At 40.6% G+C, this 43,477-nt stretch carries 41 protein-coding genes and 1 pseudogene; 16 read left to right on the forward strand and 26 right to left on the reverse strand.

What is annotated here, in order from left to right; genetic code table 11:
• Positions 1–363 precede the first annotated feature (363 nt).
• Positions 364–1,446 carry a PQQ-dependent sugar dehydrogenase gene (locus AN393_RS16820; RefSeq protein WP_235576214.1) on the reverse strand — a complete coding sequence of 361 codons (1,083 nt, stop codon included), beginning with the start codon at positions 1,444–1,446 and terminating at the stop codon, positions 364–366.
• A gap of 417 nt (positions 1,447–1,863) precedes the next feature.
• Here AN393_RS16820 and AN393_RS16830 point away from each other — a divergent pair, with 417 nt between their 5' ends.
• The 3 genes from AN393_RS16830 (at position 1,864) to AN393_RS16840 (ending at position 5,150) form a co-directional block, all read left to right on the forward strand.
• Positions 1,864–2,907 (forward strand): flavin reductase family protein, encoded by a 1,044-nt coding sequence (locus AN393_RS16830; RefSeq protein ID WP_055018701.1) that lies wholly within the window; start codon positions 1,864–1,866, stop codon positions 2,905–2,907.
• Positions 2,904–3,956, forward strand: coding sequence for an acyl-CoA desaturase (locus AN393_RS16835; protein WP_055014402.1), 1,053 nt, complete (start codon positions 2,904–2,906; stop codon positions 3,954–3,956). Before AN393_RS16830 ends, AN393_RS16835 begins: the two co-directional genes overlap by 4 nt.
• A gap of 150 nt (positions 3,957–4,106) precedes the next feature.
• On the forward strand, positions 4,107–5,150 hold the full coding sequence (locus AN393_RS16840) for a branched-chain amino acid aminotransferase (protein ID WP_082422776.1): 1,044 nt from the start codon (positions 4,107–4,109) through the stop codon (positions 5,148–5,150).
• Between the two features lie 80 nt (positions 5,151–5,230).
• Here the strand turns inward: AN393_RS16840 and AN393_RS16845 are convergent.
• The 3 genes and pseudogenes from AN393_RS16845 to AN393_RS16855 form a co-directional block, all read right to left on the reverse strand.
• A pseudogene (locus tag AN393_RS16845) lies at positions 5,231–5,617 on the reverse strand (TonB-dependent receptor domain-containing protein); the annotation flags it as partial.
• 53 nt (positions 5,618–5,670) lie between these two features.
• Positions 5,671–5,982: a DUF962 domain-containing protein gene (locus AN393_RS16850; protein ID WP_055014399.1), complete on the reverse strand. Its 312-nt coding sequence runs from the start codon at positions 5,980–5,982 to the stop codon at positions 5,671–5,673.
• 109 nt (positions 5,983–6,091) lie between these two features.
• Positions 6,092–7,384, reverse strand: coding sequence for an anti-phage deoxyguanosine triphosphatase (locus AN393_RS16855; protein WP_055018704.1), 1,293 nt, complete (start codon positions 7,382–7,384; stop codon positions 6,092–6,094).
• 214 nt (positions 7,385–7,598) lie between these two features.
• On the opposite strand from AN393_RS16855, the gene AN393_RS16860 reads away from it, so the two are divergent.
• Both AN393_RS16860 and AN393_RS16865 read left to right on the forward strand, forming a co-directional pair.
• A complete protein-coding gene (locus AN393_RS16860) occupies positions 7,599–8,408 on the forward strand; it encodes a glucosaminidase domain-containing protein (protein WP_055018705.1) in 810 nt (269 codons plus the stop codon).
• Entirely contained in the window at positions 8,401–9,066 is a 666-nt protein-coding gene (locus tag AN393_RS16865) for a DUF2987 domain-containing protein (RefSeq protein ID WP_055018706.1), read from the forward strand. Before AN393_RS16860 ends, AN393_RS16865 begins: the two co-directional genes overlap by 8 nt.
• A 100-nt stretch (positions 9,067–9,166) precedes the next feature.
• Here the strand turns inward: AN393_RS16865 and AN393_RS16870 are convergent, their stop codons facing one another.
• The 3 genes from AN393_RS16870 to AN393_RS16880 form a co-directional block, all read right to left on the reverse strand.
• Positions 9,167–10,171: a LacI family DNA-binding transcriptional regulator gene (locus AN393_RS16870; protein WP_055018707.1), complete on the reverse strand. Its 1,005-nt coding sequence runs from the start codon at positions 10,169–10,171 to the stop codon at positions 9,167–9,169.
• Positions 10,172–10,234: 63 nt separating this feature from the next.
• Complete coding sequence (locus AN393_RS16875) at positions 10,235–11,563, reverse strand: glycoside-pentoside-hexuronide (GPH):cation symporter (protein ID WP_055018708.1); 1,329 nt, start codon at positions 11,561–11,563, stop codon at positions 10,235–10,237.
• Positions 11,564–11,623: 60 nt separating this feature from the next.
• Positions 11,624–12,955 (reverse strand): GH1 family beta-glucosidase, encoded by a 1,332-nt coding sequence (locus AN393_RS16880; protein ID WP_055018709.1) that lies wholly within the window; start codon positions 12,953–12,955, stop codon positions 11,624–11,626.
• Between the two features lie 523 nt (positions 12,956–13,478).
• On the opposite strand from AN393_RS16880, the gene AN393_RS16885 reads away from it, so the two are divergent.
• Together AN393_RS16885 and AN393_RS16890 are read left to right on the forward strand one after the other, a co-directional pair.
• Positions 13,479–14,753: a sugar MFS transporter gene (locus AN393_RS16885; RefSeq protein ID WP_055018710.1), complete on the forward strand. Its 1,275-nt coding sequence runs from the start codon at positions 13,479–13,481 to the stop codon at positions 14,751–14,753.
• Complete coding sequence (locus AN393_RS16890; protein WP_055018711.1) at positions 14,753–17,305, forward strand: exo 1,3/1,4-beta-D-glucan glucohydrolase; 2,553 nt, start codon at positions 14,753–14,755, stop codon at positions 17,303–17,305. The genes AN393_RS16885 and AN393_RS16890 overlap by 1 nt, the downstream gene beginning before the upstream one ends.
• A 50-nt stretch (positions 17,306–17,355) precedes the next feature.
• On the opposite strand, the gene AN393_RS16895 is transcribed toward AN393_RS16890, so the two are convergent.
• Together AN393_RS16895 and AN393_RS16900 are read right to left on the reverse strand one after the other, a co-directional pair.
• Complete coding sequence (locus AN393_RS16895) at positions 17,356–18,531, reverse strand: GGDEF domain-containing protein (RefSeq protein ID WP_055018712.1); 1,176 nt, start codon at positions 18,529–18,531, stop codon at positions 17,356–17,358.
• A gap of 130 nt (positions 18,532–18,661) precedes the next feature.
• The gene (locus tag AN393_RS16900) at positions 18,662–19,555 is read right to left on the reverse strand and encodes a TIGR01777 family oxidoreductase (protein ID WP_055014390.1); all 894 of its coding nucleotides are present in this window, start codon (positions 19,553–19,555) and stop codon (positions 18,662–18,664) included.
• A gap of 170 nt (positions 19,556–19,725) precedes the next feature.
• On the opposite strand from AN393_RS16900, the gene AN393_RS16905 reads away from it, so the two are divergent.
• Positions 19,726–20,760, forward strand: coding sequence for an AI-2E family transporter (locus tag AN393_RS16905; RefSeq protein ID WP_055018713.1), 1,035 nt, complete (start codon positions 19,726–19,728; stop codon positions 20,758–20,760).
• A gap of 99 nt (positions 20,761–20,859) precedes the next feature.
• Here the strand turns inward: AN393_RS16905 and AN393_RS16910 are convergent, their stop codons facing one another.
• The 5 genes from AN393_RS16910 to AN393_RS16930 form a co-directional block, all read right to left on the reverse strand.
• Positions 20,860–21,264 (reverse strand): hypothetical protein, encoded by a 405-nt coding sequence (locus AN393_RS16910; RefSeq protein WP_055018714.1) that lies wholly within the window; start codon positions 21,262–21,264, stop codon positions 20,860–20,862.
• Positions 21,251–22,588 carry an ATP-binding protein gene (locus tag AN393_RS16915; RefSeq protein WP_055018715.1) on the reverse strand — a complete coding sequence of 446 codons (1,338 nt, stop codon included), beginning with the start codon at positions 22,586–22,588 and terminating at the stop codon, positions 21,251–21,253. The genes AN393_RS16910 and AN393_RS16915 overlap by 14 nt, the downstream gene beginning before the upstream one ends.
• A complete protein-coding gene (locus AN393_RS16920) occupies positions 22,582–23,256 on the reverse strand; it encodes a response regulator transcription factor (RefSeq protein ID WP_004586804.1) in 675 nt (224 codons plus the stop codon). The genes AN393_RS16915 and AN393_RS16920 overlap by 7 nt, the downstream gene beginning before the upstream one ends.
• A 3-nt stretch (positions 23,257–23,259) precedes the next feature.
• The gene (locus AN393_RS16925; RefSeq protein ID WP_055018716.1) at positions 23,260–23,523 is read right to left on the reverse strand and encodes a PepSY domain-containing protein; all 264 of its coding nucleotides are present in this window, start codon (positions 23,521–23,523) and stop codon (positions 23,260–23,262) included.
• Positions 23,524–23,678: 155 nt separating this feature from the next.
• Positions 23,679–23,981 carry a YciI family protein gene (locus tag AN393_RS16930; protein ID WP_055014415.1) on the reverse strand — a complete coding sequence of 101 codons (303 nt, stop codon included), beginning with the start codon at positions 23,979–23,981 and terminating at the stop codon, positions 23,679–23,681.
• A gap of 186 nt (positions 23,982–24,167) precedes the next feature.
• Between AN393_RS16930 and AN393_RS16935 the strand changes: the two genes are divergently transcribed.
• Positions 24,168–25,592, forward strand: a complete 1,425-nt coding sequence (locus AN393_RS16935; protein WP_055014385.1) for a sodium-dependent transporter — start codon at positions 24,168–24,170, stop codon at positions 25,590–25,592.
• 61 nt (positions 25,593–25,653) lie between these two features.
• Here the strand turns inward: AN393_RS16935 and AN393_RS16940 are convergent, their stop codons facing one another.
• Both AN393_RS16940 and AN393_RS16945 read right to left on the reverse strand, forming a co-directional pair.
• Entirely contained in the window at positions 25,654–26,295 is a 642-nt protein-coding gene (locus AN393_RS16940; RefSeq protein WP_055014384.1) for a CPBP family intramembrane glutamic endopeptidase, read from the reverse strand.
• Between the two features lie 67 nt (positions 26,296–26,362).
• Positions 26,363–26,938 (reverse strand): inner membrane-spanning protein YciB, encoded by a 576-nt coding sequence (locus AN393_RS16945; protein WP_055018717.1) that lies wholly within the window; start codon positions 26,936–26,938, stop codon positions 26,363–26,365.
• Between the two features lie 172 nt (positions 26,939–27,110).
• Here AN393_RS16945 and AN393_RS16950 point away from each other — a divergent pair, with 172 nt between their 5' ends.
• Entirely contained in the window at positions 27,111–27,380 is a 270-nt protein-coding gene (locus AN393_RS16950; RefSeq protein WP_055014382.1) for an HU family DNA-binding protein, read from the forward strand.
• Positions 27,381–27,773: 393 nt separating this feature from the next.
• Positions 27,774–28,352, forward strand: coding sequence for a type 1 glutamine amidotransferase domain-containing protein (locus tag AN393_RS16955; protein ID WP_055018718.1), 579 nt, complete (start codon positions 27,774–27,776; stop codon positions 28,350–28,352).
• Positions 28,353–28,421: 69 nt separating this feature from the next.
• Here the strand turns inward: AN393_RS16955 and trpA are convergent, their stop codons facing one another.
• Genes trpA through AN393_RS16985 form a run of 6 tightly spaced genes read right to left on the reverse strand, consistent with a single transcriptional unit; the run spans position 28,422 to position 35,010 of the window.
• On the reverse strand, positions 28,422–29,243 hold the full coding sequence (trpA, locus tag AN393_RS16960; RefSeq protein WP_055018719.1) for a tryptophan synthase subunit alpha: 822 nt from the start codon (positions 29,241–29,243) through the stop codon (positions 28,422–28,424).
• Complete coding sequence (gene trpB, locus AN393_RS16965; RefSeq protein ID WP_055014414.1) at positions 29,240–30,424, reverse strand: tryptophan synthase subunit beta; 1,185 nt, start codon at positions 30,422–30,424, stop codon at positions 29,240–29,242. Before trpB ends, trpA begins: the two co-directional genes overlap by 4 nt.
• 7 nt (positions 30,425–30,431) lie before the next feature.
• Positions 30,432–31,796: a bifunctional indole-3-glycerol-phosphate synthase TrpC/phosphoribosylanthranilate isomerase TrpF gene (gene trpCF, locus AN393_RS16970; RefSeq protein WP_055014379.1), complete on the reverse strand. Its 1,365-nt coding sequence runs from the start codon at positions 31,794–31,796 to the stop codon at positions 30,432–30,434.
• Positions 31,789–32,826 carry an anthranilate phosphoribosyltransferase gene (gene trpD, locus AN393_RS16975; protein ID WP_055014378.1) on the reverse strand — a complete coding sequence of 346 codons (1,038 nt, stop codon included), beginning with the start codon at positions 32,824–32,826 and terminating at the stop codon, positions 31,789–31,791. Before trpD ends, trpCF begins: the two co-directional genes overlap by 8 nt.
• An 11-nt stretch (positions 32,827–32,837) precedes the next feature.
• The gene (locus tag AN393_RS16980) at positions 32,838–33,440 is read right to left on the reverse strand and encodes an aminodeoxychorismate/anthranilate synthase component II (protein ID WP_055014377.1); all 603 of its coding nucleotides are present in this window, start codon (positions 33,438–33,440) and stop codon (positions 32,838–32,840) included.
• Between the two features lies 1 nt (position 33,441).
• On the reverse strand, positions 33,442–35,010 hold the full coding sequence (locus tag AN393_RS16985; protein WP_055018720.1) for an anthranilate synthase component 1: 1,569 nt from the start codon (positions 35,008–35,010) through the stop codon (positions 33,442–33,444).
• 448 nt (positions 35,011–35,458) lie between these two features.
• On the opposite strand from AN393_RS16985, the gene rnm reads away from it, so the two are divergent.
• From rnm to AN393_RS17000, 3 genes are read left to right on the forward strand one after another with little or no spacing between them, the layout of a single operon-like run.
• Positions 35,459–36,313 carry an RNase RNM gene (rnm, locus tag AN393_RS16990; RefSeq protein WP_055014375.1) on the forward strand — a complete coding sequence of 285 codons (855 nt, stop codon included), beginning with the start codon at positions 35,459–35,461 and terminating at the stop codon, positions 36,311–36,313.
• Positions 36,310–36,930, forward strand: coding sequence for an L-threonylcarbamoyladenylate synthase (locus AN393_RS16995; RefSeq protein ID WP_004586789.1), 621 nt, complete (start codon positions 36,310–36,312; stop codon positions 36,928–36,930). The genes rnm and AN393_RS16995 overlap by 4 nt, the downstream gene beginning before the upstream one ends.
• A 5-nt stretch (positions 36,931–36,935) precedes the next feature.
• Positions 36,936–37,781 carry a ScpA family protein gene (locus tag AN393_RS17000; RefSeq protein ID WP_055014374.1) on the forward strand — a complete coding sequence of 282 codons (846 nt, stop codon included), beginning with the start codon at positions 36,936–36,938 and terminating at the stop codon, positions 37,779–37,781.
• Positions 37,782–37,964: 183 nt separating this feature from the next.
• Here the strand turns inward: AN393_RS17000 and AN393_RS17005 are convergent, their stop codons facing one another.
• Together AN393_RS17005 and AN393_RS20485 are read right to left on the reverse strand one after the other, a co-directional pair.
• Positions 37,965–38,831, reverse strand: a complete 867-nt coding sequence (locus AN393_RS17005; protein ID WP_055014373.1) for a transporter substrate-binding domain-containing protein — start codon at positions 38,829–38,831, stop codon at positions 37,965–37,967.
• Positions 38,832–38,962: 131 nt separating this feature from the next.
• Positions 38,963–39,130, reverse strand: coding sequence for a hypothetical protein (locus tag AN393_RS20485; RefSeq protein ID WP_024033460.1), 168 nt, complete (start codon positions 39,128–39,130; stop codon positions 38,963–38,965).
• Positions 39,131–39,499: 369 nt separating this feature from the next.
• Between AN393_RS20485 and AN393_RS17010 the strand changes: the two genes are divergently transcribed.
• Complete coding sequence (locus AN393_RS17010) at positions 39,500–40,045, forward strand: dienelactone hydrolase family protein (protein WP_055018721.1); 546 nt, start codon at positions 39,500–39,502, stop codon at positions 40,043–40,045.
• Here the strand turns inward: AN393_RS17010 and AN393_RS17015 are convergent.
• A complete protein-coding gene (locus AN393_RS17015; RefSeq protein WP_055018722.1) occupies positions 40,042–40,842 on the reverse strand; it encodes a hypothetical protein in 801 nt (266 codons plus the stop codon). The two genes, AN393_RS17010 and AN393_RS17015, sit on opposite strands and share 4 nt — an antisense overlap.
• 167 nt (positions 40,843–41,009) lie before the next feature.
• Between AN393_RS17015 and icd the strand changes: the two genes are divergently transcribed.
• Positions 41,010–42,260: an NADP-dependent isocitrate dehydrogenase gene (icd, locus tag AN393_RS17020; RefSeq protein WP_055014370.1), complete on the forward strand. Its 1,251-nt coding sequence runs from the start codon at positions 41,010–41,012 to the stop codon at positions 42,258–42,260.
• A gap of 12 nt (positions 42,261–42,272) precedes the next feature.
• On the opposite strand, the gene AN393_RS17025 is transcribed toward icd, so the two are convergent.
• Positions 42,273–42,704, reverse strand: coding sequence for a hypothetical protein (locus AN393_RS17025; RefSeq protein ID WP_055014413.1), 432 nt, complete (start codon positions 42,702–42,704; stop codon positions 42,273–42,275).
• Between the last annotated feature and the right edge of the window lie 773 nt (positions 42,705–43,477).

A 43,477-nucleotide genomic window follows, 5' to 3' on the forward strand; every position in this document is an offset into this window, starting at 1 on the left:
GACTTACATCCATGTAAGAATAAGTAAAAACCGAGTAAAGCTTCCGCGTCCTGCTCACGCCCCTTACCTACATCCATGTAGGCAACAAATAGTTTATCGCCCCTAGGCAGAACCCGAAGGGCAGCGCATGTTTGGCATTTATGCTGCGTTATCGCCTATTTATGGGGAGTAACCAAACTTCATAGGCTCTGCCTTGCCTAAAAACCAAACATACTGCTGCAAATTCAACCATCAGAGATCAACACGCCCTAGCATTACCATACGCTACAAAAAGCTAAATAGTTCTTTTAGCCGTAGGGCGTTTACCTTGTTAATAAAAACAAGGTAAACGCATTATTTGCTATGCTGCGGTTACAAACGGTTTTATAGGTCAGGCTCAAGGCGTTTAATTCCTTGTCCATCAATGCCTAAGTAAATATAGCCATCACTGCCTTGTGCTAAGCTGCGAACGCGGCCTATTCCTTCTAAAATTTTATATTGCTTTGAAACACCTTTGTTAGATATTTCCAGTGCACTTAAAAACGAAAACTTCATAGACGATAGCAAAAGCTTGCCTTTTAATTGCGGGTACTTATCGCTGCTAACCAATAACATGTCAGAAGGGGCGATGGAGGGGGTCCAATGCAGTACGGGCGATTGCATGCCGTCTTTTTCTTGTATGTCGGTAAACGACGTACCGCTGTAATTAACTCCATAACTAACCACCGGCCAGCCATAATTAGCGCCCGCTTTAATTATGTTTAGCTCATCGCCGCCGCGTGGGCCGTGCTCATGAGACCATAACGTTTGTGTTGTTGTATCAAACCACATACCTTGCGGGTTACGGTGTCCGTATGACCAAATAGCGGGTTTAGCGCTTTTTTGATTTACAAACGGGTTATCTTTAGGAATACGGCCATCAGTGTGTAAGCGATAAATTTTACCGCCATCACGGGTTAAGTCTTGCGGGTTTTTATCGCGCGCGCCGCGATCGCCAATAGAAAAGTAAACATAGCCTTGGTTATCAAACACAATACGGCTGCCGTAGTGCTGGCCTTTTGTGCTGTTATGCTCACCTTTATAAAGTAATTGTGTGTTTAAAAGCTCAGTGCGATCGTCACTCAGCTTGGCGCGCATTAGGGCTGTATTACTGCCACTTTTAGCGCCTTGGGTACTTGAGTAAGTTATGTAAAGCCATTGATTATTGTCTGGTCGGCTATGTAGGGCTAAATCGAGTAAACCGCCTTGCCCGTTAGCATCAATTTGTGGCAAACCCGAGAGCTTAGTTAAAGTTGATGATTTTTTAGGCAGCAAATAAAGTGTGCCGCTTCGCTCGGTTATAAGTAAATCACCATTACTTAGCGGCTCAATAGCCCAGGGGATAGTTACTCCTTTAGCCACACTGACGGCTTTTACATTGAGCGGTAACACATCAAGGGTTTTGTAATCAACAGCCGCCACTGGCATTGAAATCAATGCAGCTATTAACGCCGTTGATACTGTTTTAGCAATCGATTTTATAGGGAAAAACACAGTTTTGTCCTGTTTAATAAGTAAGCAAGTAATGCCTACATTAGCATGCTACTGCTGATTTTGCTAAATGTGGCAATTTAATAAAAACTATATATATTTCAATCAACAAGAGTTTATCTGCAGTGCTACATAGCTACCTTTAGTATTTAAAACAGCTACTTGTTGCACCTTTATTAAGGCTTTAGTACTGCACTTTAAATTTAAGCTTTGCATATAAATTACACTAAAAAACTGACTATTTACTCTAATACTATTGAAATTAATTTTTTTGGGCGTACACTTGTGCGCTGAAGTTTGAGCGTACACATGTAAGTTCAAATTCAATATTTAATATCCAAGAGATTAATAGTGATGATTACTAAAGTATTAGACCAATTTTCGAAGTGGTTTTTACACCATCAAAGCTTTGCAGGCTATATTGAGCCCATTATGCAAATGGTTAAGCCTGCGTGGCGTGCTGGTCTTTATAGAGCAAAAATTGAAGAGTTAACGCAGTACAATGGTGACTTTTTAAGTATTACCTTAAAGCCTACTCAGCACTGGCAGGCACACATTGCTGGCCAACATATTAGTTTAACGGTAGAAATAAATGGGCGTTTATTAACACGTGTGTTTACGGTTGCCTCAAGCCCTGAGCAATTTAAAAAAACGGGGTTAGTGCGTTTATTAATTAAAACTAATCAGCAAGGGCGATTTACAAGCCTTTTAAGCAGTGCTTTACGAGTCGGTGAGTGGTGCAATATTTCAGCGCCTAGTGGCGACTTTGTTTATAAAAATTCCCAAAACAATACAACGTTTATAGCAGGCGGCTCGGGTATTACACCTATGCTTGCCATGATTAGTGAGCATTTAAAACATACAACACAAAAAGTATTGTTAATTTATTATGCCAAAGCCGCAGCACACCAATGTGTAGATGAGCTAAGTGCATTAGCAAATCAGTTTTCACATTTTTCATTTTTATTGCTCACTCGCGAGCAATCAGGTGACATTACACGCCATGTAAATGTGTGGGAAAACCCAGATATTTACTGCTGTGGGCCAGCAAACTTTATGAAAACGGTGAGTGATTTTGCTAAAAAGCACCATTTAAATTATTACCAAGAGGCATTTGGTTTAACACTGCCAAGCCAAAATGACGACAGCCTATTTAACGTACATATTAATAGCACCGCTCATCTCGTCAATGCTAACAACCCTTTGTTAGTACAGTTTGAGGCAAAACAACTACCAGTTAAACGCGGGTGTGGCATTGGTATTTGCCACCAGTGCCAGTGCATTAAAAAGTCAGGCGTGGTGCGTAATTTAAAAACTGGCGAGCTGAGTGATAGTGGCGAGCAGTTAATTCAACTGTGTGTTAGTCAACCTGTTAGCGATTTGGAGTTACAGCTATGAAAAACATAAACTTTGATCAGTTAGCCCACGATTTAGATAGCATAAAAATGAATACACTAAGCAAAGTAGGGCAACAAGATGCAAACTATATTCGCTCGGTTGTTAAAAAGCAGCGGCTATGTGAGTGGAGTGGGCGTATTTTACTTATGCTGGGCTTTATTCAGCCAATTTTATGGGTTGTAGGTGTGCTGCTATTAGCGGTTGCAAAAATTTTGGACAATATGGAAATTGGCCACAACGTTATGCACGGCCAATACGATTGGATGAACGACAAGCAGCTTAACTCGCAAAACTACGAATGGGATATTGCATGCGATGGCCAAAGTTGGCATCGCGTTCATAACTTTGAGCACCACACCTACACTAATATTATTGGTAAAGACCGCGACTTTGGTTATGGCTTATTGCGTTTAAGCAATGATTTTAAATGGCGGTTAAAAAATGTGTGGCAGTTTATTACGTATATTAATTTAAGTGTGCTGTTTCAGTGGGGGGTGTCGTACCACGAGCTGGCTGCAGAGCGTGTGTTTATAGGTAAAAAGAAAGAAAACCGCGAAGGGGGTGTATCGCATTCTACCCTAAAACAGCGTTTTTTTAGTAAAGGCGCGCGCCAATTAATAAAAGATTATGTGATATTTCCTTTATTGGCAGGGCCTTTGTTTTTATGGGTATTAGCAGGCAACTTACTGGCAAATTTAATCCGTAATTTATGGACCTCAACCATTATTTTTTGTGGCCACTTTACTGAGGACACCGAAACCTTTAAACAAGAAGACTGCATAAACGAAACGCAAGGGCAGTGGTACTATCGCCAAGTGTTAGGCTCATCAAATATCAAAGGCCCGCATTGGTTTCATGTTTTAACTGGGCATTTAAGCTGCCAAATTGAGCATCACTTATTTCCTGATATGCCGTCCTCTCGCTATCAAGAGGTAGCCCCGCAAGTGCAAGCCGTTATGCAAAAGCACGGTATTGATTATCATACAGGTGGTTTTTTTAAACAGTACGGCTCGGTATTAAAACGTATTATTAGGTACTCGTTTAAATAAATAATGTGCCTTTAAAAAGCCGATTAATGAAGATGCATTAATCGGCTTTTTTGTATGTGCTTAGCAATGTGGCTAATTTATAAACAGTAGTTGCAAAAAATTCTTTTTGATAATTAAAAAAGCCTCAGTTTTGCTATGGTTAAACGATGCATGATTGTCATACAATGGAGAAAAATAGACCACACAAGAGAGATTAAAATGGCCGCATTCGGTACTGTGTTTATGCCGCAGATGATTCAAGCTCGTTTTTCAGATAACCAATGGAGCGAAAGCTCAATCGTCCCTTCCGATAAACTTGAACTTCATGCGGGTGCGCACGTTCTTCATTATTCAAGTACGTGTTTTGAAGGCTTAAAAGCGTTTCGCCACGAAGATGGCTCTATTTATATTTTTAGAATAGATGCAAACATTGCGCGTATGCAGCAAAGCTCTGCGTTATTAAGCCTACCAAGCTTTGATGGGCAAATGCTAAAAGACATGATTATCAAAATTGTTAAAGAATATGCTGATGAAACGCCATTACCACCAGGCTCTATGTACATTCGCCCAACTCACATAGGAACAGAGGCTGCCATTGGTAAAGCGGCGGCGCCGTCAATGAGCTCGTTGTTATATACACTTTTATCGCCAGTTGGCGATTACTTTACAGGCGGCGCTACTGCACTGCGTGTTTTACTTGAAGAAGATGGCATGCGCTGTGCCCCGCACATGGGCATGGTAAAAAGTGGTGGTAACTACGCCAGTGCACTTGCACCAATTAGCGCAGCGCGCGAAAAATACCAAGCCGATCAAATCTTGTTTTGCCCAGGTGGCGACGTACAAGAAACAGGTGCAGCTAACTTTATTCTTATTGATGGTAACGAAATTATTACCAAAGCGCTTGATAGCACGTTTTTACATGGCGTAACGCGCAATAGCATTTTAACCATTGCAAAAGACTTAGGCATGACAGTAAGCGAGCGTAACTTTAGCGTTACCGAGCTTTTAGAGCGTGCTGCAAAGCCAGGCACAGAAGCTGCACTTTCAGGCACTGCTGCGGTGTTAACGCCGGTAGGCACGTTTATTCATAACGATAAAGAATACAAAGTAGGCAGTGGCGAGCCAGGCCCTACAACAGCGCGATTACGCCAAGCATTGAACGATATTCAATGGGGTAAAAGTGAAGACAAACACGGCTGGTTAACTAAAATCTAATTGATTTGAGCAGTTCGCAGTAAAAAGCCACCGACTAGGTGGCTTTTGTGTTTTTGAGTAATTTTTGAAATGTTTAGCGCTTAAAACTTCATTTCTATTTTGCCGTACACGTAACGGCCATTAAATCCGTAGGGCGAAAAGCTTGAATATGCGAACAAGCGAGAAAAAGTAGAGACTTCTTCTACATTTTCGCGGGTTGGATCTGGGTATACATCAAAAATGTTATTGGCACCTAAACTAAGCGTTAGGTTATCGGTAGTGGCATAAGCTACATCTAAATCAGTGATCCACTTAGGTTTTAATACCTCGTTTAGCTCAGGCGTTGATGATGGGTCTTGGGTTTCACCGTAACGCGTAGTTCTTAGTGTGGTACGCAGCGCATCATGGGTCCAAGTAGCGCTTAAATTGTATTTATTGCGCGGGGTGCTTACTTCAAAGCGACGCAGCTCTGTACCTGAGAACAAGTTGTATAGCGTTTAAAAAGGTTACGAATGATTTTTATAAGAAAATAATATAAAAATTAAAATTTTATTTTACCGATAAGTATATCTTTAAACATAACCCAATCTCCCCATAAGCTATAAAATGGGTGCTTAAATGTAGCAGGGCGGTTTTTTTCAAAGAAGAAATGCCCAACCCACGCAAATCCATACCCAATAATCGGTAATAGCCACAGCAAGCTATATTGTTGTTTAATTAAGGCAATAGTAATAACTACAAGCACTAAAGTGCTGCCTATAAAATGTAGGCGTCGGCAGGTTACATTACGGTGCTCTTTTAGGTAGTAGGGGTAAAACGCTTTAAAGGAGTTAAAAGTGTGTGGTGTGTTCATAATCCATGCTCTTATTTTTATAGTTTAATAAATATACAAAGGTTTAATAATCTTTGCAGGTAAATTTTGAGTAAGAAAGCGCAATACACACCAATGCACGTAGTTAAATTTATTGAACTGGCGAAAACAGCCTTTGGTACGTTTTATAAGCGTATTCGTCACTCATGCCGCTTAGGTAATCGCATATTATGCGCATCCCTTGGTTTTGTTTTTCAGCGTCTAGATACAGTGCTTGTGTTGTTTCGGGTAATAAACGCAGTGGGTCGCTGGCAAAAGCGGTAAATAACTCAATTAGTAAGTTTTGACCTTTAAACTCTATCTGCTGCATTTCGGGGTCACGTATTAAGCGCTTAAATACAAAATGCTTTAATATTTGCAAAACGCGCTCGTACTGCGGGTCCAGCTTTGCGGTGTACTTTAAAATAGGGCATTCAAAATCACCATGCTGCACATCTAAATGAATATGAATAATAAACATATTGACCAGCTCGCCTATGGCGTCTTTACGTTCAAAATCGTTTTTTGAAAACAAGCGTTGGGTGAGCGAGTCTAATTTAGTGTTTAACCAATCGTAATTAAGTGCGTTTAAGTGGGGTAATGCATGTGTTTGCCAATCATCTAATGTGAGCACTTTAGTAGCTATGGCATCTTCTAGGTCGTGCACTGCATATGCTATGTCATCGGCATGTTCCATTATGGCGCTATCTAACGATTTATAACGGGTTTTTGCTCGGTACTGATCTACTGGCGTATGGCTTGTTAATAGGGCCTTATCGTTGTTGCTTAAAGGGGCAATGATCCACTCAAATATTTGCGCGTCATCGTGGTATAAGCCTTTAGCGGGGCGCCAATCATCTGCTTTTATAAATGAGCGTGCGCTATTTACATCAGGAATTGTGTGCCATAAATCATTTATATAGGCAGGGTATTTTATAAATCCTAGCAAGGTGCGGCGGGTTAGGTTCATGCCGTGGCCATCAGAGTATGGCTCAAGTTTAGCGACTATACGTAGTGTTTGTGCATTTCCTTCAAACCCTCCGTGCTCACGCATCATGTAATTTAAGGCTATTTCGCCGCCATGGCCAAACGGGGGGTGGCCTATATCGTGCGCTAAACATAAGGTTTCTAATAAACCAGTAGAAGGAAAGTGTGTAAAGTCGCTGTGCTGTGCTTTTAAATGCCGTAATATGCCAGTACCAATTTGCGAGACTTCTAACGAGTGGGTTAGGCGTGTACGATAAAAATCGTTTAAGCCTATTCCCATAATTTGGGTTTTTGCTTGTAAACGCCTAAATGCTGCAGCATGTATTATTCGAGAGCGGTCTACTTGCCAAGGTGAGCGATTATCGTTAGGGCGGTGTTTTGCTTGCTCTATTATTCGTTGTTGCCATTGCTTATCCATACTGCCTTACCTAAAACGTTATCAAACAAGAGGTTATTTTAATTATAGCGCGTTTAATGATCATAATTGGCTACTCGCTCAGTATACCTTTGTGCTTATAAATTGCGAATGAACGAAGCAGGTTATTCGCGTTTATATAGTGGCTTAGGTATAATGGGTGTTCATATGCGTGTGTTTTTGCCACGCATAATTTGTAGTTAGATTGAGAGAGTACATGCTAAAAACCATTTTAAAGCTGTTACTAAGCGTATTTTTTTTATGGGCGCTTGCATACCCATTTATGCAAAGTAATGAGCATGAGGTTGAAGAACAGACCACAGATGAACAACCTAAAAAGGTGCAAAAAAAAGAAAAACCCCTGCACAATGTTACCTTACCTAAGTTTTCTGAATTTGCTGATGTGAAAGAGAAAAAACAGGCATTTTTTGATTTTATTCGCCCACATGTTGAGGCTGAAAATAAAAAAATATTACAGCAACGTGCTAAGTTAGAAATTGCGCTGATGATGCTTGAATACAACGAACCGCTTGAGAAAAAACAACAGCGCGACATCGTTAATATTTTAAAAGCCTATGGCTTGCCTGAAACGCTAAACACCCTAATTTTAACGCAAGCGCTGCGCCGTGTTGATATTATTCCTAAAGAGCTTGCGCTAATGCAAGCGGCGAATGAGTCGGCGTGGGGTACATCGCGCTTTGCACGCATTGGACTTAACTTTTTCGGCCAATGGTGCTACTCAAAAGGGTGCGGTATGGTGCCAAGACGCCGCAATACTGGTGCTGCGCACGAAGTGGCTGCATTTAAGTCGGTACGCGCGGCAGTTAGCTCGTATTTTAGAAATATTAACACGCATAATGCCTACAAAGAGTTACGCCTGATACGTGAAGATTTACGCCGGCAACAAAAACCCATAGCGGCTACAGCACTAACGCATGGTTTAATGTCGTATTCAGAACGCGGCGAGGCCTACATAGAAGAGTTAAATACTATGATTAACCAAAACAGAGCTTACTTTGATGAATAAAAAACGACTTATTAATACTAATGCATTACTCATTTTACTGAGCCTGGCGGCCAGTACCGTTAATGCTAAAGAGTTTGTTATGTCGTACGATGGCTTTTACGATAGATTAAAAGTGGTAAACAAGGGCGACTTTCAGTATGCACGGGTTAACTTTTACATTAGCGATATTGCTACAAACGAAGCATGTGCCATTAAAAGCGGCACAATTTTAACTGAAAATAACGAATACCCGCTTAATTTTACTGATAAAGCGCAGTTACTTTTACCGTTTGATAAGCAGCTCGATACGGATAAAGCCGTTATTGTTGTTGAACCACAAAACCCTGATCACGATTGCCAGTTAAAACTACAAATTGAGGCCAGTGAGTTTGAAGGGTTAAACTTAACTAAAGATTCGTTGTACACAATTAATAACGAGTTAGATGAGCTTTTAACTGATTTGTCGGGCTTTTTTGTTAGTAAGCTCATGTGGTTTTTATTACCTGAGCAAAAAGGCGTTGCTGTCACGTTTAAAGAGCCTGTGGCTTTTAATAATCCACATATACAATGCGAAAAATCAGTATGTTACTTTGCAGTACAAGATAACTGGGAAGGTGACGTAAATCTGCTCGGCAATGTAGAAAATGTAGTCAAAGTAACCCCGTGGATAGCAAAATAAGTTATACCAATCCGCATAATTAAATGATTAAGTATTATTGCAGATTGGTATTACTGGGGGTTAATAAAAACGGCGCTTAAATAGCGCCGTTTTTTATGCGTTATTTTGGCAGTGGTTGGGTTGAGTCACGTTTTATAAGGGTGGGTTCAAACACGCGGTTTATGTGTAAGTTTTTATGCTGATACACATCTTGTAGCACCATTTTAGCAGCCATTTCACCCATTTCTTCCACTGGGTTATCTATGGTAGTTAGCGTAGGGTAAAGGTAGTTGGCAAATATAACGTTATCAAAGCCTATAACCGATAAATCCTCTGGTAAATTAAAGCCGTGCTCACGGGCGTATTTCATTGCGCCTGATGCCATTTCATCATTAGCACACACCAAAGCACTAAACGGAATACGTGTATTGAGCAGTTTTTCAAGGCCTTTGCTGCCGCCAATTTCGTTAAAATCGCCTTCGTAAAATAGCGCCTCATTAAAGGGGATATTGTTTTCGCGCAGTGCTTTTTTATGCCCTTTTAAACGGTTTCTGGCATCGGCCTTGACCTGTGGCCCAGCAATATAGGCAATATTTGTATGGCCCTGCTCAACAATAGATTTACTGGCTAAGTAACCGCCAAGTTCGTTATCTAGGCTAATGCAGTTACTTTCAAGTGAGTGTACGTAACGGTTAATTAGGTAAATAGGGGTTTTGCCTTTACTAAGCTCAACTAGGTAATCATCACTGACTGACTCTACATGTAAAATGAGTGCATCGCATTTTCGGCTAATTAAAAATTCAATGCCGTTTTTTTCTTTATCGTCTTCACTGTGGCCGGTGGTAATAATAACGTGCTTGCCGGCAGCGCGTAGGGCTGATTCGATCCCCGCCATCATTTGAGCAAAGAAAGGACCATGAAGCTCTGAGACCAATATACCCACGCTGTTGGTTCTGTTTGAGGCAAGCGATTGCGCAATAGAGTTAGGTTTATAGCCTAACTGCTGCATAGCATCGAGTACTTTTTTAGTGGTTTTTTCACTGACTCGTGTATTTTTATTCATTACCCGTGACACAGTCGCTAACGATACGCCAGCAAGTTCTGACACTTCATAAATTGTGGCCATGTTATTGTTAACTCACTTATATCCTTTATTTTGGCGGGCAAATAATACCGTACCCATCAAATGTTAACTAGCACTAGTTTTTAGCGAGGCCTGTATAGAGGCCAACTGTGCATTATTGAGCGTGTATTTACGCATAATAAATGCAACAAACAAAGAGCCAAACGCAGGTATAATAGTGAACGACAATAAAATACCCTGTTGCGTATCAAAGCTCTGCATTGTTTGCGCTTGGTAATTATAAAAAGCCAGCAGCCAGCCTGCAATTGCACCGCCTAATGCCACTCCCATTTTTATAAAAAATATAACGCCCGAATACACAAGGCCGGTAATTCTTACCCCAGTTTTGTGATGCCCGTAGTCTATGGTGTCAGCCATTTTTGCCCATAGTAGCGGGGTCGCCATATCTAAAAAAAACTTCCATAAAATAAAAGCGGTAAATGCCAAGGTAATGTTATCTGGGGAGATAAAATAGCTCGCACTACATATGCTCGCAGCGATTAACTGCAAACTAATATAAGCTTTTATTTTACAAAACCGCTTAGCCAACGGCTGAGCAAAAGCACACCCAATCATACTGCCAACCACCCCTAGGGTCATAAAGGAGGTAATTAAATCTTCTTGCCCTAAATAGTATTTAACGTAATAAACCCCTAAGGTTAGACGTATTACTTGGCCCGTAAGTAAAAAAAGCGCGGCAGCGCACAGGACTCGCCATTGATCGTTTTTAACTAAGGTTTTTAAACTTTTGAACAACGAGAGGTTTTGCTCTGGCGGTTGCTCTATACGCTCTTTTGTACCAAAAAAACACAGTAAAAATAACACTAAGCCAAGCAAGCTCATTGCTGTCATAGTGTATTGATACCCTTTGGCAGTATCGCCTTGGCCAAAATATTCAACCATTGGCATGGTACAGCCCGCAACAATAACGCCGCCTAACATACCAAATACAAATCGATACGATTGCACGCTAACACGTTCTTTTACATCGCTTGTGAGCACGCCGCCTAATGCACAGTAAGGAATATTTATGGCGGTATACGCCACCATAAGCAAGGTGTAGGTAGTAAAGGCGTAAATAATTTTATCGGTGCCTTCAAGCTCTGGTGTGGTAAACGCTAAAATACTAATAAGCGCAAAGGGCAGGGCAAGCCATAATAAATAGGGCCTAAAATGGCCAAAGCGAGACTGAGTTTTATCGGCTAAATTACCCATAACTGGGTCAGTGATGGCATCAAATAACCTAACCACTAAAAATAGGGTGCCTACCACAGCAGGAGAAAGCCCTACTACATCGGTGTAGTAAAGCATTAAAAACATCATAACTGTTTGAAAAATAATATTGCTTGCCGTATCACCAAGGCCATAGGCTATTTTTTCTTTTACACTTATCATGATGTTAGGTTCTCGCTTTTTGATTTTTATTTATGCGATTAATCGAATAGACTTCATTGGTTACTTACGGCTTTGTATCAAGTGTTTATAAGCTTGGCCACTGGCTTTTATAGTACGTTGCTGAGTTTTATAATCAACGTAAACAATGCCAAAGCGTTTTAAATAGCCTTCTGCCCATTCAAAATTATCCATTAAGCTCCACGCAAAGTAACCAATAATATTAACACCTTGCACTGTGGCATTATGCACCGCATTTAAGTGGCTGTTGTAATAGTTTACGCGATCTGCATCATTTACCTCGCCATTTTTAATGGTGTCGGGCATCGCTGCGCCGTTCTCGGTAATATAAACAGGCGGTAAGGTATAGGTATTATTAAGTGTTACAAGTAGATCGGTAAACGACTGCGGGTAAATTTCCCAGCCCATATCGGTTAACGGCCCTTGTGGAGCAAGTGGCTCGTATATTTCGCTCGGGTGTGCTTTGTATACTTGTCGCGTATAAAAGTTAATGCCCAAGTAATCTATAGATTGTGAAATTATATCCATGTCGCCTGGGTGGATTTCAGGCTGCTGATTGCTGGGAAGCTGCTTTATAATATCGGGGTATTGGCCGTCCATTATTGGTTTCATATACCATTGATTTAAATAATCATCGGCGTAGGAAGCGGCGTTAATGTCTTCTGGTGACTGTGTTAATGGATAACAAGGTGTAAAATTAAGCACAATACCATTTTGAGTATTAGGGGAGGTGTGCTTTAGCACATCCATTGCCAAGCCATGGGCAAGTAATAAATGGTGCGCTGCTTTTTTACCATATTGTTTGCCTATTAAACCTGGGGCATGTATGCCTACTTCGTAGCCTAAAAATGCACTGCAAAATGGCTCATTTAGGGTCGCGTACGAAAATACCCGTTCGCCAAATGCTTGGCTAATAAGCTTTACATACCGAGCAAATTCATAAGCGGTATCGCGATTTAACCAGCCGCCTTTATCTTCTAAATGTTGGGGTAAATCCCAGTGATATAGCGTTACAAACGCTTTAATGTTGCGCTTATTAAGCTCATCAAGAATATTAGTATAAAACTTTACGCCCTCAGGATTTAGTTCTCCCGATAAGGTCATTACTCGCGGCCAAGATATAGAAAGTCTATAAGCATCAACACCGAGAGAGTCTATTAATTCAATATCGTTATGCCACTGGTTGTAATGATCGCAGGCAACATGTCCATTTGAGTTGTCGGCTATTTTGTTTGGTGTATCGCAAAAGGTATCCCATATACAGGGCAGGCGATGTTCAATTCCACCTTCAATTTGAAATGATGCCGTAGCCACACCATAAACAAAGTTTTTTGTTAATAGAGGTGAATGAGATGGTAACGATAATTTTGTCATTAGTAACAAACCTTTTTAAACCTTAAATGCATAAATAGCCACTGTATTTAATGCGATGAAGCGTAAGGGCGCGTTTATAAAAAAATAAAACTTGTTGAAATATGTTACAGGTTCGTATTTAATTACACGTGAAAGCGCTTACATTTTTAGATTAGTGTTAATTGATACGAAGGTCAACTCTTTAATGTTGCTGGGTTACACGGCAATTTTTAATAACGACTTTTGTATTAGGGCGTATTAATCTTTGATGGTTGAATTTGCAGCTGTATGTTTGGTTTTAGGCAAGGCAGAGCCTATGAAGTGTGGTTATTCCCCATAAATAGGCGATAACGCAGCATAAATGCCAAACATGCGTTGCCCTTCGGGTTCTTTCTAGGGACGATTAACTCTTTGTTGCTTGGTTTTTACTTAGCCCGCTAGGTTACAAACCTCGCGCCGCGATTTAATCTCCCCTAGATTGAACAAATTTCAATCCGCAAAGAACAACACGCCCTAATTTATAATAATAAATTGCGGAGAGCCTATGGCCAGTTCAGCACCACTGACGACACACACACAATCGCAAAGCTACCCAGATAAAAACTATGGTTTTGCATTAACGTCTTTAACGACTTTATTTTTTATGTGGGGATTTATCACCTGCTTAAACGATATTTTAATTCCGCATTTAAAAGCGGTGTTTAACTTAACTTATGTCCAAGCAATGCTGGTTCAGTTTTGTTTTTTTGGGGCTTATTTTTTAATGTCATTGCCAAGCGGCCACATAGTTAAAAAATTAGGTTACAAAAAAGGCATTGTAGCGGGGTTACTTATAGCTGCATTGGGTTGTGTGCTTTTTTACCCAGCCGCGGCACTACATAATTACCCGGTATTTTTGTTTGCTTTGTTTGTTCTGGCAAGCGGTATTACCCTGTTGCAGGTTTCGGCTAACCCTTATGTAAGTTTACTTGGCGCCCCTCAAACAGCCTCTTCTCGCCTTACCTTAACGCAAGCATTTAATGCGCTAGGCACTACGGTTGCCCCTACATTTGGTGCATTTTTGATTCTTGACTCTGCCTCTGAAGCGTTTTTAACACCGGCACAAAACGCAGAATCAGTACAACTTCCTTATTTACTATTAGCTGGCATGCTTATTTTACTAGCCGGTATTTTTGCATGGCTTAAATTGCCAGACATAATGAGTGAGCAAAAAGAAGCCGCACAAAAGTCAGAGACAATAGAGGGCAGTGCATGGCAATACCGCCATCTTACACTCGGTGCTGTGGGTATTTTTATGTATGTAGGTGCAGAAGTTGCCATTGGCAGTTTTTTAGTCAGCTTTTTAGCGCAAGAAAATATTGCCGGTTTAAAAGAACATGTGGCTGCTCATTACATCACCTATTATTTTGGTGGTGCTATGGTAGGGCGATTCATTGGTGCAGCGGTAATGCAAAAATTACCTGCTGGCAAAGTACTTGGCTTTAACGCAACTATGGCTATTATTTTAGTGGTTATAGCCATGAGCACGTCGGGTCAATTAGCAATGTGGTCAATCCTACTGGTTGGATTATTTAATTCTATTATGTTCCCTACTATTTTTAGTTTAGCGCTAAATGGGCTTGGAAAGCACACCGCGCAAGGCTCTGGCATATTGTGTTTGGCGATTGTAGGGGGGGCAATTGTGCCACTTTTACAAGGTGCGCTTGCTGATAATGTGGGTGTTCAGCTTTCGTATGTTTTACCAATTTTTTGTTACTTATTTATCGCGTTTTATGGTTTAAGCGGAAGCAAACCAGTTCAAGTTCAGGAGACTCTATAATGAAAACCCCTTTTTCACTTAACAAAATAGCACGTGCCTCATTAATTGCATCAGTAGGCATTTTATCGGCTTGTTCAAATGACGCGACAACAACTCCTGAGGCGAATAATGGGGTGTCTAAAACAGCGCAAATTTGGCCAAAACTTAATATTGCCGTAAAACAAGACCCACAAATTGAAGCCAAAATAGCAGATTATTTAAAAACAATGACGCTTGAGCAAAAAGTAGCTCAAATGATTCAACCAGAAATTCGCGATATTACCGTTGAAGACATGCGCAAATATGGCTTTGGCTCATACCTAAACGGGGGAGGAGCGTTTCCTAATGGTGATAAACACGCAACCCCCATGGATTGGGTAAAATTGGCTGAAGATTTTTATCAGGCGTCGGTAGATGATTCTATCGATGGCAGTAAAATACCCACAATGTGGGGTACCGATGCGGTGCATGGTCACAATAATGTAATCGGCGCGACTTTATTTCCGCATAATATTGGTTTAGGTGCGGCAAATAACCCTGCATTGATTGAGCAAATAGCAGCTATCACTGCGGTTGAAGTAATGGCAACGGGTATAGATTGGGTATTTGCACCTACAGTGGCTGTTGTGCGCGACGACCGCTGGGGCAGAACCTATGAAGGTTATTCAGAAGACCCTCGCATTGTACGCGATTATTCAGCTGCAATTGTAAATGGTTTACAGGGCAAGGCCGATGGCGATTTTTTAAGTGATAAACGCGTTATTAGTACTGTTAAACACTTTTTAGGTGATGGCGGCACAGTCGATGGCGATGACCAAGGTAATAATATCGACAGCGAGCAAGATTTGTTTGATATACATGCGCAAGGTTATGTAGGCGGCTTATCGGCGGGGAGTCAGTCGGTTATGGCATCGTTTAATAGCTGGCATGGAGTTAAAAACCACGGCAACAAATACCTGTTAACCGACGTGCTTAAAACCCGCATGGGCTTTGATGGTTTTGTTGTAGGTGATTGGAACGGCCATGGCCAAATTAAAGGCTGTACAAACGAAAGTTGTGCACAGGCTGTTAACGCGGGGCTTGATATTTTTATGGTGCCAACTGGCGCTTGGAAGCCATTGTACGAAAACACCATAGCGCAAGTGAAAGCTGGCGAAATCAGCATGTCGCGTATTGATGATGCAGTAAGTAGAATTTTACGCGTTAAATTACGTGCCGGTTTATTTGATAAGCCAAGCCCGGCTAAACGTCAGTTTTCGGGTAAAACTGAGCTAATTGGTGCTCAGCAGCACCGCGAAGTTGCGCGTCAAGCAGTACGCGAATCACTTGTTTTACTTAAAAACAAAAACAATATTTTGCCTCTTGATGCAAACCAAACTGTATTAATTGCTGGCGATGGAGCTGATAACATAGGTAAGCAGTCGGGTGGTTGGAGTATCACTTGGCAAGGGACTAATAATAAAAATGCTGATTTTCCTGGTGCCACGTCTATTTATGCAGGCCTTGAAAAACAAATTACGCAGGCGGGTGGTCGTGCCATTTTAAGTGTGGATGGCTCATATGAACAGCGCCCAGATGTAGCTGTTGTGGTATTTGGTGAAGAGCCTTATGCAGAAGGGCATGGTGATAGAGATAACCTAGAATTTGAGCGCGGTAATAAAAAATCGCTCGCATTATTAAAGTCGTTAAAGGCACAAGGTATACCCGTTGTATCGGTATTTATTTCGGGTCGTCCTATGTGGGTTAACAGCGAGCTCAATGCCTCTGATGCATTTGTTGCAGCGTGGCTGCCTGGTACAGAGGGTGGCGGTATTGCCGATGTTATTTTAAAAGCCAAAGATGGCAGTATTCAGCATAACTTTAGCGGTAAGCTTTCGTTTTCGTGGCCTAAAACAGCAGTACAAGCAACGGTTAATAAAGGCGATGACGATTACAGCCCTCTATTACCGTACGGTTTTGGCTTAACGTACGGCGATAAAAATGTTTTAGCTGATAACTTAAATGAAGAGTCTAACTTGGATAATTCGGCGCTAACTAGTATGGATATTTTAGTTGGCGCACCGGTTGCTCCATGGCGTTTATTACTTAAATCTGGCGATGAACTATTAGATGTATCAAGTAGTACTCATCAACTGGGTGCACTTAAATACCGTACTGAGGATAAAACAGTTCAAGAAGACGCGCGCCAATTTAGTTTTAGTGGCGAGCAAAAGGCAAGTGCTGAAATAGTCACAAGTTTTGCTGAAGATACCATTACGTATTTAGAGGCTAATGGCGTGATTAGTTTTGATATTAAACTCAATGAACCACTAACCGATGACGTAAACCTTGCTATGACTTGTTCAGGTGAGTGTGGTGGTGCGATTGCCTTGAGTAAAATGGTTGATCAAACAATCACAAATAAATGGCAGTCGGTGTCGGTAGACTTACGTTGTTTTGCTAACCAAGGTGTAGACTTTGCAAGCGTTACAAGCCCGTTCAGTTTACATGCAAGCAGCAAGGCCTCAGTGTCGGTAGCAAACATTCAGTTTGTGCCAAATAAGGCAGACTCTGCTGGGCTTAAATGTCAGTAATCATTTTGTTTTAGTGTGTATGTCAAAGCCCTTCAATTGAAGGGCTTTTTTTATGTGCATACGGATTTTTTACTTATAAACGGGTTTTGTGCAGATTTATATATGACTTTGTCGCGTCCTGTGGTTTTAGCAATATACAAGCGCTTATCTGCCGCACTAAGTAGCGATTTAAAAGAGCTTGTGTACGTATTGCTGCATGCAACCCCTGCGCTTATTTTTAAACAAATGGTGTTGTCGAAATAGCTAAAAGGCTTATTTTTAATGTTTTTCCTGAGGGTGTTTGCCGCGCTCTGCGCCTCATTTAACGTACAGTGGCTAAGTAAAATAGCAAACTCTTCGCCGCCAACACGCGCGGTAACCGCGCTCTTAGAAAAAAGTGCTGCAATATGCTGTGCAATCCATTTTATTGCTTCATCGCCTGCATCGTGCCCATATTCATCGTTAACACGCTTAAAAAAGTCTATATCGACCATGATTATGCTAATAGGGTGTTCGGCATTATTTTTACTAAATAACGTATTGGCAATTGCATTTAAGCCGCGTTTATTTAATAGCTGGGTTAATGGATCGCGATTAGCGAGTGAGTTGAGCGTATGCTCTGTATTGGCAAACACTAAAAAAGGCAGCAATAGGGCGGCGCTGGTGGCAAGCATTAAGTGCACGCTCAAAGTAAATTGCAAAACAGAGGTAAAGTTAAAGTTTATCGCAGTAACAAACGGCAGCAGTAATAAAACTCCCTGTATTAGCATAACGAGCGCATGCAGTAATAGGCAAAGCAATAACATACGTTGTTGTAATTTTGCTATAAAGCTGGCGTTTAAAACAATATACGAAGCATACACAAATAACCCTGCCACAGTTAAACTGACCAATATTTGCTCTGCTGCAGTGTTGTAAACTGCGAGTAAAAATACCGCAGCCACAATGAGTAAAGAGCTAACTTGCCTGCATGTGCCTTTATTTAACGGATTGAGTGCTTTTAATCCCATAATTAAAAAAAGTGGGCAAGCAATAATAAATAGACTGGCAAAATAATGGGTAATAAACGGCCATGCAATGATCACGCGTAAGCTTGCGCATAGAATGGCGAATGTAAAGGTGACACAAGCAAGGCCCAAATATAAAAAGCTTGTTTGTTTTTTATATTGATAAATAGAGACAAAATACAGCCCGATTATAAGGTTTAAAATAAAAGAAAGGCTTATAACGGTTGGTAAGTGCAGCATAGAAAAGTTCTTTTATTATTAAATGGCTACTTTAAATTATGGCGAGATACTAAGGCTTACATTGATTACAACAGCTTAGCTTTAAGTAGTATTTTATAACCTTTGTAAGGTGTATCTATGCTGAATCCCCTTATTTTATTAAGCTGCTTAATGCAGAGTCTATATCTGTAAAATGAAAACGATAGTTATGCGCTAACGCTTTTTTGGGTATTACATACTGCCCTGTTGTAAGCAAATCTGACATTTCACCCATTAACACTTTTAGCACTGGGGTTGGCATAGTGAGAGCGGATGGGCGAGACAATGCTTTACCCAAGCTTTTGCTAAATGTTTTATTGCTTACGGGGGCAGGAGCAGTCGCATTAACAGGCCCAGATACCTCTGTGTGCTTAATAATAAATAAAATAAGCTGAATCATGTCATCAATATGAATCCACGACATACCTTGCTCCCCATCGCCAATGGGACCACCTGCAAAAAATTTAAACGCAGGAAGCATTTTACTTAACGCGCCGCCATTTTTGCTTAAAACAATGCCCGTGCGTAATAAGCACACCCGTGTTTTGTCACTTTGTGCTTTTAGTGCTGCGTGCTCCCACTCTTTACAGAGTTGATGGCTAAATTCATCATTAACATCGTTAGTGTCTTCGTCTACTGGGGTATCACCTTGGCGGCCATAATAGCCAATGGCACTACCAGATATAAATGTAGCCGGGGGCGTGGTGCAATTTAAAATAGCATCGCTGAGTTGCGTGGTAAGATTTATCCTACTGTTTTTAATTATTTGTTTTTGTGCCTGTGTCCAACGTTTGTTGACGATAGGTTCGCCGGCTAAATTAATCACGGTATCTACATGGTTAAAATTAACCTCATCAACGGTGCTTACTACATCAATATTATGGCCAAGCAATACATGAGCTTTGGTTTTATTTCGGCTAAGTACCGTTACTTTATGGTGATGTAGCAAAAATGGCGTTAGGTGTTTACCAATTAGACCGGTGGCGCCTGTAAAAAAAATATGCATAAAAACCTTACCAAAAATAAGTGTACGATTTGTTTAAAATGTATACTATTTAAACTATCTTAATGCAAATTATTACGTTAACTAAAAAACAACGATCACTTTGTAAATATTTCATTTAATTAGTTTTTGCCTTACACTAAAGCGAATTTCATAAGAAAAGGATTGGCGCGTTGGCAAGTTTAACTGGCGTAAATAAAAGTTTAATAATATTTGCCGCACTGGTGGTTGTATTAGCCGGTATTAAGGCCGCAAGTGTTATTATTATCCCCTTTATTTTGGCAGCGTTTATTGCCATTGTATGTAATCCGCTGATTAAATTCTTTGGCCGATATCGTATCCCCAAAGGGGTTTCTGTAGTTATTGTGGTGCTTATAATTGTCGGCTTAGGTGTAAGTTTAGGTGGCTTGGTAGGACAATCAGTTAACGACTTTTCTCAGCAACTTCCAGAGTATAAAGCCCAGTTAAAAGAAGAGTTTGTATGGTTGGTCGATCTTGCATCGCAATACAACATTTTAATCGACAGAGATCAAATTCTCTCTATGTTTGACCCAGGTAAAATGGTCGATGTAGCCACTAATATGCTTACCGGCTTAGGTGGCGTAATGGCAAATATGTTCCTGATTATTTTAACTGTTGTATTTATGCTATTTGAAGGCCCTACGCTTAGCAAAAAAATCCACATGGCACTTGCCGACCCAGATAGAAAAATGGAGCAAATAGACCGCTTTTTGGCTTCTATTAATTCATATTTAGCCATTAAAACATTGGTGAGTTTAGGCACCGGTGTGATTGCTGCGCTGTATTTATGGATTTTAGATGTTGACTACTTTGTGTTGTGGGGAGTTTTAGCCTTTATGTTTAACTATATTCCTAACATAGGCTCTATTATTGCCGCAGTACCCGCCGTATTGTTAGCACTTATCACACAAGGCCCCCTAACTGCAGGCCTCGTAGGCGCAGGGTATCTAATTATTAATACGGTAATGGGTAACATTGTAGAGCCTAAATTTATGGGTAAAGGGCTTGGGCTTTCTACCTTAGTGGTGTTTTTGTCGTTAATATTTTGGGGCTGGTTATTGGGGACTGTAGGTATGTTGCTATCAGTACCGCTAACTATGATTGTTAAAATAGCTCTTGAGGCAAGTGATGAAGGGCGGTGGGTCGCCACGCTACTTGGTACAGGTCAGTCGATAGACGAAAAATAATATCTAATTGTTTCCATAGCTTAAAATGACGTGTTTGATAAATCTAAAAAAGCGATTAATACGCAGTATTAATCGCTTTTTTATGGGGGATACCCCTTATTAAAGTGGTTTCTTAAGTACTTGCGTAAACTGTTCAATAAGCGCAAGTTCACATAATTTGTAATCAATAGCAGCTTGGCTGGCATTAGGTAGCTTTAATAAATAGCGCCATTGGCAACTTGATTCAATATACTTTTGGTGGTTGTCCACGCTGCGTTTAAATAGCATCAGTATTTGCGTGTTTCCGCTTTGTTCTTCTAGTTTAGTGAGTTCATATTTACGTTTTTGAATCCATGTCCCTTGATTGTACTTAGCCTGATTTATTTGCGTGTCTAAACACTGCGTGTAACGTTTGGTTTGACTTGGCGTTGCGTTTTGCGCAAGCGTGCACTGAGCTTGTGCGTTGGCATTGCCACTTAAAGCTAATAGGCTTGCAAGTGTGATTAGAAGGCTATTTTTTATCATTGTAATTAAACTCTAAAATAAATTGTGCGCCGCCCAAGGTATCAGACTTATTAATGGTTAAGTGCCCGTTATAAGATTTAACCAAGTCAGAGACTATCGCCATACCTACACCGTGGCCGCTTTCGTAAGTATCAAGGCGGGTACCACGGGTTAATAAAGACTCGCGCTTATCCTCGGGTACACCAGGTCCATCGTCACTAATGCCTATGCACAGTGTTTTACTTTGAATGACTTGTATTTCTACTTGCGAGCGACACGCTTTACAGGCGTTATCAATTAAATTACCCAGTAATTCCATTAAATCTGTTTGGTCACCTAAAAAGTAATCTTTATCGGTCACGGTGCAATTAAATATAATGTCTTTATCGCGGTATACCTTAGCCATTGCACTTAAAATAGAGTCAATAACAGGTTTAACTGGGGTTTGTTTTTTCCATGTATCTGAGGCGCCAGTAGCGGCACGCTTTAACTGATGCTCGATCATCACATTAATTCTATCAAGTTGCTCTTGGGCATCGGCATCATTAGCAAGCGGGCTTGATTTTAATACAGCAAGGGGGGTTTTTAATGCATGTGCTAGGTCACTTAAAGAGGCTCTGTAGCGCTCTTTTTGACGCTGCTGTGATTCTAGCAGTAGATTTAAATCTGATTTGATCGTTTGCAGCTCTACAGGGTATAAGCCTTTAATCTCTTGAATATCGCCCGACTCAATGGCTTTTATTTCTTTATCAAGACGTTGTAATGGTCGGCCGCTCCAAATAAACCCAATTGCCATTAAACCGGCAATCGCAATACCCATTATAAACATCCAATCGACTAAGGTTTGCTTAAAGCCATCCATTAACCTTAGCAATGCATCGTTTCGTTTGAGTAATATAAAACGTGCCTGCTCAGATTGATCAATATTATTTAAAATGACCGTTAGGCTTAATTGCCAATAAACCGCATTGTTATAAACCACGCGTCTAAAGTCGGCTGCACCTGCTTTAGGCTCTATGTACTCGGGTTTAAAGTTCACGTTTACTGCAGACTCTGAGTGCCACACAGGTACATCATCGCGGTAAATCATTGCGTAGGTATCTGAATTTAAGTTATTAAGCTCAGGCGTTAAAATTGTGCTGGGCATAATAATGCCGCGCTCAGTAAAGTCGACTTCAGAAATAAGGGAGTATAAGTGGGCTTCTAGATTTTTTTCGGTGGTTTCGACTAATGAGGCGTAATACGCTTTCCCAATCGAGTAAAACAAAATAGGCAGTGCCACCAATAAAACAAAGACAAGGATAAATCCTTGCCTTATTTTAAGCGATATTTGCGATGCTACCACTGACTTTTAAGCCTGTAACCACGCCCACGTAGTGTTTCTACTGGGTTTAATGTGCCTTCAGGGTCTAATTTTTTACGCAGACGAAGTACAAATACTTCGATAACGTTAGAATCAAGATCGAAATCTTGGTCGTAAATGTGCTCAGTAAGTTCTGATTTTGAAATTACTTTTTGCGGGTTAACCATTAAATACTCAAGTACTTTGTACTCATAGGCTGTAAGGCTAAGTTCTTTGTCGTTAACCCATACTTGTTGCGAGCGAGTATGAATTTTAATTGGACCCGCTGTCATTTCTGGATTTGCTTTACCCGCACTGCGGCGAATAAGTGCGTTACAACGCGCAATTAATTCTTCAACATGGAACGGTTTGGTTAAGTAGTCGTCAGCACCTGCATCTAGGCCTTCAACTTTGTCTTGCCAGCGATCGCGCGCCGTTAAGATTAAAATAGGAATAGTCACGCCCTGTGCACGTGCTTTATTGATTAGCTCAATACCGTCAATTTTTGGTAAGCCTAAATCAACCACCGCCATATCTAGCGGGTATTCTGTAATATGGAATAGGCCAGCTTCACCATCGTGACATAAATCAACACTGTAACGTTCTTTCTCTAAAGCATTACGTAGGTTGTCTGCTAAGTGTAAATCATCTTCTATAACTAAAATTCGCATTTGCTAATCCTTTTTCACTTCGCCGGTTTTTTTATTTATATGTAAATCAACGACGTGGCCGTCAGATTTGAGTATACGTACAGTATAAAATTTTGCTTGTTCTGTAATTTTTAAGGTTTTACCGTCAGTTTCTTCTTTTGCAAGTATTACGGCTTTCTTTTTGCTGATCTCAGTTTTTTTAACTGCTTTAATAGCAGTTGTATTTGCGTGTACGGCGCCATTGACGCTAATACAGGCAATTAAACCAAGGGTTAATAATACACGCATGACGGGAACTCCTAGATCAAACCCAGCTATTCTAATTAACTAAGCTACTAAAACTCAAGTAAAAACGTCCAATATGCGCTTTTACATCCGCCAGCTTAATTAATTAGCAGTGAACCAACCCTGAATTAAATAACGTTTTAAATTCAGGGAGTTCGTTACGCCGGTAATACTTTTTTATATGGTTTTACAACGGTGTTTGCGTAAACGCCGGCTGCAACGTAGGGATCTGCTGCTGCCCATTCACGTGCTTTTTCAAGAGATTCAAATTCGGCAATGACCAATGAGCCTGTAAATCCAGCATCTTGCGGGTCTTCACTATCAATTGCTGGTAGTGGGCCGGCAACAAATAAACGGTTTTGAGATTCAAGTTCGCTTAGGCGTGCTAAGTGGGCGGGGCGGGCTTCTTTTCTTAGCGGTAAGCTGTTTTCAACGTCGGTTGAGTAAATCATGTACAACATAGTCATTCTCAAAAAAATGTTAAGTTTAATAACGCAAATACTAGCACAACGTTGATAGTTGGTGAACAAATTACCGTTAAAGCTAGGTTTACAGTTATTAATTATTTTTAGTGGGTAATTGCTTGAAAAGCGCGGCACAACACTGGTAGAGTCGCTTGAATAACTTAAAAATAACAAGGTTAATACATGAGCAATAATAGAGAGCACTTTAGCTCCCGTCTTGGCTTTATACTGGCTGCAGCAGGTTCGGCAGTAGGTATTGGCAACTTAGTAGGTTTTCCTGTTTCAGCAACTAAAAATGGTGGTGGTGCATTTTTACTTGTATACGCTTTGTTTGTTGCTTTTATTTGTTTACCGGTAATGATGGCTGAAATGGCTATGGGTCGTAACGCGCAAAAAGATCCACTAGGTTCTTACAAAGCGCTGGCAAATAACGATAAAAAATGGAAGTTTGCTGGCTTTTTGGCAGTATTAACGCCGTTTATGATTGCCGTATTTTACATGGTTATTACCGTGTGGATCTTTGGTTACTTAAGCCAAACTGCCATGGGTAATTTAGATGCACTGGCCGATCCGAATCATTTTGGCAGTTTTATAAATAGCTACACTGTTTTTGGCTACATGGCTGTGGTAGTTATTATTGTTAACCTTATTTTATTGGGTGGGGTTAAACAAGGCATAGAAAAAGCCGCTAAGTTTTTAATGCCGGCTTTATTTGTTATGTTGCTTGCCCTTGTTGCGTATGTATTAACGCTTGATAACGCCATGGCGGGTGTTAAATATTATGTTATTCCTGATTTTTCTAAAATGAGCGCCAGCGTCCTTAATGGTGCACTAAGCCAAGCGTTTTTCTCATTATCGTTAGGTATGGGTATTTTAATGACGTACGCCTCTTACATATCTAAAAAAGATGACATTGTTGGCAGTGCAAAAATGGTCGCTATTACCGACTCATTAGTGGCATTTGTAGCTGGTTTAATGGTGCTACCGGCAATATTTAGTTTTGATCCAAGTACTGACCCAGCGGCACTTTCTGATTCGTCTGTATCGATGATATTTGTATACTTACCTAAAATTTTATTAGCACTACAAAATGACATTGGTTATTTTGGTGCATCAGCCGTGGCGTTTTCGTTCTTTTTATTAGTGTTTTTTGCTGCGATTACCTCGCTTGTATCAATTGTAGAAGTACCTACAGCAACCCTAAGTGACCGTAAAGGGATAAGCCGTAAAAAAGCCTTAGGTATTTTAACGCTAGCTACAGGTGTATTAACTATATTATGTACTATGTCGTTTGGCATGGTTGATAGCCTAACGTCGTTTACGAGTTACGGCAGCGGTAATAAAAGCTTTTTTGATATTGTTTATGATGTATTTTACGACACTATATTGCCATTTAATGGTTTAATGGTGTGTTTATTTGTTATGTATCGTTGGAAAAAAGCGCGCCTAACAGATGAGTTAAGCCAAGGCTCACCAAATTACGCCGGCAGCTTTATGGAAAAATACGTTAACTTTTCGCTTTCTACGTTTATTCCGGTTATTTTATTAGCCATATTTATAAACACAGTAGCGACTAAGTTTTTTGCCTTTAAGTTATTTGGATTTTAGGCTAAAAAATTGCCAAAAGCCGCGTATTAACGCGGCTTTTTTTGTTGTTGAAAATAGCGGCTTAGCTTATAGCCCCTGAGTCTAGAGAACTGCCAATCCCCAGTGTAAACATCCACAAGCCCCATAAACTATGCTCAATAACACACACTATGGTTGAGCGGCTTTGCGCATAGGTAAACGAGAATAATAACCCGCCTAAAAATGCTAAGCCTACAGCCACCCAATTAGCATACACAATATGGGCAAGGGCAAACACTACTGCGCTTACCACTATACGCACTCTTTTTTTGGGCATAATGCGTTTATAGCGATGAAAAAAGTAGGTTCTGAAAATTAGCTCTTGTGGTAATACCGATAGCAGCGGGTATAGGAGTAGTAAAAGTAACCAGTTATAAAATGAGTGCAGCGGCATATTAAACCAGTTTTCTTGATGAATAATGCCGTAAAACACGCCTGAGAAAAGCGCGCCTAAAAAAAAGAAACTAAATAAACGCCGCTTTACTGCAGAAAACTGCCCCAGGCTTGTGAGTCTAAATCGCTTAAAGTGGGGGTCGTTCAGTAATAACATGCAGCACACGGTCATTAAAACAATCAGTGCGGGTATAAGCCAGTTAGCTAGGTAACTACGAAGGGTAAAGCCTATTAAAGGCAATAAAACAAATATGAGGGTAAATTCAAACCAGCGGTATTGATTGGCGTTCAAGGTCGTCTCTGATTGATTTTTTTTACACGCTATCAAGCAAAGACGACATTTTTATGACGAAGATGTTTTACTTTGCAGGTTCCTCTTCATCAGGGAAGTACTTATACAAAGCAAAAATAGTGATCAAAATACTCACAAAGGTAATTGCCATTAAGCCAAACACTTTAAAGTTAACCCAAAAATCGAGTGAGAAATTATACGCAATGTAAATATTCAGCACCGCAATACCTGCGGTTATGGTAATCCACATTAAGTTAAGTTTATTCCACACAGGTTCTGGCACTTCAATCGCCTGTTTAGAGTCGTTAGCGTTTTCGAGGATTGAGCTAAGAGCTTTTTTAACAAGATTTTTATTCAGCACGTAGCGGCTAATTAATAAGGTGAGGCTTAAGCCGGCGTAAATTAGCGTGGCTTTCCATTTTATATATTGTTCATCGTGGAGTACTAAGGTTAATGTGCCAAATACCGCTGCAATAGCAAAAAATAACCATTGGCGAGTAGGTACATGGCGGTGCTTAAAGTAGCTATACGCAACTTGAATAAGCGTAGTGACCATTAAAAGGCCGGTTGCCCAATAAATATCAACTAATTTAAATACCGCAAAAAATAATATTAGCGGGATGTATTCAATCAATGCGTGCATATACTACCTAAATTATACAAAAAGAAGTCAGAGAAGTTTTTACCACATAACACTAGGCAACTACAAGGTTGACTTGTTGCTCTGTAAGCCTTAGCCTGCGTGGCTTTATTTATTCATCATCATATCCCCACGCTTAACCAATACTGATTAAGTGTGCATTTAGGAGCCTACAATGAACAAAGCACAACTTGTTGCCAAAATGGCAAAAAGCAGTGAGCTTACAAAAAAAGACACACAAGCAGCACTTACAAGTTTACAAAAAGTAATCACTAAATCGTTATCTGAGGGCGACCAAGTACAAATAAGTGGATTTGGTACATTTGCATTAAGCTACTACCCAGCACGTACTGGGCGAAATCCTCAAACAGGCGAAAGCATTGAAATAGAGGGCGCTAACAAAGCCGTATTTAAACCTGCCAAAGCATTAAAAGATCGCCTTTAAGTAGCAACTTGCATAGACCGCTACCAGTACCAGAGACTAGTGCCTGCAACCCATACTTGCTAATAGCCCAGTTACCTTTTTAGGTTTAGTTAGCGCTATTAATCACAAAATTATAGTTCGGCGCATCCCGCTAATAGGGTGCGTCTACAAAATAAATACCCAGTTTTTAGTTAATGCCTAACTACTTCATCTTATAAGCAAAGCTTGTGTGTTGTTTTTTATATGCACTTTTAAATTAAGCTATGTAGATTATTCAAACCCTCTAAATGATTTACATAGCTTTGACAGCTTGAATTTACATTATTCATAATTTTCAGTACCTTAAGTTTGGCATTGCTTATGCTTTTAATAGGATGATTAAAACATTTTATTTAACGCAATAAGGAGATCTCTATGTCTACATTACAATCAAGCACACGATTACAAGGTAAAAAAATTGCTATTTTAGCCACTGATGGCTTTGAGCAAAGTGAGCTATTATCTCCACGTGATGCTTTACTAAATGCTGGCGCTGATATCGATATTGTGTCGGTAAAAGAGGGTGAAATCACCGGTTGGGACGAAGATAAATGGGGCGAAAAAGTAAGCGTAGATAAACTTGTTACAAATGCCAGTGCCAGCGATTACGATGCGCTTATGCTGCCAGGTGGCTTATTTAACCCAGATACGTTACGCCAAGATAAGCACGCAAAAGCGTTTATAGACGGTTTTTTTGGCGCTGAGAAAAATAAGCCTGTTGCAGCTATTTGTCATGCACCTTGGTTACTTGCCGAGATTAATAAATTACGCGACCGTACCGTTACATCATTCCCGAGCATTAAAAGTGATTTAATCAATGCGGGTGCAAACTGGGTTGATGAAGAGGTGAGTGTAGACCAAGGGTTAGTAACAAGCCGCAGCCCAGCAGATTTAGAAGCATTTAATGCAAAATTTATTGAAGAAATTTTAGAAGGTAAACATCAAGCTCACTAAGCTTGCTAAGTTAGGTTTTAAAAAAAGGGCATTTTAAATGCCCTTTTTTATGCGTAAATTGTAAGCATTTTACAATGTGGTTGCCGCTTTCATATCAGCTACAAACGCTTTTAACTGTGCGGTCATCGCGTCTAAATCATTAAGGTTTGCTTCAATAATCTTAACCACGGCTGAGCCTGAAATAGCACCTGCTGCGCCTGCTTTTAAAGCGGCTTTTACATCATCGGGTGTAGAAATACCAAAGCCTAATAAAGCAGGGGCTGCATGGTATTCTGTTAATTTAGTAACAATATTGCCTGCTGGCATTTGCGCTTTTGTATCGGTACCGGTAACACCCGCACGCGATAATAAATACGTGTAACCACGGCCATAAGATGCACATTGGCGCAGGGTATCGTCATCGGCATTAGGTGTGGCAATAAATATAGGGTCTATACCATTTGCCATGGCTGCTTTTCTAAACATTTTAGACTCGTGCAGTGGTACATCTGCAACTAAAATAGAATCTACGCCTGCTGCTTTAGCATCTTTATAAAATGTTTCTAATCCGCGCTTAAACACAAGGTTTGAATACAGTAATAAACCAATAGGAATATCTGCATTGTAATCGCGTATTTCTTTAATAATATCAAAGCAATCTTGCGTGTTAATGTTTACATCTAACGCGCGAATATTAGCGGCTTGAATAACAGGGCCATCAGCGATTGGGTCCGAAAACGGAATACCAAGCTCTAGTGCATCAGCGCCACCGTCAATTAGGCTTTTAATAATCGCAATACTTTGCTCTTTACATGGGTCACCAATGGTCACAAATGGCACAAATGCACCTTGTTTTTGTTCATTAAGTGCAGCAAAAGTTTTACCGTAACGATCTGTATTTAACTGGCTCATAGTTGACCTCCTTGTGATAAAACACTGTGTACGTGGGTTAAATCTTTATCGCCACGGCCACTTAAGTTAACCACTAAAATGCTTTCTTCTGTTTGTTCTTCGGCGTATTTAAGCGCATAAGCAAGGGCATGGCTTGATTCTAAAGCTGGAATAATACCTTCGTTTTTAGCAAGTGCTTGGAATGCATCAAGGGCTTCTGTATCGGTAATACCGACATATTGAGCACGGCCTGTTTCGTGTAAAAACGCATGTTGTGGGCCTACAGCTGGGTAATCAAGACCGGCAGATACTGAGTATGACTCTTCTATTTGACCATCATTATTTTGCATAATGTACGTATAGGTACCGTGCAGTATACCTTTAGTGCCTTTACAAATTGTAGCGCCGTGCTCGTGGGTATCTAGCCCTTTACCTGCAGGCTCCACACCAATAAGTTTGACACTTGGCTCGTCTATAAAGTCAGTAAACATACCAATGGCATTAGAGCCACCGCCAACACACGCAAGTACGGCATCTGGTAAGCGACCTTCTGCTTTTAGTACTTGTTGTTTAGCTTCTTCACCAATCACTTTTTGATACTCTCGTACAATTGTTGGGAATGGGTGAGGACCCGCTGCGGTACCAAGTAAGTAGTGAGCGTCTTGGTAGTTTGCAGACCAGTCGCGTAGCGCTTCGTTTACTGCATCTTTTAAAGTACCAGAACCTGCGGTTACCGGGATAACCTCTGCGCCCATTAGTTTCATTCTAAATACGTTAGGCTGTTGACGCTCAACATCTTTAGCACCCATATAAATGCGGCATTTTAAGCCAAGTAATGCACAGGCAAGCGCTGTTGCCACGCCATGTTGGCCCGCACCCGTTTCGGCAATAACTTCTTTTTTACCCATACGCTTAGTTAGCAATGCTTGACCAAGAACTTGATTGGTTTTGTGTGCGCCGCCGTGTAATAAATCTTCGCGCTTAAGGTAAAGTTTTACCTTAGGGTTTTTAATTAAATTACGCGTTAATGTGAGCGGCGTAGGGCGACCGGCATACTCGTTTAATAGCTTTGTAAACTCAGCCTGAAACTCAGGGTCTTTTTGTGCTTTGTTAAATTCGTTTTCTAACTGCTTAAGCGCAGGGACAAGTAGCTCAGGTACAAACATACCGCCAAACTCGCCAAAATAAGCTGGATTTTGCATTATAACCTCAATAATTTCTGATGCTTGTAAAAGCATTTTGTAATTTGATAGGGCACTTTTTACCCGCAGATTCTTCAACGCCTGAATTTAGATCAAGGCCCAGGGCACCTTGAGAAAGTGCGTCTTTTATATTGTCTGGATTTAAGCCACCCGCTAGCATAAAGGGGGTTGTTGCATCTTGCAGTACCGCCCAATCAAATGCTTTACCTGTCCCACCGGCTTGTGTATCGCTGTGTGTATCGTATAGGTGGCGGTCTACGCCTTTTACGGGGGGTGGCAATGTATCTTTAATTGCCTGTGCTTTCCAAATTTCACACCCTTTAGGTAACTGTGTACGCAGTGCTGCAATGTAATCGTCAGTTTCTTGACCGTGTAATTGTACTGCGGCCAGTTTTAGTTCATGCGCGTATTGTACCACTTGCTGCTCGCTTGCATTAACAAACACGCCCACAAATTTAAGTGGTGCACTTTGGCTTAGTTCAATAGCGCAATCTAAGTCAACATAACGAGGTGATTTAGGATAAAAAATGAGCCCACCGTAGATAGCTCCATTGTTATGAGCGGCTTGAACGTCTTGTGTTCGGGTTAAACCGCACACTTTGTTATCACCTAAAATCACTTTTTTACAGGCTTGCTCTAAATCGGCCTCAGCCATTAAAGAGCTGCCAATTAAAAAGCCATCGCATAACGGCGCTAAACGTTTAACATCTTGGTGGGTATAAATGCCTGACTCGGAAATAACCACTTTATCTGCAGGGATGAGTTTACGTAATTTTTCGGTGGTGGCTAAATCCGTGCTTAAATCGCGAAGGTTACGGTTATTAATACCAATAATTTGTGCATCAAGTGCAAGGGCGCGGTGCACTTCTTCTTCGTTACTGACCTCGGTTAATACCGACATCTTAAGCGAGTCGGCGACTGCATGTAGTGCTTTATATTGCTCATCATCAAGCACTGAGAGCATTAATAAAATAGCATCGCCGCCATAAATACGTGCCATGTACACTTGGTATTCGTCTATAAAAAAGTCTTTACAAATAAGAGGTTGCTCGACTTGGCTACGTACAAATTCTAAATAATCAAAGCTACCTTGAAAGTATTTAGCATCAGTCAGTACGCTCATGCAGGTAGCGTATTTTTTATAAACAGAGGTGATCTCAGTTAAATCAAACGGCTCTCTTATTAGCCCCTTTGAAGGCGATGCCTTTTTACATTCTAAAATAAATTGCGTTCCCGGCTTTGCCAGCGCTTCATAAAAGCTGCGGCTAGTTGGCACTGCTAGGTGTTTAAAGCTCTCTAGAGGGCGCGTGGCTTTGCGCTCTATGAGTTCTTGTTTTTTATCAGCAACGATTTTGTCTAATACATTAGCCATGACTTACCTCAATAATTGCATTTAATGTGTTCATGGCTTTGCCTGAACTGAGTAATGTGTGTACCTGTTGTGCGCCTTCTTTTAATGACTGTACTTTACCGCTTAGGTATAAAAGTGCAGCCACATTGACCGCGATTGCAGCATTGTGCGCATCACTGCCTTTACCTTGTAAAATAGCAAGGCTTGCATTTGCGTTGTATTGTGGGCCTTCACCGGCTAGTTGTTCAAGTGAATAGTTTGCAAGGTCAAAGTCGCTTGGGTTTAATGTGTACTGGGTTATTTCGCCATTGTTTAGCTCAACTACATTGGTTGGGCCGTGCAGGGCTATTTCGTCAGTGCCAGAACCATGCACTATCATTGCGCGCTGAGTGCCTAATGTTTTAAGTGTTTGTGCCATTGGCATACATAAAGACTCATCGTAAACACCCAGTAATTGCACTTGTGGTGCAGCAGGGTTAGCAAGTGGGCCCAAAATATTAAAAATAGTCCGTGTTTTCAGTGCAGTGCGTACGCCCATCGCATGGCGCACACCACTGTGATAATGCGGGGCAAACAAAAAGGTAAAATGTGTTTGCTCAAGGCAGTGTGCAGCCTGTGCTGGGCTCATATCAATATTAATACCCAATGCTTTTAATAAATCAGCAGAGCCCGAGTTACTCGATACGCTACGATTACCATGTTTTACCACATTAATACCTGCGGCAGCGGCAACAATAGCCGCGGTAGTACTAATATTAATTGTGTTTGAGCCATCGCCCCCGGTGCCACAGCTATCGGAAAGTTGCGTACTTGAGGTTTTAAACGCCACTGCGTTTTGACGCATTGACGCAGCAGCACCAGCGATTTCATCGCTTACTTCGCCTTTCATTTTAAGGCTAATTAACAATGCTGTGAGCTCTATTTCGCTCATGTTACCTTGCATTATTTGGTTAAATAATGCGTTTGACTGGGCATAGTTTAACGACTTGCCTTGAATAAGTTGCTCAATAGCGTATTGAACATTTATGGTCTCTTGTGTTTGTGTACTCATAATGTCCTCTATTAGTTGGTGCGCGTTAAGTACGCAACGCTTTGTTGAAGTAGCATTGCACCATTTGGCGTCAGTATTGACTCAGGATGAAATTGATAACCTAATGCTTTATCGTCGTGGTGATATATGGCCATAGGAATATCGTCAAATTGTGCAATTACCTCTATATTTTCAGGTACTTTGGTTGCCATTAATGAATGGTATCGCGCTACAGGCATAGTATTGCCCATTCCTTCAAACACCGGGTGCGGGTTTAAATTAATGATTGATGACTTACCATGTACGGTTTCGCCCGCGTGGCCGATTACTCCACCGTAACTTTGGGTAAGTGCCTGTTGCCCAAGACAAATGCCCAGCATGGGGAAGTGACCTTTAGCCAGTTCGATTAATTCCATTAAGCAACCTGCATCACTTGGTGCACCAGGCCCTGGCGAAAGCACTAATAATACTTGCCCTTTCTCTTGGCGCATTTTATTAAAAATAACCTCTGCGCTTATATTATTTCTGTATACCACAAGCTCACAGCCCAGCATGGTTAGTTCATCAACAAGGTTGTAGCTAAACGAATCAAAGTTATCTAAAAAGTATATTTTCATTGGGTTTGCTGTACTCATTTTATACCGCCTTATAAGTTGATTTTATGGCGGTGATCACCGCTTGGGCTTTAGCGCGGGTTTCGTTCGCTTCGGCTTGCGGATCAGAGTCGTACACAACGCCAGCACCTGCTTGTACATAGGCGGTATTATTTTTTACAAACGCTGAGCGAATAACAATGCAGCTATCCATTGCACCATCGCCGGTTAAATAACCTACCGCGCCACCGTAGCTGCCACGGCGTTTGCCTTCGGTTTGGCGTACAAGTTCGGCGGCACGCACCTTAGGAGCGCCTACCAGCGTGCCCATGTTCATACACGCTTGGTAAGCGTGAAGTGCATCAAGCTCTGGCTTTAATGTGCCCACCACACGAGAAACCAAGTGCATGACTTGCGAATAGCGGTCTACTTTTAATAGCTCTTTTGCATGGCGCGTACCGGCTACACTTATGCGTGCCACATCGTTACGGGCTAAATCAACCAACATTAAATGTTCAGCACGCTCTTTTTGATCGTTTCTTAGTTCAAGTTCAATACGGCTGTCTAAATCTGGGTTGATTGCCCCATTGGCAAATTTTCCGCGTGGACGAGTACCGGCAATAGGGTAAACTTCAACTTGTTTGCTATTTACTTCGTACTTAAGTGCCGACTCAGGAGAGGCACCAAATAAAGCAAATTCTTCATCGCGCATATAAAACATATAAGGGCTTGGATTTTGCTTTTTAAGCTGGCTATATGCGTGCAATGAATCAGGACAGGGCAGTGAAAATGTACGCGAAGGCACAACCTGAAAAATATCTCCATCAACTATGTTCTTTTTAAGCTTAACTACTTGTTCGCAGTAAGTTTCATCGCTTATATCAACATTTACATCGCAGGTGCCTGTTTGCATAGGCGCACTAAATTCTTCAGCTTTGTCGCATAAGGCATTTAATCGTTCAAGTTCTTTACCTACCTCAAAACAATTAGCGTGTACGTCTGGGCCATTAAATACATTACCAATAAGCTCAGTAGTTTGCTTTTGATGATCGATAACCACTAAGGTTTCGGCTAAGTAAAAAACGTAGTCTGGACAGGTGTTTTCGCCATCGGGAACGTCGCTTAGCTGCTCAAAATTAGCCACCATATCGTAGGCAAATACGCCACCTAAAAATACCGAAAACGGGTTTTCGGTGGTGCTTTTGATACTGTTTATACAGGTGCGTAACGCGCTAAATGCATTGTCGGCAACCAGTTTACTTGCCTCGTCAATGTCGTTTGAGCAGCCTTTGTAAACAAGGGTTAGGTTGGTGTCGGTTAAGGTCGCATCGCAGCTTTGTACATTGTCTCTTAAATACGGCAGTAACTGTTTTCCGTTATTAGATTGAGCACTTAGCGTCACGGTTTTACCTTGGCATACAATGCGCAGTGCACAGTCAACTAAAATTAAGCTTTTAACACTGTCTTTAGAATCAATTTCGGCTGATTCAAGCAGTAGCGAGTTAGGCTTATCAAGTGCAGCATAAAGTGCAAGTGGGCTACTAATGTAGTCGCGTACTTGCGTTATGCTAGTAACTTCGCCTGGTGTGGTAGTTATATGACTAAAAATCAAATCTCATTCCCTCAAAAAATAAAACCCCGCAATGCCTTGGCAGTGCGGGGTTTGAATAACGATATCTAAATTACAAACAGATCATTACCGTCCCGCTATATCAGGCGCCACCACCAACGATGTGTAAGAGTAAGACCGTTATTCATGTTTTTTTGCCTCAAAATAAAAAATTAAATACGTAAAATTTAGTTATAAAAAAACCCGCATTATGCGGGTTTTGAATTTTTGCTAGACACGACAATTCATCACCCAAAAATTATGAGTGCCACCACCAAATAGTGTGTTGAATTGAATTGATCATTATTTTTAATTCTTAATGTGTCTTAAAGTGGCTACAGTAAAACGTATTTAGCGCTTTTGTGTCAAGTGTTTATTTAAAACAATTTAGTCAAAAAAGTTGTTATACTTATATAAACATTCATTCCCCTTAAATTTAAGCAGTTTCCTTTTGATAAAATACGATTTACACAGTCATACAACACATTCAGACGGGCAGTTAACGGTTGAGCAATTATTAAACCGGGCTGTAGAAAAAAACATTGATGTGTTTGCAATAACCGATCACGACACTGTGGCTGCTATTGCGCCGGCAAAAGCGTATATCGAAACCCAAAACCTACCGCTTAAGCTTATATCTGGCGTAGAAATTTCTACCAAGTGGGAAAGCTTTGAAATACATATTGTCGGGCTAAATATTGATATAAATAACACTGCCCTTACATCGTTACTATTGGCGCAGCAGCAAAAGCGGGATGAGCGCGCGATTGAAATTGGTAAAAGGCTGGCAAAAAACGGCTTTGATGGTATTTATGAGCAAGCCAAGGCGCTGGCAGAAAACGCCCAAATTACCCGTGCTCATTTTGCGCGTGCATTAATAGAGCGAGGGGTGGCTAAAAATTTTCCTGGAGTATTTAAAAAGTACTTAGGGCGCAGTAAAACAGGTTACGTACCTAGTGCTTGGTGTGATATGCAAACAGCCATTAGTGCCATACATGCTGCAGGTGGCGTTGCCGTACTTGCACACCCAGGGCGTTATCAAATGTCTAATAAATGGTTACGTAAGTTACTTGTGCAATACAAAAGTGACGGGGGCGATGCCATGGAAGTTGCACAGCCACAACAAGCGCCCACTGAACGCCAATTTTTAGGGCAACTGAGCCAAGAGTATGGTTTACTGTGCTCGCAAGGTTCTGACTTTCATTTTCCAACTAGTTATTTAGAGCTAGGTAAAAACTTATACTTACCCAAAGACTGCCAAGGGGTTTGGCAAGTGTGGGAAGGGCAAGAAGGAGCATTATCATGAGTCAATTAATTCATATTCACCCAGCAAACCCACAGCCACGATTGATCAGCCAAGCGGTTGATATTATAAAACAGGGCGGGGTTGTTGTTTACCCAACAGATTCGGGCTATGCCATAGGATGTAACCTCGGTAATAAGCAAGCAAAAGAGCGTATAGAGCGTATCCGTGGTATAGAAAAACACCATAACTTTACGCTGGTATGCCGTGATTTGTCTGAGCTTGCAACGTATGCCCGTGTAGATAACCAAATGTTTAGGCTTATTAAAAATAATACGCCAGGGCCATACACCTTTATTTTTAAAGGCACAAAAGAGGTGCCAAAGCGTTTATTAAACGATAAGAAAAAAACCATTGGTATGCGCGTTATAGAACACCCTATTGCATGTGCATTACTTGCAGAGCTTGGGGAGCCGTTAATGTCGTGCTCGTTAATTTTACCGGGAGAAGAGTTTACAGAATCAGATCCAGATGAAATTTTAACGCGTTTAGATAAACACGTCGATTTAATTATTGACGGCGGACACCTTGCAGAGCAAGCAACCACGGTTATTGATCTATCAGAAGATGATATTCATATTTTGCGTGTAGGCTGTGGCGACACCAGTCCGTTTGAGTAACCTGTGTGAGTGATACAACACCGAGCGTTGATAATACTCAAAGCGAGCCAGTGCAGCAAAAGCTGCCACTGGCTTTTTTGCATGGCAAAGCCGTTGTAGATAAACCCGAAGATTTATACATTCCGCCCGATGCACTTGAAGTTATTTTGGAAACCTTTGAAGGCCCGCTTGATTTACTGTTGTATCTGATAAAAAAGCATAAGTTAGATGTACTCGAACTCTCTATTTTTAGCATTACTGAGCAATATGTCAGTTATGTAGAAATGATGAGTGAGTTTCAGTTAGAGCTTGCCGGTGAGTACTTAGTAATGGCCGCGTTATTGGCGCAAATAAAATCGCGTCTGTTATTACCTGTACACGAGGAGCTCGAAGAAGAGGAAGACCCCCGCGCAGAGCTAATTAAGCGTTTAAAAGAATACGAACAGTTTAAAAAAGCAGCCGAAAATATAGATGCCATTCCCCGCGTAGGCCGTGATATTTTTGTAGCTAATGCAACTATGCCGGTTATTGAAAATACCGCTCAAAACCTGCCAGAGCTTGAGTTAAAAGATTTAATGTTAGCACTGAGCGACGTGATGGCGCGCGCCAAAACATTTGAGCATCACCAAGTAACAGCTGAAGCACTCTCTACACGGGAGCGGATGAGCCAAATTTTAGCCCAGCTGAGTAACGCTAAAAAAGCACTGCCGTTTAGCGATTTATTCACCCTTAGTGAAGGCCGAAGCGGTGTAGTGGTGAGCTTTATTGCTATGCTTGAGCTTATAAAAGAAGGTTTAATAAGCTGTTTGCAAGTCTCACCTGATAGCCTAATTTATATAAACCTCACCGATACACCCAACAGCACCATTTAAAAGCATGAATGTGAAATTTACCGATGATGATACAGACACAATATCGGCTAACTTTAATTTACATGGCGTAACTAAACGCATTACGTTTGAATTAGGTAAACTAGCTAGGGCAAGGTCTATGAGGCGGCCACCGTGCTGATGTTGAGGGCGAAATGAGTTTAAAATCGGCCGCTTAAGGGGGTATTATAATTTAGGCGCGTCGTTTTTGCTTTTTGTAGCGTGAATTCTTGATTCTAATAAGGGTTTTAAATGCGCTGGTAACCAGCGTAACATGACTTGGTGGTATTGCTCGGTTTGCTTAATTTTTTTTAATTGTTCATCTAATAGTTGAATATTTTTAGCGCCTTGTTCATTTTTAGTGCAGCCAATATAGCCATAGCTCAACGGTGGCGCTTCAACAATCGCTCGCTGAGTGAGATTTTCTTCAAAGTACATAGATTTAGCTAAGTAATGATGCTCGCTTGGGTAGCCTAATAAAATATCTAAGCGCTTTAAATTAAGCATATAAGTAAGGCTTGCTAAACTATTTCGTGTTGGGCGAATAACAATATCAACATCGGGGGTGTTATTTATTACACTATCGAGTTGTTCGCCGTATGAGCGGTTCATAGAGACACCTAACGTGAGCTTTTTCTCTGCTAATAAATCATACAATGACACCGCTTTATCGCTAGGCACTTCAAGCGAGTCTGCCAAGCCTTTGTGCATAGCAATAGAGGGTGAGAGCCCTGTAGTTGAACTTTGTTCGCTAAAATGAATAAATTGTTCTCTAAATGCATTTTTATAAAGTGATAGGGCGCAATGTGTGGCTGATTTATTGGCTAGTTCTTGCGTAACTTTGCCAGAGGGGATAACAAGGCGATTAAACGTGATGTGAGGAAGTTGTTGTTCGAGTAAGGTTATAACGCTTTCATCACGGCCCTGGTGTTGGTATTTTCCATTTAAAATGTAATAGGGCGCAAAGTCGTGCGTTAGCCAGTTAATAGTGTGGGCGTAACTCGGTGAAGAAATACTTAAATAAAAGGTGATACACAAAAATGCACGGAGCATTACTACAACAACCTAAAACATCGAAAGTATTGCTATTGTAGTCAATTAAGTGCAACAAAGTAAAATGCCAGCTACAAAGCTGGCACATTTTTTTAACATTAACTGTCTGGGCAGTTAATTTCTCGCAATGATTAGTTGGCTTTTAACCATTTTACAAATTCGCGTGCTTCGCTTGCTTTTTGAAACATTGCGTTTTTCAAACCTTGCGTATCACTAAAAATAACACGTTGTTTGTTTACAGAAATTGATTGCACCGGATGGGCAATTTGGATCATAGATCCGTTGTATTTATAAGACATAATAAAACTCACTTTATTCTTGTTATTTACTCTGCGCTATTTTTTATAGCCAAATGCAGTTAATAAATTAACGATGTTGTGTTTAGCTTCATTACAGTGTTGACGATCTTTATGACACTTTTGCGATGATATAAAAAAATCATCAAGGTATTAATAGGGGTTCTCGCCGTACGATAACTTAGCTTTAAAATATACGTTTTGCGGGGCTTACTGGATCAGGGTAAAAAGGTTAACCGCGATGGTTTATTTAAACCAGAGGGGAAAGGTAACCTAAATTAAAAATGTGTGCAAGCTATTTATTTAAAAATTATTTATACTTAATTTTATCAACTGCTTAAACGCATGGATTTTAATCTTTAAAAGGTAAGTATGAATTACATAATAGTCAGTGATATTTATGGTTTAACGGCACCTTTCAAGCGGTTATTAGATAATATACAAGTCACTTCAGTGGCCATAGACCCCTACAATGGTCAGCTACAACTCATTGATAGTAAAAAATATTATTATAATAAATTTATAAATGACTGTGGTCATGATAATTATGCCGCAAAACTTTTAAATGTATTTAATAACCTTAAAGAGCCCACAACGTGCATAGGGTTTAGTGCAGGGGCAAGTGCTGCATGGCGTGCGCAGTTATTAACAGGCAATCCACACCTAAAAAAGCTGATCGGCTTTTACCCTTCGCAAATTAGAAATCATTTAGATATTTCGGCAAGAGTACCTTGCACGTTTATTTTTCCACATACAGAAATGCATTTTAATGTAGATGAAGTGATAAGTGCTTTAGCCAGTAAAAACCAAGTTACGTGTAACAAAACACCATTTTTACACGGGTTTATGAATGCGTACTCAGCTAATTACGATGGCAATGCGTATGATGAATATTGCGCACTTATTAAAAGCCTTTAAAGTGAATTTAACTGCGTTTTAGTAATAACAGGAAAGTCGATACGTGTATTATATTGTGCGTACAAGGTGGTAAAAATACTACTGCGCGAGAGCTTATCTAAATCTTTTATAAGTGTTTTGGCACTCGCGCGTGCAGTTCTGCAGCATTTTTGGTATTGCTTTATTACAGTAGCGACGCTTTTACCTTGCTTTTGAAGAGCTAAATCAGCCTCTGCAAAAAATGCAGCTCCTGTCCAATATACGCGCTGTTGTGCGCGCTGTTTCCACATATCACTTGAAAGCTTATTAAGCGGTTGCTGTTTTGTTTTGGTCTGTAAGCGTGCTCGCTCAAACCCTGCGTTCAAGCGCAGAACAAATTGCGCTTGGCTGATCACACCGCTGTCGCGCATTATGACGTTTTGCATGTAACTAGCAAACCCTTCGCTGAGCCAAAAGCCTGAGTAAGGCAGCAATGGTAGATATAAATGTGAAAGCTCATGGTAGAGCGTCCAATCTTTTGTAAAAGCATTTAAACTTGCATAGCGGTCAATATGCAGCTCTAAGCCATCTGGGTTATCGCGTTTTACACTTGCCCATGGCACGGGTTCAAAAGCAAAATATTGTGGCTTTAAATAAATAGGTAAGGTGCTTTGTTGTAATGGACCTAACGTATTTTGTGTTTTTGTAAGGCTTTGATTTATCCAAGTAGCCACTGTTTTTTGGCCCTTAGTCGTAAGCGAGTCTAAATTATGAATAACCACATCGACCGCTGAGACTTGCAAAGAGTAGGTTAACAATAATAGCCAAAAATACTTCATTTATACCCCCTAAATACGCGCTTTATACAAGACCCACTTTTCAATTAATTAAGCACATGTAATTTGCTATTTTTTTAACTAATATCAATTATAAAAAGCAAATTGCATACATGCACAAGCAAGCATGATTTAATCAACTAACACTATTTTTAGTATAGGTATTAAGCATGGCTTATCAGCATATTAAAATCCCTGAGCACGGACAAAATATTACTATTGATGCTAAAGGCCAGTGGCATGTGCCTGTAAATCCTATTATTGCTTATATTAATGGTGACGGGGTAGGGCAAGAGGTCACCCCTGCCATGCAGCATGTGGTCAATAATGCCATTGCACACTGCTACTGCGGGGAGCGAAAAATCCATTGGATGCAAGTATATAATGGCGAACAAGCAGCAAAGTTATATGATGGCGATTGGTTCCCAGAGGAGACGATTAATGCCGTGCGAGCCTGTAAAATAGCAATTAAAGGGCCGTTAACGACACCTCTTGGCGGCGGTTTTCGCTCACTAAATGTGGCGCTAAGGCATGAAATGGATTTATTTGTAAATATGCGCACTGTTAAAGGATTAAGTGCGTTGCCATCGCCGTTAAAAAATCCATTTTTAACTAACATAACAGTGCTTCGAGATAGCAGCGAAGATGTCTATTCAGGAATAGAGTGGCAAGCCGGCAGCGTTGAGAGTGAGAAAATGCTCGACTTTTTATGTGAAGAAATGGGGGTAACACGTCTAAGGTTTTCACAAGAGTGTGGCATAGGCATAAAAAATATATCTAAAGAAGGCTCCGAGCGCCTAGTACGCTATGCAATTAATTACGCCCTTAAAAATAACAGCGAATCGCTAGCGCTTGTCCATAAAGGGAACGTGCTTAAATTTACCGATGGCGCCTTTAAACGTTGGGGGTTTGCTTTAGCGCAAAATGAGTTTAGCGCTACCCCACACGAAAACGGACGCTGGCTTAAAATAGCACGCGCAAATAAACCGCCTTTAATCATTAAAGAAGTGATAGCCGATAATATGCTGCAGCAATGCCTAATGAACCCAGAGCAATTTGATGTAGTGGCAACCACAAATCAAAATGGCGACTTTTTGGCCGACATGCTTAGCGCACAAGTTGGGGGGGTAGGAATAATGCCTGCAGCCAATTTAAATAACGATGTGGCTTTTTTTGAGCCAACCCATGGCACGTTTGAGCGAATAGCAGGGCAAAACAAAGCAAATCCTAGCAGCAGTATTTTAAGTGGCGCTTTAATGCTTAAGTTTATGGGCTGGGATGAAGCAGCAACGCTGATTGAACACGCGCTCGAACAAGCACTCAAAAACGGTAATTTAACTTTTGATTTAGCGCAGAATAGCAATGACTCGATAACCCTAAGTTGCAGTGACTTTGCACAAAAGGTTATCGAGTATTTTTAAGCAGCTCCATTATTAGGCCGCTGTGGCTGTTTTTGCCTTGTGTACACATGGGCGATTAGTAAGCTGTGCAGCGCGGTGGTAAATATCGTGTGCATTAGGTTCATCACACTGCGTACCGCTAAGTGTATCCATTAATGCAACCACTATAATTGCTGGTACTTGGCAGCAGTATTCATCAAGTACGGCCTCGGTTGTTTGTGCATCTACATGACAAAGCGGGTGGTCTTTACGCTGGTATGCATGCAGTAGCGTATCTACTTCTAAAATGTCATCGGGCTGGTGCTTTGTTTTACGGCATTTACAACCAAACTCGTCAACCAAGGTCGCAAGTGCTTGGTATGTCTCTGCGGTATTGGTTTTAGTGCATAACTGCTGGGTAATAAACTGATGTAAATTAGCATCAATAAATAACCCGTCTTGTTGTGTGAAGCTTGATGTTGTCATAATCATTACTCTTAGTTTGTTGGCTTAACTTCACTTTAGCGCTAAGTGTATTATTTATGAAATTGTTGTTTTCAATAACTGATATTGATTTTATCAATAGTAAATGAAAGCTTACTAAAACTCACCTAGCATGCTTAATTAAAGTGGTGCAAAAACCTATAAAAATGCACAAAACTGGGACACACTAAATAATAGTTAAAAGCATAATTTAACTAGGTGTTTGATTTTAAATGTTTTTTATTTATGTGGAGGATTGGCATCAAGGTTGCTAAATATAAAGGGTAGGGTTCACTCCTATTTCTACGATTTCAAAAGCGCCATGGTATTTTCCCAAAGTTGAATACCATGGCGCTTTTTTATTTTTAAAAGAGCAATACGCATATAATGGTTGTGATAAAAACGACGAAATAAAGTTTATGATGCCAGTTTTTCTTATAATTTTTTCGATACTGTTTGATCATAATATCAACATCGTCTTTTGAAAAAACATGTTCACATCGGTAGCACTCTTGTATACCTTTTTTAATAAACGCACCACATTTTATACATCTATAAATATAGCTAAGGCGGCTGTCGCACAGGTAAGGATATTCTTTTTTATTCTTCATAATTGTTATTCATGTAAGCTTCTTTTTTGCTTTACTATTTTTTCTATGCCGTGCGCGACGGTTATACACCCTAAACTGTAACTCCCCCAAAAAATGAAACAGTTCATAAGTAGAATTTTCCATTAACGAAAATAGGAAAATTTACGATGAGAAAAAGCAAATTCA

It is taken from the genome of Pseudoalteromonas sp. P1-25, assembly GCF_001401805.1.
Lineage (GTDB): Bacteria > Pseudomonadota > Gammaproteobacteria > Enterobacterales > Alteromonadaceae > Pseudoalteromonas.

Coding starts and splice junctions, on each gene's coding strand:
- AN393_RS17010 (WP_055018721.1), top strand. CDS start 39,500: ATGAATTACATAATAGTCAGTGATATTTATGGTTTAACGGCACCTTTC.
- AN393_RS16870 (WP_055018707.1), bottom strand. CDS start 10,171: ATGGCCACAATTTATGAAGTGTCAGAACTTGCTGGCGTATCGTTAGCG.
- trpA (WP_055018719.1), bottom strand. CDS start 29,243: ATGAGCCAGTTAAATACAGATCGTTACGGTAAAACTTTTGCTGCACTT.
- AN393_RS16830 (WP_055018701.1), top strand. CDS start 1,864: ATGATTACTAAAGTATTAGACCAATTTTCGAAGTGGTTTTTACACCAT.
- AN393_RS16980 (WP_055014377.1), bottom strand. CDS start 33,440: ATGAGTACAGCAAACCCAATGAAAATATACTTTTTAGATAACTTTGAT.
- AN393_RS16950 (WP_055014382.1), top strand. CDS start 27,111: ATGAACAAAGCACAACTTGTTGCCAAAATGGCAAAAAGCAGTGAGCTT.
- AN393_RS20485 (WP_024033460.1), bottom strand. CDS start 39,130: ATGTCTTATAAATACAACGGATCTATGATCCAAATTGCCCATCCGGTG.
- trpD (WP_055014378.1), bottom strand. CDS start 32,826: ATGAGTACACAAACACAAGAGACCATAAATGTTCAATACGCTATTGAG.
- AN393_RS16860 (WP_055018705.1), top strand. CDS start 7,599: ATGCTAAAAACCATTTTAAAGCTGTTACTAAGCGTATTTTTTTTATGG.
- AN393_RS16820 (WP_235576214.1), bottom strand. CDS start 1,446: ATGCCAGTGGCGGCTGTTGATTACAAAACCCTTGATGTGTTACCGCTC.
- AN393_RS16885 (WP_055018710.1), top strand. CDS start 13,479: ATGGCCAGTTCAGCACCACTGACGACACACACACAATCGCAAAGCTAC.
- AN393_RS16840 (WP_082422776.1), top strand. CDS start 4,107: ATGATTGTCATACAATGGAGAAAAATAGACCACACAAGAGAGATTAAA.
- AN393_RS16865 (WP_055018706.1), top strand. CDS start 8,401: ATGAATAAAAAACGACTTATTAATACTAATGCATTACTCATTTTACTG.
- AN393_RS16945 (WP_055018717.1), bottom strand. CDS start 26,938: ATGCACGCATTGATTGAATACATCCCGCTAATATTATTTTTTGCGGTA.
- AN393_RS16890 (WP_055018711.1), top strand. CDS start 14,753: ATGAAAACCCCTTTTTCACTTAACAAAATAGCACGTGCCTCATTAATT.
- AN393_RS16935 (WP_055014385.1), top strand. CDS start 24,168: ATGAGCAATAATAGAGAGCACTTTAGCTCCCGTCTTGGCTTTATACTG.
- AN393_RS16855 (WP_055018704.1), bottom strand. CDS start 7,384: ATGGATAAGCAATGGCAACAACGAATAATAGAGCAAGCAAAACACCGC.
- trpCF (WP_055014379.1), bottom strand. CDS start 31,796: ATGGCTAATGTATTAGACAAAATCGTTGCTGATAAAAAACAAGAACTC.
- AN393_RS16895 (WP_055018712.1), bottom strand. CDS start 18,531: ATGCTGCACTTACCAACCGTTATAAGCCTTTCTTTTATTTTAAACCTT.
- icd (WP_055014370.1), top strand. CDS start 41,010: ATGGCTTATCAGCATATTAAAATCCCTGAGCACGGACAAAATATTACT.
- AN393_RS16880 (WP_055018709.1), bottom strand. CDS start 12,955: ATGACAAAATTATCGTTACCATCTCATTCACCTCTATTAACAAAAAAC.
- AN393_RS16995 (WP_004586789.1), top strand. CDS start 36,310: ATGAGTCAATTAATTCATATTCACCCAGCAAACCCACAGCCACGATTG.
- AN393_RS17015 (WP_055018722.1), bottom strand. CDS start 40,842: ATGAAGTATTTTTGGCTATTATTGTTAACCTACTCTTTGCAAGTCTCA.
- AN393_RS16835 (WP_055014402.1), top strand. CDS start 2,904: ATGAAAAACATAAACTTTGATCAGTTAGCCCACGATTTAGATAGCATA.
- AN393_RS16910 (WP_055018714.1), bottom strand. CDS start 21,264: ATGATAAAAAATAGCCTTCTAATCACACTTGCAAGCCTATTAGCTTTA.
- AN393_RS16850 (WP_055014399.1), bottom strand. CDS start 5,982: ATGAACACACCACACACTTTTAACTCCTTTAAAGCGTTTTACCCCTAC.
- trpB (WP_055014414.1), bottom strand. CDS start 30,424: ATGCAAAATCCAGCTTATTTTGGCGAGTTTGGCGGTATGTTTGTACCT.
- AN393_RS16925 (WP_055018716.1), bottom strand. CDS start 23,523: ATGCGTGTATTATTAACCCTTGGTTTAATTGCCTGTATTAGCGTCAAT.
- AN393_RS16955 (WP_055018718.1), top strand. CDS start 27,774: ATGTCTACATTACAATCAAGCACACGATTACAAGGTAAAAAAATTGCT.
- AN393_RS16930 (WP_055014415.1), bottom strand. CDS start 23,981: ATGTTGTACATGATTTACTCAACCGACGTTGAAAACAGCTTACCGCTA.
- AN393_RS17005 (WP_055014373.1), bottom strand. CDS start 38,831: ATGCTCCGTGCATTTTTGTGTATCACCTTTTATTTAAGTATTTCTTCA.
- AN393_RS16875 (WP_055018708.1), bottom strand. CDS start 11,563: ATGATAAGTGTAAAAGAAAAAATAGCCTATGGCCTTGGTGATACGGCA.
- AN393_RS16900 (WP_055014390.1), bottom strand. CDS start 19,555: ATGCATATTTTTTTTACAGGCGCCACCGGTCTAATTGGTAAACACCTA.
- AN393_RS16920 (WP_004586804.1), bottom strand. CDS start 23,256: ATGCGAATTTTAGTTATAGAAGATGATTTACACTTAGCAGACAACCTA.
- AN393_RS17025 (WP_055014413.1), bottom strand. CDS start 42,704: ATGACAACATCAAGCTTCACACAACAAGACGGGTTATTTATTGATGCT.